The sequence below is a fragment of the Sphingorhabdus sp. EL138 genome (assembly GCF_900258045.1).
GTDB lineage: Bacteria > Pseudomonadota > Alphaproteobacteria > Sphingomonadales > Sphingomonadaceae > Parasphingorhabdus.
This window is the reverse complement of sequence record NZ_OGVD01000001.1, coordinates 57,672-100,000: the sequence shown is the minus strand read 5'-3', so window position 1 is coordinate 100,000 and position 42,329 is coordinate 57,672. Positions and strand designations below refer to the sequence as shown.

Here is a 42,329-nt window from a genome sequence, read left to right as displayed (position 1 = left end):
ACAAGCTGGGGGGTAGCGACTGTTTAGCAAAAACACAGGGCTCTGCTAAGTCGGCTTCAAGACGACGTATAGGGTCTGACGCCTGCCCGGTGCTCGAAGGTTAAGAGGAGGAGTGCAAGCTCTGAATTGAAGCCCGAGTAAACGGCGGCCGTAACTATAACGGTCCTAAGGTAGCGAAATTCCTTGTCGGGTAAGTTCCGACCTGCACGAATGGCGTAACGACTTCCCCACTGTCTCCAGAATATGCTCAGCGAAATTGAATTCTCCGTGAAGATGCGGAGTACCCGCGGTTAGACGGAAAGACCCCGTGCACCTTTACTGCAGCTTCAGAGTGGCATTAGGAAAGAATTGTGTAGAATAGGTGGGAGGCTTTGAAACTTGAGCGCCAGTTCGAGTGGAGCCATAATGTGAAATACCACCCTATTGTTTTCTGGTGTCTAACCTAGATCCGTTATCCGGATCAGGGACCCTCTGTGGCGGGTAGTTTGACTGGGGCGGTCGCCTCCTAAAGAGTAACGGAGGCGCGCGATGGTGGGCTCAGGACGGTTGGAAACCGTCTGTTAGAGTGCAATGGCATAAGCCCGCCTGACTGCGAGACTGACAAGTCGAGCAGAGACGAAAGTCGGTCATAGTGATCCGGTGGTCCCTCGTGGAAGGGCCATCGCTCAACGGATAAAAGGTACGCCGGGGATAACAGGCTGATGATTCCCAAGAGCTCATATCGACGGAATCGTTTGGCACCTCGATGTCGGCTCATCACATCCTGGGGCTGGAGCAGGTCCCAAGGGTTTGGCTGTTCGCCAATTAAAGTGGTACGTGAGCTGGGTTCAGAACGTCGCGAGACAGTTTGGTCCCTATCTGCCGTGGGCGTCGATAATTGAAAGGAGTTGACCCTAGTACGAGAGGACCGGGTTGAACATACCTCTGGTGTACCAGTCATGCCGCCAGGCGTGCCGCTGGGTAGCTATGTATGGACGGGATAACCGCTGAAAGCATCTAAGCGGGAAGCCTCCCTTAAGATAAGTTATCATAGAGTCGTGGGAGACCACCACGTTGATAGGCTGGGTGTGGAAGTGCAGTAATGCATGTAGCTAACCAGTCCTAATTACTCTATTCGCGCTTGTAGAATCCCGCCATCAACAACAATGTTGGACCAAGAAATTGGATAACCTACTTGTCGTTGATGCTGGACATTATAAGCTCAGCCCACGGTAATATGTGCATGGATTAAGCATGCATATCTTACCAACGATATATCGATTAAAAGACCCGTGATTACAGCTTATGCGCTTGCTTCATTGCTTGGTGGCCATAGCGTCTGTGCCCCACCCGATCCCATCTCGAACTCGGCCGTGAAACCAGATTGCGCCGATGGTACTTTGTCTTAAGGCATGGAAGAGTAGGTCGTCGCCAGGCATTGCAGCAGGCGCATTGAGATGTAGTCACGAGGAAATAACCCATTCACTTTTTCAAAAAGCGGCCTGTCCCTCGAGTGGGCCGGCCGCTTTTTTAGTTTTGGCAGCTGTTGCAATATGGCTTCCATTGGTGGCGCGGGATGGAGCAGTCCGGTAGCTCGTCAGGCTCATAACCTGAAGGTCGTAGGTTCAAATCCTACTCCCGCAACCAACATAAACCATAAAATACAATAGCATAACGAAAAGCCTCGGTCGAAAGACCGGGGCTTTTGTTCGTTTCAGAGCTAACACATACCTAACACATTTTGACTCTTTCGGTAAAACCTGATAGCTGTAGGTCATCATATCTCAATAGGCGGAGGCGGCGTGTGGAAAATCACCGAGTTCTCAACGGTAAAGTGCAGCTGTATCGGCGCGGTGAGAGTCGCATCTGGCAATGCTCTGCCTCGGTCGGCGGTAAACAACGACGCGCCACAACCAAACGTGAAAGTCTCGCGCTCGCTTCAGAGTTTGCCGAAGACTGGTATCTTGCTCTGCGTGGTAAAGATCATGCGGGTATTCTCCTTTCAGAGAAGAGCTTTGCCCAAGCCGCCGAGCAGTTCCTTTCGGAATATGCGGTCATCACGGAAGGTGAGCGCAGCCAAAAATGGACCGAAGGCCACGAAATCCGGCTTCGATTACATCTTTTGCCATTCTTTGGAGAGCTAGGCGTCTCGAAGGTTAATCCAGCCAAAGTGCAAGATTACCGGGTTCACCGTATGACATCGAGGCTTGAACCTAATCCGGCATCGCGAAGCAATCGCCCGTTGGTGGATAAGCCGCCGGCGCGAAGCACATTGCATAACGAAATAGTTACTCTCCGCATGGTTTTGAAGACAGCCATCCGCAATGGTTGGCTGGAACATTTGCCAGACTTGTCACCGCCGTACAGAACGCAGGGTAAGATAGTGCATCGGCCCTGGTTTAGTCCGGCTGAATATAAGCAGTTGTATGAAGCCACACGTGCCTATGCGCGTGACCCCTACCATGAGCGGGACCGCTGGAATGCCGAGCAGGTACATGACTACGTGCTGTTCCTTGCCAACACCGGCCTTCGTCCTGATGAGGCAAAGAACCTCCAGCATCGCGATGTGGCGATTGTCGAGGATGATGCGAGTGGTGAAACGATCCTTGAAATCGAGGTTCGCGGCAAACGCGGCGTAGGCTATTGCAAATCTATGCCGAGCGCAGTGAGGCCATATGAGCGTTTGCTCAATCGGCCTAAGCCTGTGAAGACTGAAAGCCGCCGTGAGAAACAGCGCCGCCGCAAGGCGGGGTTACCGCCCCTTTCTGAAGATCCACCGGAATTGGAATATCCCGATCTACGAGATTCTGTTTTTCCAGGTAACCATGTGAGATTGTTCAATGGCATTTTGGAACGAGCAAACCTCAAGCGTGACCGGGACGAAAAGCCGCGCACTGCGTATAGCCTACGTCACACATATATCTGCATGCGGTTGATGGAGGGTGCCGATATCTACCAAATTGCCAAGAATTGCCGCACCAGCGTAGAGATGATCGAGAAATTCTATGCCGCACACATCAAGAGTACCCTTGATGCGGCCTCAATCAACGTCCGTCGTCCCAAACGACCTGCGCGACTGAAAACATCAGCCCGCCCTGTGATCGGAATTGAAGACGATTAGTCTTGCTATTGGTATGGCTGCAATAAGCAGTGATTTACACAAAACCTTACACAATTGCGCCGATAAACAGTCAATTTCGGCAATCAGAAATTTGCTCGAAATTTAAAGGGCTGAAATGCTAGGTTTGGATCGGTAGTCTCGCTCGACTCAAAATCCCGTTCCGCAAGGAGTGTGGGTTCGATTCCCACCGCCCGCACCATCTAAATTAGCAGGCTCCAATAAGCCCACCGCACGGTGGGTAGGAGCCTGCATTAGCGGATCGCTTGGGGACGCACGTCCCGCGCTCCGCTTTCGCGAAATGACAATCGAACGGTATTGTCATGTTGGCTGCAGAAATCCCGGACGGGATTTAGCCATCGCCACAAATTTTCTAACGCTCCATTCTGCGACGAATGAGGGCCTCCTGATCTTCGCGTTTTGCCTGATACTCATAGTCGCTGGCCACGCCGTGGAGAACGCGCGCGACATAGGGCCATTTTGGTGCAAGGGCAGCACTCCAATCTTCGTATTTCTTGGCCAAATCCCGCTCTTGATTGCCGCCTTCTCCACGCCAGTGAACACCTCTGGAGTTGCGCAGCCCCACGTTTAGACCCCTGCCAATTTCCTGAGATCCGATCTGCTCCAGCACATTCCTGACCGATTCACATGGCCACACGCCATCGTCACCGACCGGTGCCTTGGCGAAATACTCGCCGATTTGTGAATCGGCGACCACTTCGCGATCCAGTTCCGTTGCCGCATCACGAACTTGAACCACCCAGTCGCGCAGCTTGCCTTCATCAATTCTGCCATTTTCATCCGTGCCTGGAATTCGCTTGAGCCTGCGCAGCAACTCATACCCCATCTGTGCTCGCCGACTGTGCAGTTCTTCATCATCCATGGTATATTTTTCCGGATCCTCGCCCCCATGTTTGCGCTTGTAGGCGGCAACCAAAGAATCGATGAACATGATCGGGTTCCGCCCGACATGTTTTTGAAGCTCCGGTACGTCGTAGTCGGTATGGTCGAGAGCTTGCAGATACCGAAATTCCATCATCACGATCTGATCGTTATCGGCATCTTCACGCTGGGACAGTTCTTTGAACGCATCTGCTACGGCGTGAGATTGCAGTTGATACGAACCGGCGGGCTCTTCATCCGAGGTCGCGACCTGATCGAGTAAGTTTACAATGCTATCAGTATCGATCGATTTCCAATCGAACCGGGCCAACGAGAACGCAACACGCGGCCGCTTCGCATCGACAAGGTTGTCGAGAGCGATAGCCAGCCCCTCGGGATCATCATGGAGCACACCAGGATGCACCGAAGACCAGTAGTTATCCGAGACATCCTTGCCGGCTTTTTCTAGCCAATCCCAGGTTTCCCGCTCAAACGGGAGGCCGAGCATGATATTTACTTTGCGTGAAGCGGATGACCCGGCGAGCAAACCCGCGACGATCTTCTCCCTTTGATGGTCATGGGCCTCTACACGGAGGAAGCCTGCAAAAATTTCCAGTGCATTGGTGACCCCTTCTTCATATCGGTCAAGGCAATCATTCAATGGGGCGATCGCCTCGCTCTGGTCGACAATTTGTGACCCCAGCGCCCGACCAATGGCAAAGGCGGCTTCGCTACCATTCGCGAGCTCTAGGATTCCTTCGATTCCTAGACCATCCCATATCTCGCGGATTGCCTGTTCGCGTTTCTCGGCGATCAGTGCATCCCGCTTACGCCAGTCGAAGTCGTCATCCTCGATTTCATCCGCAGATGGGTCGATCCAAGTCTGTTTGAACAGCCAGCGGTGTTTTTCAATTAGGTCTTCAGGCGTGAGCAGGTCGAGTGCATTTTTGTAGCGATCTTCAAGCTTTTTGGTCACTTCGCGCTTTTGCGCCCGCCGCGTTGTGTAAGTTTGGCGGATCGTCTCTTTGAGCTCTGCCTTGTCGGCCGGATTGGCATCGCTTTGTGCCCATTCATCAACCAAGTCCCAAATCCGGAACTGGTATTCTTCGGGCAGGCCGGTTGCCGCGCGAACAAGCTCGCCAAGTGAATTGGCGGACAGAGATGGCCAATCCAGGCACATCTCCAGCGCGAAGGTGGCAAATTCGCTCGATTCACCAACTGTTACCGGATGGCCTGCTCCAAGAGAATCCGGGCGCCAATCTGGTCTGTAACTATAGTGACCAATACGCGATCCAGCATCGAACTGATCGATCGCAATTTCCCAGGCAATGCCGGGGAAACGGCGCGCTATCGTTCCGAAAATCTCCTTGCGCATATCAATGGGCGCAGCGGTTTGCGGCATCCAGCAACGGAAGATAGAACCCAACGTGTTGCTGGGCTTGTTGACCCAATTGTCTTCAATCGGTTGCTCGGAAAGCCTGGCCAAGATCAGCGACACTCTTGAAAGATAGACGGGATTCCATGCCAAGGCTTCGAGCGCCCACATGAGGCCAGTGCGCGGACACCCAGACATCGGTCCAGTCCCAGCTGGACGCAGCAGCGATAGAAGGACGGGTTCCGACTGCTTCAGATCGGCCTCGATGATTTCCAGGAACGTATCGGGTGCGGCCTCAGCGTAGCTCGGAAGATCACCGCTCTGAGAGTCGAGCAGTCGAGGCGAGAGCGGCGTCATCAGTTTACCGATTAGCTGCCTTACGCGCGACGCAGCGTCTATCGCCAGCCGGTCGCCGAACAAGTTCTCCGCGTGAACCGGGAGAATGACCAGTGTTTCACAAATCGCGCGCCTGCTGGCACGCGAGTGCTTTCTGGTCTTGCCATAAATGTTTGCCGCCCAGCGATCATCTTCTGGGAGATCCAGCGCCGGATCATCTTCCGACAATACCAATTCAGCTGCTCTGAAAAACCGTTCAAGATCATCCTTCGTCAGATGCCGGGCGATGCCATACAAAGCATCGATTTTTGAGGTGACGCCGCGAAACTCTCCAAGTGACCAAAGAGGGGTGTGGGGTATCTGCTGCAACCGGGCAATATTGGTTTCAAGTTCACTATATTCAGCAGCACCGGCAATAAGCGTCAGCACTGTCTGGTCTGCTTCAAATTCGCTGTTCCAGACACCGACAAGTGCGAATGGTGCAAGCGCGCGCGCCAAGTCATGATCCGCCGCCCATGCCGGGTGCCGGATGGCCTCGATTTGCGACATGCGCCGTCGAAGCACGGTGAGAGAACCACCGGATTCTCGGCTCAACGCTTCAATTTGCTCACTCGGCAAGTCGATCTTTTCCAATGCTTCACGAAACGATTGACCCGGCAGGATTTCTAGGGAGATGTCCGCACGTTCAACACGGGCATGCCGCGGCCGGAAAACGATCGTATGAAAGCGCCGATAGGCATCACCAACGACCTTCTCGACTTCATCATCGACGATCACTGGTATCACGTCCGGGTTGGTTTTCGAGAAGCTCCGAAAGGTCTCCACATCGCGAACGATGACGACACGATCGGCGTTCATTTGCAGCTGTTCGGAGCCAGAACCGAACAAACATGCCAAATAGGCCTGTGCTTCGATACGAGAGTCCGCAGATATTGTAAGCGGTTCGGTTGGATCCGAATCAAGCCAGTCGCTGGCGCGCTTGTCGTACTGTTCGACGAATATGTCGAACAGCTCGGGCGGCATCTGGGGCTCGGTCACACCGGCCCATTCGTTCCAGGATTGGTTGAGCGTTATGACACTGCGTGTCGGCTGACCGAGACGTTCGGAAAGCCATGCCTGTGCTGGGATTGATTGATCGAGCCATTGCTCAAGATCGCTGGCGTCGAGAGCGGTTACGCTTTTCCAAGCTCCCTCGGCTGCCTTCTCTTCTGACCAGGTCTTTTTTCCTGGCCAGTTCCGCGGGGTGACGAAGACGAAGTGTGTCTGTTTCCGTTCCTTCTCGGGGAGGTCTCGCGTTCGGGCTTCGTAATCACCATTGGCTTTGTTAGCAGGATTCTTGTTGCATCCGAATTCCCAGCCGGAACGGCCCTTTGGCACCCAAGGCCCAGCTTCATCGGTTTCGAGCAGGCCGTCCCAACCGTGGCGCTGCGAGTTGTCAAAGCCAGGAAAGTCAATCCGACCTATGCCGCGCGTTGTTGTAATTGCGAGCTTCCGGATCAGGACTGCCAATTGCTCGCGGGCTTCGAGACGATCCGCCCATTGCTCGATATCTGCCGCCTTGATGGTTAAGAATGCCGGGACCAATCGTCTCACAGCCAAATCGCCAGCGCCCTTTTTCGCCTTTGCTTGGTCATAGGCGGTCTGAAGCTCGATTAGTTTTTCTGCATCGACACCAAAGGCCTTTTCCAGCCGCGTCGCCATTTTCGTCGAGAGGTTGGCATTTCCATTGAGCAGATTTGACAGCGCAGGCCTGCCGACGCCGACCATCTTTGCCGCCTTAGTGACGGACACTTTTTCGGGAATAACCTCTCTCTTTATATAGATACCTGGATGTTCCGCCTCTGCCATGTCGCTCTCGATTGTCATATTTTATACTGTGTAGCGTTACACAATACACTATTTTTGTAGATTGTCAATCTTCGAGAGTGACGGCACACCGAAAATCACTCAAAACTTGCACAATTTGGTAATATGTCCCATATAGTGTCCATATATAAGACGGAGAATAAGACATGGCGCAGGCCCAGGCAGAAGGTAAGAAACGTGGTAAAGGTGCCGCACGTAGCGCGCGCTCTGGCAAATTTACGACCGTTCGTGAGAAGTCTGGCGCAACCAGAGCTCCAGCAATCGTAGCCGGTTTCACTGGCCGGTTCATGAAAAAGGGCGGCTTTGTCGACGTTGAGGAAGTGGCCGAGACGTTCCGCATGACCAAAACGCAGCTTGCCAATACCACAGGCCTGGGCGTTGCCACGCTCACCAAGGCGGATCGCCGTAAGTCACCGAAGACTCAGCGCCGCGTGACCGAAATGCTGGAGATCATAAGCCGGGTGCGTGATTGGGCCGGCGGTGAAGCGCAGGCTATGGCCTGGTATCGCTCACAGCCGATTCCCGCACTTGATGGCCGGACTCCGGAAGCGTTGGTCAAATCCGGCAAAGCGAATGCCGTTCGCGATTATCTTGATCATCTTGCGCTCGGCGGCTTTGCTTGAGATTCCAAGGACGGTGCTATCGCGGGCATGACCCCGCATGGTCTTTCTCGCCTATCTCGGGCGACGGAGCCTCGTCCACAGGTGGACGGTTCAATCGCATTGGTGAGCCTACCTTATATCTCGCGCTTGATGCGATAACGGCACTTAGCGAGTGCACCCAAGGCTTTAGCAATCGCATGCAGCCGTTGACGCTGTGCGAGTATGACATCGATTGCGAAGATATCGCCGATCTGCGCACATCTGCAAGCCGTAAGAAGCACAAAGTCAAACTGGAAGACCTTCAATGTGGATGGTTGACTTACCGCTACGGGGCCGACGACGCGCCATCCTGGCTCGTTGCCGATGGGCTGCGCGACGATGGTTTCGCGGGAATTCTAGTGCCGAGTTTCGCGCCGAGCGCTGAGAAGGACCATCACAACCTGATCCTGTGGCAATGGGGACCCGATTTGCCCCATCAGGTGAATGTCTATGATCCAAGTGGCCGTCTGCCCGAAAACCAGCTTTCATGGCCCGCCAAGGGCAAATGACGCCAGATTTCAGAACCACTGCTCGAAAACATCTGAGTAGAGCCAAAGAGCTGCTCGCAAGCGGCGATGACGCTGATTTGGAGTTTGTAGCGCTCAAGCTGCGCAAAGCGATGGAGGCTCTCACCTACGAACGATCGAAGATTTATTCCGATGATCTTGGGCCCGAGGCGATGAAGACTTGGCAACCCAGGAAATTGATGCAGCGAATGCTGGAGGTTGATCCTCATGCAGACAAGGCTGCTCAGATTTCAATGGGCCGCGAACCGTCTCCCGGAAAGAGGCCAGAAACCATGCGGCTTCTGGGAACAGACAATGTTTTCGACATGAAGACGCTGAAAAAGCATTACGATGCGCTCGGCGCCTATTTACACACAGAAACCCTTGACCAACTCTATCGCGGCAAGACGCACGATCTCGAAAAACTGCGCAAACGTTGTGACGCTATTGTCGAAGCGGCCGACATCGTTCTTGATTCCAAAATATGGAATTCATCGATGGCGAATCGCGGCGAAATTGAGTGTCATGACTGCGGCTCCATTATTCGCCGGAGGCTGGATCGGGACGGTGAGCCTCGAGTGGTTCAATGCTGGGATTGCAATGCCAGCTACACTCTGACCGATATTGGGAATCGCAAGGTGAATTTCGAACCCCGGATGCAAGATGTGCCATGTCCGGTTGAAGGTTGCAGCGGCAGTTTCCCGCTTTGGGAAAGAGAGCTGGTCGCCGGTACGCGATGGAAGTGCCGCGATTGCGGTCAGGCGCTTCGTCTCGCTCCCGGGGTAACGATAGACGAAAACGAAAATACACATTACGAATAAAGGCTGGCATCATCATGCACTGGATTGTTAGGGTGCGCTGATGGAAGAGGAAAAGCCCGATAAATTGTTGCGAGTACTTTGCCTTGATGGTGGAGGAGCTAAGGGCTTCTATACGCTCGGCGTTCTCCGGGAAATTGAAGCGATGATTGGTTGCCGCCTGCACGAGCGGTTCGATCTTGTTTTCGGCACAAGCACGGGAGCGATAATCGCTGCGTTAATTGCGCTGGGGAAAGACGTCGACGAGATCCACGACCTGTACAGGGACAATGTGCCCGAAATCATGAAGCACAAGGGCAAGGCCAAGAAATCGGAGGCGTTGAAAACGCTGGCTGAAAAAGTGTTCGGCGAATTGAAATTTGACAGTCTGAAAACCGGTCTCGGTATCGTAGCGGCCAAGTGGCAATCGGAACGTCCGATGATATTCAAGGGTGATCCGGGACAGGCGCATGGGCGTGCCGCCACTTTTGTTCCTGGATTTGGCATCACCATAAGCGATGCCGTGCAGGCGTCGTGCTCAGCCTACCCATTTTTCGAACGCAAGATGGTCACCACCTCTGCCGGTGACCAGATTGAACTGCTCGATGGGGGATATTGCGCCAACAATCCAACGCTCTATGCTCTGGCGGATGCCGCTTCGGCACTTAATGCTTCGCCAGAAGATATCAGAGTCGTGAGCATTGGCGTGGGCGTATATCCGGAACCGAAACGTTCCTTTTTGAACCCAGCGCGATGGGCAAAGCATCTCCTAAGCGTGCAACTGCTGCAAAAGACACTGGAGATAAACACCCAGTCGATGGATCAGCTCCGCCAGATACTGTTTAAGAACGTCCACACCGTCCGGATAAGCGATACGTTCGAGCGGCCTGAACTTGCGACCGACATGTTCGAACACGATCTCGATAAACTCAACACGCTTCGGCAACTCGGCGCGGAGTCTTTCGCACAGCACGAAGACACACTTTCCGAATTTCTGTCTGTCGAAAGTTCCTGAATGGCCATTCCCCAAAATCAGCTTGAGACATGGTCGCATCAAGGTTCGATCACACAGTCCAGTAGCACCTATCAAAGCCTCAAAAATGTGCTGGAGGCTCCGGCGACCCCATATGCCAAGCGGCTTCACAAGAGTTTCCTGCAAGGATCATATGGCAACAGCACGAATATCTGGGCCGATAGCGATGTCGATATCGTCATGCAGATCGACTCCGTATTCTACAAGGACGTCGGCGAACTGCCGCCCGGCGATCTGGAATTATACAACGCAGCATTCTCTTCTGCGGAATACACCTATGCCGATTTCAAGCGCGACGTTCTCGCGGTTCTTCTGGCCAAATACGGCAATCTGGTCGAAACCGGTAACAAGGCAATCTTTGTCGGTGGCAATGGAGGTCGGCGCGATGCCGATGTTTTGGTCGCCGCTCAATACCGAAAATATTGGCGGTATCGGGGAGCCGCTGATCAGTCATATACTGAGGGTCTTTGCTTCTGGGACTCGTCCGACAGGCAGATAGTCAACTATCCCAAAATACATTCCGCCAATTGCGTAACCAAGCACGCTGATACCAACCAATGGTTCAAGCCGACCGTGCGGATTTTCAAGAATATGCGCAACCGCATGATCCAGGATGGTTACATCGCGGCTGGATTGGCTCCCTCCTATTTTGTCGAGGGTATGCTTTACAACGTTCCTGCAACCTATTTCGGGACAAGTTATGAGGACTCCGTTGTCGGTTGCATCAACTGGCTGCTGGGATCAGACAAAGCCAAGCTGGTTTGCGCAAACAAACAATATTTCCTGCTCCACCCAACATCGCCGGTTACCTGGCGAGCGGAAAACCTCGATGCCTTTTTAAGCGCCGCCGTACGATTCTGGAAGGAGTGGTAAGAAACTTGAAGACGATCAATCAGTTCATGTGGGGCTATCAGGAACACTTCCGGATCCATTACGAGATTCTAACACAGAGTGTATTCGATACGATCGGGTTTGAAGGAAAACCAAAGGTTTTTCTGGTCGGACTGGCTATGTCCGATGAAGATGTTCAGCATGAGGTCTGCGTGGAGCCCGAGACCGGTCGGCCGGATCAGGGTTTCTTTTCTTCTCTGCCCGAGCGCGTTGTAGAGGGTATACCCAAACACCCCAATCAGCAGATGTTTTACGGCGATCCAGTAACCACCAAGGAACAGCCTGAAAACATCCGCCGCCAAGTAATCACTGAGGAAGTTTTAGCGCTGCTGGCTTCGGAAGATCAGCGCAGTGGACTACGCAGTTTCGCTTCCTTGGCAGCCCCCGTTGCCGACCATTATGTCGTAACGGTCATCCAAATTCCGCAAGACAGTTTGGCAGTGCATCCGGTCATACGATATCGCTGGATGCAGGAGGAAGCTGAAACAAATTTGCTGATGGAGTGCGTCCGGAAAATACTTCGCCAAGCTGAATACGAAACATATCGCTCATGGCCGGATCCTGGGCGCACTCTCGGGAACGATATGCAGCTCGAAGCGGAGGAAATTGCAGTCCGAGCCGCAAAGAGCTTGATGCGCGTGCCGTTTATTGCAGGCAACGCTATGAATCAGGGCCTTTTCGAACCGCTCGAGCAGGTGACCAAACTTATGTACGAAGGGCAGATATGCCGGGGACGTATTATTCTGGCGGCTGCGGATGACCCCAACCTCGACCATGTTCTACGCCTGTCCAACCCAGTTCCGCTGCGTCAGGTGCGATGGCTACGAAAATTGCTGCAGATGGCGACCCGGGAGACGGCGCTCATCAGCGGTTATGATACAGTCTACGGACTCGGCTCCACCTCGGATATCAGCAGCGAACCTTATGCCATTGATGTTGTTGATCGGCACCAGTGGGACTTACGCCGTGGCCGCAATGTTCTTATGCATATGCGCGCAGGCAGACCGGCGCTGCCGAAAGAGCCAATTTCAAATGAGCGGCTGGCAGAAAACATGACGCGCATTTTCGAGAACATCTCGGAAGCTTCAATCGCCAGGGCGAAGAACGTCATGGATATTTTGTTTCAACTTGGCCGCGGAAGCATGATCGTCTTTGCCGATGATGCGGCTGAAGAGGCCGAGCGGCTGAAGTCACAAGGCACACAAATTGTACCGGCAGCGCTCAATAAGGAACTCCTGGAACGCGCAACGAGCATTGACGGCACGATAATCGCCGATCCAGATTGTGTTTGTCATGCGGTCGGTATCATTCTCGATGGAAGTGCCAACGCCGAATGCACGCCGGAACGGGGATCGCGCTACAATTCTGCCGTGAGATATGTCGGAGATGGCTCTCAGGGCAGAATGGCGATGGTTCTTTCCGAGGATGGAACGCTCGACATTGTTCCCTTGCTGAGAAAGCAAGTTGACCGCGCAGAAATCGAGCGAGCAGTTGTCGACCTCGAAGCGTCCGATCTCGAAAGCTGCCATAAGGTAAGGAACTTTCTCACCAAACACCGTTTTTACGTGCTTGAAGATCAATGCGAACGGATCAACAAAGCGCTTGATCGCATTGAAAATGAACCAACCGAGGTCGGCAGAATAGTCTTGATCACCGAGCGATTTGCGCAAAATCCGAACATGAATGACAGTTACTTCAAACAGCCTAAGAAGGGACGGAGGTAGGCTTTTGTCCCTCGAAGCGACTTGAATATAAATGATCGACAGAGATTCGAAGAGTTGCGCCCTGAGTGTTCAGAGACGAAATTATCGAACGATAGACTATTGATCAGTTTTTAGGGGAAGGCCTTCCCCTGAGCCTGAGCCGCTACGCTGTCTCCGGCTACCCCTTCTGCGGGGACACCCCGCAACGCCCCGGATAATGAGCGGGATTTTTTATAGTCGCACTCTTTCCCGCTGCGCTCCTTGAGGGTGCGGCTTTTTTGTTCTGACCCGCAGGCACTCTTGCCTCTCTCCTTGCCCGGTGGGCGCTGGCGCACGGATGCGCGCGCGCACCACCGGTCGGCGTCGCGCCGTGCAAGGGTGCCGTCTTTGCTGGGCCGCTTCGCGGCTGAATTCATAACAATGGATAGCGATTGATATGGACGGCGCGGGTGCGCCGGCGTTGTTTTCCGGCTCCGACGAGTCGGGGAGGGCGGCGCTCCCGGCTAGGCCCGCCGCGGTCAGCCGCAACCCGGCCTTTCAAGACCGGGTCTTTCACTTCGTTACAGCCTTGCAGGTGCGCCTGACCGCGGCGGGCCTTTCTGGTCGCTCTTGCCGCCCACCCTGCCTCTCCGGGGCCGGGTGCGGCAGTTTTGGGGTGATGGAGGCGGTTATGTTGCATGGAAATTCTACAGTCAGTGAAAACAGCACGAGCAGGACAACACAAGGAAAGCGCGCATCGCGCGCCGCGCGAAAAACGCGCGGTGGCGGCAGTGCTGGGCAGAAAGTGTCTCTCTATGATGAAGTAACCGCGCAGATTATCGCGCAGCTGGAAGAAGGAGTTTTCCCTTGGGTGAAGCCTTGGAACAGCGGGAACGCTGTCACCGGCTTGCCGCGCAATGCGATTACGGGGCGGCACTATTCGGGCATCAATATTCTTATTCTCTGGGGCGCTGTCATTGATGGCGGTTATCCCTCGCAGGACTGGCTGACATTCCGCCAAGCCTTGGCCGCTGGCGGATGCGTCCGCAAGGGCGAGAAGGGCCGGACGATATTTTACGCTGACCGCTTCACGCCCGACGAAGACAGGAAACAGGAAGGCGAGGGCGACAAGCCCCGCTCGATTCCGTTTCTCAAACGCTTTACCGTGTTCAATGCGGCACAGTGTGATGGCTTGCTCCAGAGGCTGACCAGCGAACCCGCACCTTTGCCGACACGCGAATTGCAAGATCAGGCCGAGGCTCTGATTGCAGCAACGCAAGCAGATTTTCGGACAGGTGGGACCAAAGCCTATTACAATGTCGGCGCGGACTATGTGCAGGTTCCGCCGCAACCCGCTTTCACCCATCAGATCGACTATTACCGCACCGCTCTGCATGAACTCGGTCACTGGACGGGACACAAGACCCGCCTTGGCCGCGACCAGTCCGGCAGTTTCGGGACGGCGCTCTATGCGCGGGAAGAACTGTGCGCTGAACTGGCTTCGGCTTTTCTCTGTGCTGCGCTCGGTATCGTGCCGACCGTGCGCCATGCCGATTATCTCGGCTCATGGCTGGCGATGTTGCGGCAGGATAACCGCGCCATTTTCAAAGCCGCCAGTCAGGCCAGCAAGGCGGCAGATTTTCTTTTGGCGTTTACCGATCAGATGCCGCTGCGCTCGGAGCGCGCGGCATGAGCAGGGAAGCGCCCGACCATACCGCCGCGCCGCTTGAAGCGGAGCAGACGCCCATCGGCGTCCAGACCTTGGTGTCCGGTGTTGCGCCGATCACGCCAGCCCAGAGGCTGGCGATGCGCGCCAACGCGCCGATGGAACCCAAGAAGGCCCAGCGACCGGCCGATCACAGCCTGTTCGACACCAATAGCCGCAACCAGATCGAGATATTCTGAAATGGCTTTCTTGCAAATTTTGACCAGCTTCCACCGCCTTGCGGCGTCCTGCGCGATCAGGGTGCGGCAGACCCCGCATGGCAATCCCGCCGTGCGGTCCACCGGCCCCGCTTCCACCGCCACCCCCGTATGCAACGGGAGCGGGGCCAATCATCAACGTCAAATGTTAGGAGAAAGACAATGCAACTTGAAAATATAGACCGCGCCAAACTGTCGGTATCACCGGCGAATATGCGAAACGCCAAGAAACCGCCTGACATTAGCGATATATTGCCCTCGATACGGGTGCGGGGCGTTCTTGTTCCCTTGCTGGTCCGTCCGAACGGCAGCGCCGATAGCTTTGAGATTGTCGCCGGACGGCGGCGTTACTATGCGGCGACCACTGTGGCCGACGAAGGCGGCAGCGATGGACCGCTCCCTTGCGCGATACTCGAAGAAGGCGACGATGCCGCTGCCTTGGAAGCGTCCTTGATCGAAAATCTCGTGCGCGAAAATCCCGATGAGGTAACGCAGTGGGAACAATTCACCCAATTAGTCAAGAAGGGCCGCAAGGCCAGCGAGATTGCCGATACATTCGGGATGAATGAAAAGATGGTGGGGCGCATTCTTGCGCTTGGCAATCTCTTGCCGCCCATCCGTAAGGCCTATCGCCGCGAAGAAATTGATGCCGCCACCGTGCGCCATTTGACCTTGGCCAGCAAGGCGCAGCAAAAAGCATGGCTGGCTTTGTTCAGGGATGAAGAAGCCTATGCGCCGCGTGGAGGCCAACTCAAGGCTTGGCTGTTCGGAGGCGCGTCGATTTTCACGTCCGCCGCGATCTTTGATATGGCGGAATTCAACGGGCAGGTAGTGTCTGACCTGTTCGCCGAAGATGGCTATTTTGCCGATGCTGACCAGTTCTGGGAAGCACAGACTGCGGCGATTGAGGCGAAGAAGGCGGAATATCTCGAAGCTGGCTGGCGCGATGTGCAGGTCATTCCGCAAGACAGCTACTTTCAGACTTGGGACCATGAAAAGACGACCAAGCGCAAAGGTGGGCGGGTTTACATCGACGTGAGCGCCAAGGGTGAGGTGACGTTCCACGAAGGCTATCTCTCTGCAAAGGAAGCATGGGCGCGGGAGGCCGGACAGGTGAGCAGCACTGTAGAAAAACCCAAGCGTCCTGAAATCACCGGACCTATGGCGGAATATGTCGATTTGCATCGCCATGCTGCGGTTCGCAATGAACTCGCAGCCAGTCCCTATGTCGCGCTGCGCGTCATGGTCGCCCATGCAATCTGTGGTTCGCCATTGTGGAATGTGAAGGTGCAGGAGCAGCGCAGCCGCAAGGAAGCGATCACCGAAAGCATGGAGACAAGCGTGGCGGAGGCTCGTTTTGACGAGCGCCGCCGAGCGGTTCTGGCGGTGCTGGGGTTTGATGCCGACGAAGCTACCGTTACCCTCGGCCATGAAACCCGCAATGGCATGAGCGGCCTGTTGCTGCGATTGCTCGATGTGCCCGATAGCGTGGTGATGGAAATATTGGGCGTGGTCATGGCCGAAACGCTGGCAGCAGGAAGTGAACTGGTTGAGACTCTGGGTGTCCATCTTGATGTGGAAATGGCGGATTACTGGACAGCGGGCGAAGCGTTTCTTGATCTTGTTCGTGATCGTGAAATCCTGACCGCGCTTTTGAGCGACGTTGGCGGAGCCAGCATTGCTGCTGCGAACGCCAGTGAAAAGACCAAGACGGTGAAGGGCATTATCAGCGACCATCTGACCGGCGAAAATGGCCGCGAAAAGATCGACAATTGGGTTCCGCGCTGGATGGCGTTTCCGCCCTCGACCTATACGACACGCGGCGGAGTCGGAACCGTTGCTGCCGCCGAAAGAGCCAAGTGGTTGATGGAGGAGGACGAGCCATCGGGGCCGGAACCACAGAAAACGGACGAAGCCGCGTCCGCAGCGGAAGAGAATGAGCGAATTGCGGCTTGAAGCATAGGTGGGCGGCTTTTCAGCCGCCCGCTTCAAAATCACCGCAAAGCCCCGACCGGCAAAGCCGGTCGGGGCAGCGTTGTGGGTGCAGTCGTCATTGGGCAGGGCTGCGCCTTGGTTGTTGGTGGCAGAGCCATCGTCACCAGCAAACAGACGGCAAAGGCAGCGCGCTAGGAGCCTCCCGATGCCTGAAATGGTCGCGGCATTGCTGTGGTCATTGATAGAATGCCCGATTAGCCATGTCCATCGAGGCCTAGCGAGTCAGCACGCTTTCATGTGATCGATTGGTGTCGGCATAGGAAATCGCTCCGTTCCGCAAACAGGCTACTCGATTGCGACGGAGTCTATAAGCCAGACATTGAATGCAGGCAGTTATTCGCCAAATCCCCTTGGCGTTATTGGCCAGCCGCACTCATCCACGTCCTCGTCAATGGCTTTGATTGGCAGGGGACGGCTGCGCCTCTTGCCCCTAGCTGCAACGGCGCAGCCCAAAGTTTCTTCCCCTGCGCTACGCGCATTCCTCGCGGAAACAAGAAACCCCGGTCTGCACCGTCCTCCACTTCGTTTCGGCCCTGCGGGTGCATCGGTTCAAGCCCCTGCCTGAAATCAGCCATCGAGGCCGCGAATGAGCGCGGGTTCGACCAAACCAAGGAGAAGTATCATGGCTAATATCGGAACATTCAAAAAGGCAGGCAACGACTATCGCGGCGAAATCGTCACCGTGCTGTTGCAGAAGAAGAACGTCACCATCGTCGCCGAAGAACCAAGCGAGAATGAAAACGCACCGACCCACCGGGTATTCGTGGGAAAAGCGGAAATCGGGGCAGCCTGGTCAAAGACCAGCAAGGAAGATCGCGACTATCTTTCGATCAAGCTCGACGATCCCAGCTTCAACGCTCCAATCTTCGCCAGCCTGTTCGCCGATGAAGATGGCAAGACCTTCAACCTCATCTGGTCACGCGCCCGCACATCGAGCGGCAACTGATCCAAGCGCCTACGCCCCGACCGGCTCTGCCGGTCGGGGCTTCGCTGTGTTCGTTTGGACCGACGATTTACTACTATTGAAACAGAGCAGAAAGTAGGAAGGTCGGATCATATTTCGCTGGGAAACCCAATCATGTAGTCGTGCTCCTATGCGATATACTTTGGCATTCAAAAAGTTGATGATGGCAGACCCGAGCCGCTGGGAAGTGCTGGACATTGTTCGCTCGCTCGATTTGGCGGACTGTTGGATAGGTGCTGGATTTGTTCGAGATTCAGTTTGGGACAATTTGCACGAACGAATACCCGGCGGATTGACGGCAGACATTGACGTGATTTGGTTCGATTCGAACGATTCCAATCCTGCCAAAGATCGAGCGCTGGAAGTAGAGTTGCGCAGAATCCGATCGGACCTGAACTGGTCAGTCAAAAATCAAGCGCGAATGAACGAGAGGAATGGCGACGCGAATTACAGGTCTGCTACTGACGCCATGCGTTTCTGGCCTGAGACCGCAACGGCAGTTGCGGTTAGGCGCGGTTCCCAAGATAAGTTTGAAATCGCCGCGCCGTTCGGCTTGGATGATTTATTTGAACTCAGGCTCACGGCAGCGGGGCGATTTGCAAGCGAGAAACGGTCGGTCTTCTTGGAACGGCTTGAACAAAAGCAGTGGCTGCAAAGATATCCAAAGCTCCAGATAACTGAAAATTTGGTCCGATGAGCGGCCGGCACTGCCACGGTTTCGCTCGTCTGGATAAAAGTGCATGTCGGACTCTATGACCGACCGACCACCATCCCCCTGCAAAGACATTTGTGCGCTGGACGCCAGTGCCAGCGTCTGCACCGGCTGTTGTCGCTCCATCGCCGAGATCGCCGAATGGGGGAGCGCGACCGCCAGCCGCCAGCACGAAATCGTGCGGCGATCTTGTGCCCGTATGAGAAGTCTCGCTTCACGGACGCACTCAAAAACCTAACCCCCAAGCGCATCCAAAGCGGCCTTCATCTTTGATGAAGATTGCCGCTTTGGATGCGCTTTTCTTAGGGGGTTTTAGGGTATTTGTATTAATTGCAGGATATGCCTAGCGGCGCGTGTTGTATTACAATGCCTGTGTTTCACGAGGCAATTTTAATGGCAACAAATACCCAGCCGACGACTGCGATGCTTAGCATAAGGCTCGATACAGCAACGCTCGCTGCGCTCGATAGTCTTGCGGTAGGCCGGGGTGGTCGAAGCGCAATCATGCGGCAGATGATCGAACAGATGCTGGAAGAGAATAGCGGTCGCCCGCTGATTGATCGTCCCGGTGGCGCCGCAGGCAATCGTGTCTCGTTGCGCTTTACCGATGCCGAGATTGCAGTGATCGAATATCGCGCATCACAGCGTTCAACAAATCGGTCAGGCTGGATAAAGGCATTGGTGCGTCGTCACCTTGCTTTGAAATCTCGCGTCGATGACGGTCTGCTTAACGAGCTTGCGCCAATCAGGATGCAATTGCTCCGCATTGGCCGCAATCTCAATCAAGCGATGAAGGCTGCCAATCTGCGAATGATGGATAACGGCGACAAGAAAATCGAAAACGACCTTCGACGAATCGCTGATATGCGGATGGAAATTTCTGAGCAGGTTGCAGCCGTCGGGGAAGCCATGCAGGGCGATGCAAGCTATTGGACGGTTGCTGATTGATGGGTTTGGAATCTGCCTTATGGGAAGCGACCCGCCCTGCATTCCTGGTGCGCTATATCCATGACCCGAATGGCCAGCCGCTCATCCCTCTCTATGCCAGTTACGGTTCTGCCAGTGGTAAAACCGCGCGGGCGAAACTGGCGAGGATTGTGCGCCGAGCGCCTGAGGTTTTGGTTAAAGTGACAGGACGTCAGAAGGGCGGTCGCCATGTCAAAGCCCACCTTGAATATATCGGTCGCAATGGTGGCGTCGATATCGAAACACGCGACGGCGAAATCCTCACGAGCAAGGATGATATTGTCGAGCGAGCAGCGGAGTGGAGTGACACGCTAAAATGGCGATCGCGACCGTCTGTGTCATCAGTGTCGCTGGTTTTTTCGATGCCCGCAGGCACCGATCCCGACAAGGTGCTTGGAGCGGTTCGCGCGTTGGCTCATGCAGAATTTAGCGACAATCACGATTATGTCTTGGCGCTCCATACTGATACACCGCGTCCTCATGTGCATTTGGCAGTGCAGGCCGAGGGACTTGATCGGACCCGCTTCAATCCCCGCCCGGTCCAGCTTAATCGATTGCGAGAACGGTTTGCCCGCGAATTACGTGCGCGCGGTGTAGCTGCGGAAGCGACGCCAAGACGTGCGCGCGGGCAGGGGGTTGCGGGGTCAAGCATGGCGTTGGTCAAATTGCGTGCACGGCTACGCGCTGGATCAAGTAGCCAGATGACCGATGCGGATCGGCGCACCAACGAACAGGCTATCGCCGTTGCGCGGAGTCAGGCCGCACTGCCAGCTTTTGTCGCATCCGGTACGAACAGGTGGCAGGAAATACGCAAGGCATACGGTAAAGCTGCCTCTGCGCTGGACGCGACTGGGGAGACCGCAGATCGGGATCTTGCTAGCGACGTGCGCCGGTTCCTCGGCAAGCATCAGGGCATGAATGCCACCCCAGAAGTTTTTGCCGCCCGCCATGCTCAGAATCTCGGGATGAAGCTTCGTGGTCCTGAAAAAGCGGTGCCAGAACCGCCGTCTAATGATCGTGGGCGAAGGCAGTGAGATCACCAGCATTGCAGTATAATATTATTGTGCTGGAGGAGAATTTACTCCCGCTCGGAACGACTTTAACTGGGGTGGGATGCGGCCTGTCTGCTTTCGGAGCGAGGGGCGGGAAAGCCGAGGCTTTATCATTTTAGTATAGTTCTCCTCGAATTCTGGCTCGCTTCTGAATTCAGCCTGAGACCCGAAGCGCCCACTCCCGACGCAGTTTCTGAAGTTGCCCGTATCAGAATTGTCTGTATTGTTAGCTGAAATGAAAACGGAACTGCACGGCTATAACTATAGCGTATACACTTGGATTGCTCGATTTGCGCTCTCTGAAAAGGGAGTGGAATATAGCACCGTCGAGGTAAACCCTTTTACCGAGGCGGGTCATCCCGCACATCCATTTGGGAAGGTTCCGCTTCTGGTTCACGATGGATTTCGTGTCTACGAGACGAGCGCCATTACGCGCTTCATAGACTCGGCATTTTTTGGACCGCAGCTCCAACCCACGGATATGCGAGAGCGCGCGCGATCTGATCAAATAATCAGCGTTGTTGATAACTATGCGTATTGGCCTTTTGTCAGGCAGGTTTCCAGTCAAGGATATTTGAACAAGGCATTAGGCTCGGAAGTTGATCAGGCGGAGTTACAAGCGGGTTTGAAATCAGCTCCGAAAATTCTTTCAACGCTAAACGATTTGGTCTCAGATCAAGGGCTTCTCAAAGCGGGCCTACTTTCCCTAGGCGATATCCATTTAGGGCCCATGATATCCTACTTTCAGATGGCTCCCGAAGGCGCAAAATTACTACAATCTTATCCTCAACTATTTCGGTGGTGGGATGCCTTGTCCGCGCAACAAGGACTTGAACAGTCCAAACCCAACAAACTACCTCGTCTGAGTTAAAAGAACCCACTCATAACGGAAATCGGATTAAGCGAACGCGAATGGCAGAAATTGGGGTGGAAAACGGAATGGCCGGTTTCGAGCAGCAAAATGCGAAAAGTAGACGTTTGATCTGTTTCCACGGTCAGTTGCTCGAAACGGCGCCATAAATGACATCTGAGCCATTGAACAAAACAGTCTTAAAAAGGACATTTATACCCAGCTTTGTGCCGGTACTCAGATCAACAAGAGCGCTGCCTTCGGAGGCCTCTCAGGAGCTTTTCGCTAGAATATCCGGACGCTTATTTTTGTGCGCTAACGTACTGTTTTCAAATAACTAAATTGAAAGCCCATATGAAATCGCTACGCTATTGCGAGCGATGACTTGCTCCCGCTTGCTTCCGTGGTGCTTCCGCGAAAATAGGCAGGATTTTGGATAGATATCTGGAGATAGCACCATGACAAAACTTACGAAGCGTGCGGTAGAAGCACTTAAGTCTAAAAACTCTGACTATTTCGTGTGGGATGATGAATTGCTTGGATTTGGTCTGCGGATTTTTCGCTCTGGCAAACGCAGTTACCTCATCCAATATCGATCAGATGGCAGAAGTCGCCGTTACACAATTGGTCAGCATGGTGTGTGGACTGCAGAAACTGCCAGAAGGGAAGCCCGCAAATTGCTTGGAAAAATTGCGGAAGGTGAAAACCCCGCTGAACAACGACACCTTGATAACAACTCGATCATTATCAAGGAACTGTGCGAACGCTATCTGGCCGATGCGGACATACGAAAGAACAATCATAGTAATCGAAGTCAGACTGGGTATCAGAAAAACGCGACTCAGCGCTGCCAGAAAACCCAACGTGATTGTTGGCAACAACTCGTTGTAAGACATGTCAATCAGCAACAATCGGAATTTCCAGAGCGCTTGGATAATCGGCATTGTGATGCAGCGCGATAGTCGCGGTTCGTGCATCCTCACGCGTTTCAAATCCGAGCCGGCCACCCGAATTATAGTTTTTTTGCGCCGAAGGGTCATTATAGGGGCCCACAGTCAGCCGTAGCCGCGTCCCAGCGGGCAATTCCCACGCATTCCAAAAGAAGTTTTTGAACTCATAGGCTTGCACTGTTCCCGGTTCAACCAGACTGGGTTCGAGACCGCCACGAAACCGCGCGCGCACAACATCTGCACCGAGATATAGCGGCCCGCCATCGGGAAAGATGGCGTAAACGGTCACAAAAATATCTGCGTCTGGCGTATCCATTTCCAAAAACAGCTTCAGACGCATTTGACCCGCCATGGTGGTGTCCCCAGTGAGGGGCGAGGAATGGAAGACCAGTGTTTCAGGCATATGCGCCGGCGACGTGACACGAAACTCACCGCCGCGGATCTCATTCCAGTACGTATCAGTTAGGTTCACGGGGCTCGTATCAAGGGGATCACTGACAAACTCGTGCGGCGCTTCTCCTTCGACCGGAGTGTCTGAGAGGTGACCTGAACCGAAAACGTCATATGCTTCATGCGGGTCAGCGGAGAGGTAAAACGTACGCTGCTCGGCGGCGATGTCCTCAAGCTTGTTTGCATGGCGCCACTCTTCAGCGCCGCCGACATAGTAAGCAATACGATCTTTCAACAGATCTGGTTGAGAGCCGCGGCCGAGACGCCAATCGAACCAATCCAGATTGAACTGGTCCATATCGAACTCAGCCGCGGGCCCAAACTCCACGCCATCCCCCAATTTTCGTTTTGGTGACCGGGTGCCGCCATGGGTCCACGGCCCCATGACCAGGTAGTGATCGATGGCAGCCCCCTGCGGTGCGCTCGCCTGATGCTCGCGGAAATAGCGCAGCGCCCCCGGCTGATCGCCGTCATAATGCCCAGTTATAGTGAGGACGGGCATATTCATGCGCGCATAATCTTGCGGAGTCCACGCCGCTGACGCCCAACTCAAAGGCCTGGACAGGGTCTCCACCCAGTTCTGAAAGTGCTGCGATGGTGTGCCAGAAAACGTATCATACTCATTGAAGGGTATGTGCCCACGATACGATTCTTCCTCACGCTCGCTCCAGTAGGTCTCGTCTGCAAACAGATTTATGTTAAGCGCCGGGCCAGTAACGAAACTCAGCCAGGTCGCGGTGTATTTCTGGCTACGATGTCCGGCAAAGACTGGAAAATCATGTCCTGGATACACAGACGCGGTAGGGACCATTGTCTTTATCTCGTTCGGACAAGACCGCGCCGCCATCCATTGGGTCATACCGCGATACGACCCGCCGCGCATCATAACTGTTCCGTCGGACCAGGACTGCGCTTTGATCCACTTGATCGCCTCGCAAACATCTGCGCCGTGATCACTCAGCGGCACATACTCGCCGCCTGATCCACCACGGCCACGTACATCCAGGCTCGCCATGGCGTAACCCCGCTCCGCATAGGTGCGCGCGCGATCGTGTGCCTCGTCGGAGACATACGGCGTTGCGATGAGCACCGTCGGAAATCGCCCGTTCACGGAAGCCGGTTTCCACGCAGTCACGGCAAGCGGCGTTCCATCGATAGCCGCAACATTTTGGTGGAGCAGTAATTCAATTGTACCCGGTTCGTCTGGATCGGTCTGCGCCGCGGCAGTTCCTGAACATGCCAGCGCGACAACCATAGAAATGCTGGTCAGTAATCGTCCAAATTTCATGGCGTCTCAATCGTCTTCAAAGTCATGATACCCGTCGCCCAGAAATCCATGCCTTAAGGTGCTGCGGAGCAATATTTCCGCCGCAAAGAATGGTCGCAACATCATCTTCCGGAAAAGATTCTGGATGCTCGATGAGCGTCGCCAGCCCTGCCGCCCCAGCTGGCTCAACCAGCAAACCCAATTTGTCGAAACAAAGCTGCACCGCTTCGATAATGGCCGCATCGCTGACCAGAAGTATATCGTCGGCAAGTCCCTGCATGAGCGTTACCGCCTCAGGTACAGGTTCTCGCACGGCAATGCCGTCGGCGATCGTCGACACGTCGGGCGTAGAAATGGAACGTCCCTCTCTCCAGCTCATCGCCATGGCCGGCGCGCCTTGCGAACAAACACCAACGACGCGAATGCCCCGATCTTGCGACTTGATCCAAGACGCGACGCCATTCAACAGCGCGCCGTTGCCCACCGGAACCAGAATGGTGCTGAACCGGTGGTTGCCAGCCAGCATTTCCAGCCCAATCGTTCCAGCCCCGATCGTGACCTCGGGAGCCGCACCATCTTCTATGAATGAGTAGCCGTTCGATTGCGCGAACGATTTGGCGGCGAGCTTGGCCGCGTCGAAATCATTCCCAGTCTGAACAATTTGCGCGCCAAACGACTTAACCCGCTCCACTTTGAGCGGGTTGGCATTCCCTGCGAGGAAGACCGTCAGAGGAACCTGGCGCGCACGCGCCGCATAGGCCATGCCTTGGCCAAAATTGCCAACGCTCGCGCAGATAAGCTGCGTCCCTGGCTCAGCTGCATCAATCAGAAGACTGGCACCACGCCCCTTGAAGGATCGGATGGGATTGACCGTTTCGATCTTTAATAGAGGCGACTTTCCGAGGCGCTCGCTTAAGGCATCTGCTTTGAACTGGGGTGTATCGCGAAATTCAGGATCGATGCGCGAAGATGCGGCAAGAATCCCGTCACTGACGTCGGCAATCTTCATGTCTAATGCAAGTTCCCTGCTGAGGCTGCGGTGCGCGATGCAGCGAGCTTCAGGACAACCGCCTCCATGCCGAACTTGTAATGGCGCTTCAGCACCTGGCAGAGCTCAGCGATCTCGCCGCTTTGGATAAGCTCAATAAGCTTGGAGTGCTGCTTGACCGATTCAGCGATCAAGGCCGTATCGGACATGTAATAGGTTTCGTAGCGATAGACGGTCGCGCGAAGCGTGCTGACCCATGACTGGAGGCGACTGTTTGCGCAGCAAGAGATCAATGTGTCGTGCCACATGGAATCGATTTCTATGCCAGCGACAATTGTTTTGGCTTCAGCCAATCTCTTATTAAGCGCGACCAGTTTTTCGACAATCGTTGCGAGGAGCGGGCCAGATTCCTCAATGGCAATCACTTCCAGACCGGCAATCAGCGGATAGACCTCCCGCGCCTCTCGCTCGTTTAGTGACGAAACCGAAAACCCAGACCCAGACGTAGCCGTCGCAAAACCTTCTTGCGCCAACCTGAACAAGGCTTCTCTAATCGGCGTTCTACTAATGCCTAACGTCTCGGCGAGGCGCGACTCGACGATCGGCGCACCTGGCTCAAAGTCCCCCGCAAGGATCTTGTTTCGTATGAGTTCGTATGCTTCGGCGCCTCGCGAGCGTTTCTGCGTTTTGTCATGATCGGCCATGGCTAAACCAGCTTCCTCGGTAACAGTGCATTGATGCGGCTCATCAGCGTGTAATGTCCAACACCTGCCTGCTTTGCGACGTTTCTCGGCTCGATCGCTGCGTGCTCCGGCCCAACCAACGTGGCAACGTCTCGAATACTGACATCGGGTTTTTCCGTCACATCAACAATGGTGTGCGCTGAACTGATGGATCCAACCACGGGGTAGAGGTGACCGCCAATCATGACTTTGCAATTATTGACGGCAGAGCCTGGATAGCCATCGGTTGACCCGACGGGCAGAAGCGCAAGTGTCGTCGGTTTCTCTACTGTGTATTTGGGACCAAACCCAACTGTCTCGCCAGGCTGCAATTGTTCGAGCCTGACGACACGCGCTTTCAATCGCCAAACATATTTCAGATCCGCCATCGATACCGCGTTCGCATCCGGATAAAGGCCAAAGATCGCTGTCGCAGACCTAACCGTATCGAAACGGGCCTCCGGCAGATAAAAGGTTGTGTATGACGGTGAGGCGTGCACAAGCCCCAGCGGAATGCCCTCATCTCGCGCGTCCGCAATGAGCTGGTTGAACCGCCTCAACTGCTCTCGATCATGCTCGATATCATGGATGAACATTGTGTAGATTCCAGCAACTTTGACCGATGGTCGCTGCGCCAGATCCTTCATCCAGGGCAGCGCCCGATCGTAGGGCATGCCTTCGCGGTTAAGCCCGGTGTCAATGAAGAAGTGGATGGGAATGGGCCTGCCTAGCCGTCGTGCTACGCTGTCCAGCCGATCACCCGTATCATTGCGCCAGCACGTCACATCGATATCGTTCAAGACGAGCTGCTCGATCTCAGCCTCGGTAACTTCGCTCATATTGAGGATAGGCTTGCTCACCCCAGCCGCCCGGAGCGCGAGGCCTTCGGCTACCCGGACACAGGCGAGCGAGGAAACTTCCGGCATTGATGCCAAAAGTGGCCCGACGACCGTGTCGCCAAGGCCATAAGCGTTGTTTTTTACCGGCGCCATGATTGGCGTGCCACCGGCCATGCGCGAGACTTCGCGAACATTGTTTCGAAACGCCTCAGCGTCGATTTCGACCCAGGGGTCATTGCTGTCCACGCTTCCTCCCGGACGATTTCTCGATACACCCGGCGGCGCGGCGGGATCGGGCTCACGAACGCCTGCAACTAAACCGGTTGTGCAACCTGCGTTTACTGCACTGCCAGCGCAAACCGCCATGCCCGTCAAAAGTCGGCGTCTCGTCTCGTCCATCGCGACCACTCCTCTCTCACACAAAAAATCAGTATTCAATTATTGATAATTGTATACTGACGGTAAAACACGAATTTGTCAAGCGCGCCATTGGCGGCACAAAGTCTCACTTGGCGAGGACTGGGGAGGTATTTTCAAATGCCATATGCGGCGCAATCAAATAACTTTGATGACCGTTACAGAACATGCGCTGTGGAGCGTTAGAATAACAAAACAGTGTCGTTCAGGATGCCGTCCTCTTAGATACGCAAAAACCTCTTTGCAGATTTCATATGTTGAAGACTGACCTCACCGAATTTCAGTGAGGCGCACAGTTACGGCTCAATTAAAAACAGGCGATCGGCGCGGGCCGCGTCTCAAACGGCCGCTTACGCGCATTCAAAAACTCGAACTGATCACGCCGACCAACTTGGTCGCTCGCGCATGATCTGCGCCCACTTGACGACATGTTCGCAATCAGCTGGAGCACTGAGTTCAAAAATATCAGTGATCGTTAAGGCGGTCATACCGTGCACATCCGCGAAGCTGAATGTCTCACCCGCAATAAACGGCCTGCCGTCAGCCATTTCTTTATTCAACCAACGCCATTTTTCAGGCATGGCTTTGCGTTGAGCATCGGCAAAGGCTGGGATTTGTTCTAAAACATCTGCAAACAACGGCAGCTGGTGGCGCACCATAAGACCGATGGTCAAAAATAGCTGCGAGTAGACGCGCTGGCTCCACATCTCGATATTGCCTTGCTCGAAAGGAGTTCGCCCCATCAGCGGGTTTTCAGGAAAGGCGAGTTCAAGGTAGCGACAAATCGCAATGCTCTCGGTGATCACGTCACCGTTGTCCAACTCTAAGGCGGGCACTTCGCCGAGCGAATTGACTTTAAGATATTCCGGCGTGCGCGTGTCTGTGCCAAGCTCCAGGACCTTGCGCGGTACATCTATACCTTTTTCCGCAATGAAAACTCGAACGCGTTTGGCATTCCCTGCGTTCGCATCATATAACTTCATACCATCTCCTTAAGTATACTGATTGAAAATCGACCGCCCGTTCAATTGCAGGCAACGCGTTGGAATTCGATCGAACAACTGCCTATCAGGACTCTAATGAATGTGAATTCCAGTACTTTGCACTCGCTCCAAATACTGCCAACCACAGCGCTAGCGAAACGAAGGCTAGCGCGTTAGCGGCGACATAGGCTGGAAACATCAAGTCAGAGAGCCTTGGAGCAAGATATATCGAAGACGCCCCCACTATTGCGCCAAGATATGCTAAAACGCCGAAGCCCGCGAGCACGCGCGGCACGAACCGGCCGACTATCAGCAGGGCAGCCGTAACCATAGCGCCTAGCGACGTTGCGATAAGTCCCCAATGAAACAAATCAAAGTTGAGCGCGTTCAGGGCTTCAATTGCCTTTAAAGAGCTACCTTCGTCGGCGGCGCTTGTAATTTGGCTGGCAACGCCGCTCGCTGAGTATATACCGAAACCCAAAAACCCGGCGCCAACCAAACGCAATCCGCTTGCAACCAGAGAGAACCAGACATTCACAGGTCGTAGGAGAAGATAAAAACCAATCGCGACAAATATCGCCAGACCAACGCCAACCGTATCAACGAGCATTCGGGTCTGCAGCAACTGCAGTAGTACGTCGGCGCCGCCTTCGACTGCGGCTAAAAGCACGCCATCACCCACGTTCATGGTCTGATAGATCCCGAGACCAAACGTTGCGAGCAACCCAATCCCAACTGCGCGCGCCAACAGTTTGTGGCCAGCTTCATTATCGATGGACGTCATTTTTCCTCACAATCTGTACTTTCATTTATACTAGATGCACCACCCGGAGCGGACCATTCACCCCGCCGCATGGGGCAATCACTCAATCGATTACCGTTTTTGCGTGCACTTGTATTGGTGCCTCCTGGTACGCGAGCGCCTGCCTCACCGATCAGGCTTGCCCCCGGGCGCGATCGGCCCGCCGGTTATTTATTAGGCCTTTGAACAAAGGGAAGCGGATCGTCCAGGTCTTCGATCCCAAATTGTTTAGATAAGTCTGGGCACGCTAAGGGCTCGTCATCTGAATTTTCGACGACTTCAACATCTGCTTCTACAGAAGTTCCGTCCATTTCAATCATTCGGTCAATTCCGGCTTTCGAATAATATATGAGCATCTTCGCAAGCTCATCGGTTTCATTACGAAATCCTCGAACCGAACCGGGCGGACATGACACGACAGTGCCTGTAGGGGCGTAGATTCTTCGTTCGTTATCACCGTAGAACACCATCTCACCTTGGGTAACGATGAAGACTTCGTCCTCGTTGCGGTGTATGTGAAAAGGGCCACCTTTCCCAGGCGGGATGAAGGTCTCCATAAGGGCGAAACGTCCGTTGCTTTCTTCATCGCCGACTATCATGCGATAGACGTTGCCAACGGAATTAACCCGGTTTCCATCCATTGATCAGGCGACCAAAATTTGAGGTCCAGTCATTCGCTCACTACTCCTTTGCTATGAATATCCAATCCGTAATGCGGCGCTAATCATCCGCTCACTGAACGGATGATTAGCGCCGTGAGATAGAGGCCTAGGCCAAAAATCGTGTGAGCGGTAAAACTCAGAAGGCGAGCTCTATTAGGTGCTGGTGCGCGCGAGGCCGCTATTCCTGCGCCAAGACAAGGTTGCAGAACGAAGTACGGCGCGATGACAGTAAACATCCCAAACCAAATCGCCGGAAAGAGTGACGGCGCCGAGATCCAGTCAACCCCCATCAAGCCAATGAAAGCGATGCCAAAAATCAACCCAATGATGTAATGGGCAGCCCATCCGATGAATGCTTCCCCGGGGACTGAAGGCGTTGTTGTGATCGGTGCATGTAAAATCCGCCCTTTCGGCAGCAAGACGAGCCACCGACCGACAAGTCTGTAGTCCAGAGAGGGAATGCCAAGCACACGGCTTTGCGCAACTCCCCAAAGATCAAGAAACATGGTTGCGCCCACACCTAGGGCTGCGGGCATAATGAGGTTTTCGACGACGGCCACCTAAGGGTCTCCATTGTTTAATATCATTCTATTGAATTATAGATTATACGATGTCAACAGATAGTGGTAATTCTGGTTTTTAGTTACACCCCCCCCCCCCCTCCCTCAAGGTTTCTATTGAGCGTTCTTAAAAAATACTCTATCGTTAGCCTCAATAAAAGGACGCAAGATGTTTGAGCAACTCTCAATGATCGCCAAATCGATCGGAAACCCTCACCGACTGGCGATCATGGAAGCTCTACTTGAAGGCGAAAAAACCGTGGATCGGCTTGCCGAACAAACTGGACTTACCATCGGGAACACATCGCAACATCTGCAGCAACTGAAACAGGCAGGACTGGTACAGTTTAGAAAAGATGGGAAGCATAGCTTCTACAGAGTAGGCGAAGGGCCGATCGGTCCTTTATTGAATGCATTGCAAGCTTTCTCCGATTTCCGTCTTCGACAATTTGCTCCAGACTCTAATCGCACAAACGTTCAAATAGAATCTGTTGGCCGCGAAGAACTCATTGCGCGGATAAAATCCAAAGATGTGCTGCTGCTCGATGTTCGGCCCGAAACTGAGTACGCGCTGGGCTGTCTTCCAGGCGCGATAAACATCCCAATTGATGAGCTTCAGGATCGGATTGGCCAGCTGCCGAAAAGCGTCGAAGTCGTCGCCTATTGCCGAGGTCCGCTGTGCTCATTTTCGAAGGAAGCGACCGCAGCGCTGAGAATGGGCGGCTTCAAAGCACGCTGCTTTGAAGAAAGCGTACCATTATGGCAGGCAGCGGGTCTGCCCATTGATCAAGCCGCTTAAGTAATTCCTGTTGTTTGAGGTCGGGATTGAGCACCAGCCGCCGAAAGGCGATGCTAACCGAGCGTGCTAAACGCGCCCTAGAATGGACTAACTCTTCGCCAAGAAATTTCGTGAGAGATTATGAAATAGCACTTGGAACCCAAACGTGGATCGAAGTTGCGCCTTTGGTCCGCCCGAATGCGAGCGTCACATTTTCCGATGCCTGTTGGTCTCCACAGATTTCCTAGACAGAGCCCACCGAACCGTAGAATCACTGAAGCCTATTATAGGTGAAATCATCGAACGCGAGTTGAATGACTTCCCCGTCTTGTATGATGTTAAACCTTGTTACTTGTCCGCGGCGTGGAACTAACTCTACTCTCACAGCGTTAGTTTCAGTGTAAGCCGTCGCGTTAGCGTGCAGATTGCCAAAAGTCACATGCAATTGCTCATCGATTGCGGCCACTTTCATTTTACCCATTTTTTCATTTTCATAGAACCCCACCGCATGAGGTAATCGCACAATCGATTTTCTATTCAGCGAGCACCTGTTTCAGCGCCTTCGTGTTTGAAACAAACCCGCGTTACTTCCGGGGTTTAATCCCAAGCGCGATCAGTCCTCCTGCTATTCCGGACCCTACTATGAGGCCGATTCTGATGCCGCCAAACACATTTTCGAACAACAAGTTCGTAAGCAAAAAACCAAACAAAACGCCAACAACGAAACCGATGACAATCTTGATAAACATATACACCTCATACGGGTTAAATGATGACTATGGCGCAATACGCACTCCATACTCGTAGAATCGAGGATATTCGCTTCGGCCATCTTTACGTGTTTCAGCTCGCGCGAAGCAAAGTTACATATAGTTAGTCTTGAGCATTGGCCGGCACAATCACGGCGGTTCCATAAGGCGGATCAAAGTCCTGCATCATCATATCTGCGATCATCCGAAAGAAGCCTTCCGTAAACCGCGTATAGGTTCTCGAGCCATCGGGGTTTTCATCAAATTCGACCATGCCATGATCAGTACGAGGGAATACAGCCGTCGTAATGGGTAACCCTTCAGACTGCAGCGCGCGAAGACGCACTCGTGTGAGGTCGCCAGGCGCTGCAGTATCATTGGCGGCAATGACCCAGAGTTGCGGAATTTCGAGCGAGCGCAAAACGGACATGGCGTCATATCGCCATGCAACGTTCTCATCTTCGAAGTCTCCAGCTTTACCGGCCCGCAATTCATCCTCGCTTGCGCTGAGAATTTCATCAGTGAACTCTCCCTCAATTGACAAGAGCCATGGCTCATTCGCATAGCGTTGTTTGATTTCATGCAGCTCATCGATGCCGCTGGAAAAATTTGACGCAACGATCAACCCGGTGGCGGAAGTTACTTCTTTAGCTTTGGCGATGTCACCTTCCCCATAACCGTTGCGGCGCATCTCATCGTAAACTTGTTCTGCGTCCTCTTCTATTGGCGAAAGCACTAGACCGAACCCGACCACAACAAAATCAGCATCAGATTGGGTCGCGGCAAGCGGCGCCACCCAGCCGCCTTGGCTCCCACCATAGTATCCCGCACGATCGAACTGGCCGCTTGCCATCATTACAGCATGATTAAACGCGGCGGCAGCGTCATCAGCGAGCTGCGGGAAGTTTTGCGTGTATGTTCCATCAGACATACCAGTGCCGCGCTTATCATAGGCAAAAACGGTGATGCCCTGCGCTGCTAGCAAGTGGGGAAACCGCGAACGCCCGACGGTGGGCGTGCTTTCAGAACCGTGCACGAATACAGCAAGGGCACGCGGTTTTCCGGCTATGGCTGTCGGCGTCATCAACCGTCCATGAAGCGTGACGCCGTCGTTTTGGAAAATCGTGTCCTCCTCCGCAATCTCCACGCGAGAAAAAGAGCCCCCCTCGGGCGTTTGGAGCTTTGCTGAAACACACGCTACCTCAGCATCTTCGCCGCCTAAAATGCCACGTCGGCCATCAACAAAAGTATACCCAGTTCTGTCCGGCGCTCCGTCACGCACGTGATCGTACAAGACGACGATTTGTTCGCCATACTGGTAGGCGCCGGTTTGGCAGCCCTGCGCCGCCACGAAATTTGAGGGCGTGGTGGCACATGATACGACAAGCCAGACTGCAGATACCAGCATGCAATAACCAACATGCTTCAAAGGAAAAAACATCATTGCGCTCTAACTCTCCAGGTCAAATATGCGTTCCGACAAAGGTCGCCGCATTAAGCTTTTTTCTGCGTGCATAATGGCATTGGTGAGATCTACCTTCAGCTCACCTTGAAGAGCCTCGACTGCGGCCGCGATTTTCTGACTTACTGCGAGGATGCGTTTGGCGTCGGCCCTCCCTTTGGCAGTGAGGGACAAAATCCGCTTGCGGTCGTCGGAAGGGTCTGGCTTCGCGCTGACAAGCCCCAGAGCTTCAGGGGGCCTCAATCGCGACTTCACCAATTGGTGAGATTGTCCGTCAATGCGCGCGATATCAGCAATCGTGCCGGGGCCGTGAACGGACAAGAATACGATGATGGAAACAGACAAGACAGGCGTGATCGCCCCAGCCTCTAAAAGGAGGGATTTGGATTGAAAGCATACCAGGGCGTCTAACCGAGCAGACATGTGAGCCAAGAATGCGGGCCGCAACTCGGGGGCGTATGAAAAGGCATAGTTCGTCATGCTCTACTTGTTACATTATTAAAACTTTTGCGCAAATATTTTATATCCAGAAACTAGCCATGCCGATTTCCGTTGAAACACGCCAATGCGGTGTGCAGTGGATTGCGTCGCCCCTCTACATCAGCATGAATTTTCCAATCTTAGCCGCGATGCGGGTTGCCGACACCGGTATTGAGAAACGCCTTCAAACTGTCGACAAAAAATAAGTCCCACCCTGCTTATCAAACCTCAAAGCAATGGAGACTGGGAACAAGACCAAGGCGTTCCACTGTAATGTCGGTTTCGCGGCCCCTGGCCCTTATGTCCCAGCGCACGCGCGTGTCGAGCCATTCGGTTGCAATTTCTTTGGGCATGTACCAGCGGTTTGGCGATGATGCGCTGGTAGACAAGCGCCCTGGGCCGCGCCGCGCATGGAGCCGGATACCGGACGAGATCCACGACCAGATACTCGAAATGGCGTTGGAGCTATCCGAGCTATCGCCCCATGAACTGGCAGTCACGTTCACCGACAGCAAAGGCTACTTCGTATCAGAAGCCAGTGTTTACCGTCTCTTGAAGGCCCACGACCTAATCACCAGCCCGGCCTTTATCGTAATGAAGGCTGCCAGCGAGTTTAAGGACAAGACCACGGCTCCCAACCAGCTGTGGCAAACCGACTTTACCTACCTGAAGATCATAGGTTGGGGCTGGTATTACCTCTCCACCATCCTCGACGACTTCAGTCGTTACATCATCAGCTGGAAGCTGTGCACACGATGAAAGCTGAGGATGTGACCGATACGTTGGAGATGGCGTTAACAGCTTCTGGCTGTGATCAAGCTCATGTGCTGCATAAACCACGACTGCTCAGCGACAATGGTCCGAGCTATGTTGCCGGAGAACTGGCCGACTGGCTCAAAAACAAAAAGATGCGCCACGTTCGCGGCGCACCGTTCCACCCGCAAACACAGCGTAAGATCGAACGCTGGCATCAAACCCTCAAAAACCGCATCCTGCTCGAGAACTATTACCTGCCCGGCGATCTCGAGAAGCAGGTCGAGGCGTTCGTCGAACACTATAACCACCGGCGCTATCACGAGAGCCTGAACAACGTGACACCCGCCGATGCCTAAAAAACAAGCTGCTTAATATGATACCAAACACTCGCCTATCTTAACTGGCCATGTGTCTCAAATTATCTGACGACGGACAATTAGTTGAAAAAAAGTCGCGTGGCTTCGCTAGAAAATGGGGTACAAACTGACTAAAATTGGGAGCGAGTTATCGATCTAAACCGATAGATATTCAGTCACAAGTTTAGCTATTTTATCCGCCCCCGTATCCATAACCAACGCTTTGATCTCCAAGCACTCGGTAAGCCTACAATTGGGGAAAACTTTTGCCGCTTGACGTGTCGCATCAAGAAGGCCTGATTGAGTGGCGATAAGGAGAATCGAATGGGGGATCGCCGAGAAAATATCTTCAGCTGGATAGGTAAAAGCGGCATGATATCCCAAATATTCACCATTACCCGAACGAGCTTGTTCAAGAAAAAGACTATAAGCGCGATCAAGTGAAATAGGGGCTTTTCGGTCACTTACAGAAAAACGCCAAAATTTTTCGAGACTGATAAGCTCCTCGGTTATAACATGGGGCGACACTGCTTGGTCGTATAATGTTTTTTGCGATGCAATACCGAAATAAGGCACGTCAACAAGTACCATTGATCTCACTCTATCGCCTGCAATGTTGGCAATTTCTGGCGCTACAAGACACCCTGTGTGAAACCCCATCAAATCAACAGGATCTTCGAAGCCCATTTCATCAAGCGTGTCCAGCATCGCTTCTGCATATTGCCTAATGGTTGGTTTGTCTGGCAAGGGATCAGAACCGCCATATCCTGGATAATCCGGAGCGACTACATCTCGATGTGTGTTTAGTAGCGGCGCTATCTTCTCAAAATAGAGACCGCTATAGGGTATCGGCTGCAAACATATTGTGGGCGTACCGGCTTGCAAATTACCGGCTTGCCAATACCGTACATGGATCTGTCCATGTCGGGAATCTGCATAAATGCGCTTCAATTCTCGCTCCAATCTGGCAATTTTGACGTTTCCATTCTTTCCAATTCCGAAAGTTGGTTGAGATAATATCTTCGAATGAACGGGATTAGAATAATGACTGGTAGGCCCAGTATGAGAGGTGCGAGTGACATTGAGTAGCGCAGATTTTCTTCGCCTAAGAAATTATCAGTCAAAAATGCAACCGATGTTGGACCAAGCATTAGTCCGGCCAGGTTTATGCAAACAAAATAAAGTGCTACAACCTGACCGCGTATTTGTCCTGGCGTGATATTCAACAAAGCAGTTATGGCTGTGCCTGCTGCCATTGCAATCCCGACAGTATTAATCGAGATCATCACAAACGCCATTTCCGGATTTGGCATTAGCGGCATAAACCGACCTGTTACAAACATAATAACTACACCACCGATCGTAATACACAGCGGAGCATCTCTGATACCTTTGACTAGCAACCGATCAGCAGCCCATCCAGCAGCGTTGACAGTTAAAGGGCCGAACACCAGCAATATTATTCCATTCACAGTTGCATAACTAGCCGCATCCCAACCCCAGGTGCGTTCAAATAGCGGAGCTCCCCATTTTTGCCCAAATGCTTCGATCATAAGTAAGCACATTAGTGAAACAAATCCAGCAAAAGCTCTCCATCTGACGCCGACATAGTGTAGCATCTCGGAAACACTGGAACTATTTTCTTGGCCCTCCTTAGTTGAGATATACTCCATTCGTGGTGGTTCTCGCATCACTAGGAAAAACAGGCTCAACAATAGCCCGGGGAGCCCTACGATGATGAAGGAAAGCTGCCAAGCGTTCACGATGCCTACAACTGGCAAGCTTATTTTTGGTACCGTTTCTGCCCATGTCAACAGAGCAGCACCCAGTAGTGAGGCTAATCCGGCTCCTAAGGAGGCTGCCATTGTGTAAAAGGCAACGGCGCGCGCTCGCCGTTCCTTTACAAAGCTATCTGAAATCATAGATAGCGCAGCCGGGCTTAATGCCGCCTCTCCGATTCCCACGCCCATACGAGCTATAAATAGTTGAACAAAATTTCTCGCAAATCCTGATAAGACTGTCGCGGCCGACCAGACAGCAATTCCTGCAGAAATGATCCATGTACGTTTTTTGCGATCAACTAGCCAACCAAACGGTAGTCCCATCGTGACGTAAAAAATCGCAAATGCAGGTCCCAATAACAATCCAATTTGAGTGTCGCTTAAACCAAGATCTGTTTTGATTGGCTCTATCATAAGCCCGAGTATATATCGGTCAACAAACGAAACGACGTACGCAATCGTCAACATGAACACGGTGTACCAAGCATATCTGTTGCTTGGATAATCGACTGTGCGGGCGGATCCCAATGTGGTCATAATTGTATCCCGCAAATTAGTTCTAAATGCTCATGCTGTAGGACAAGGCCTCAAGTGGTCAGTTTAACAACTGGGCAACTTCAAAAAAATAACCATCCGGGTCGAAGAAACTCATCAATCGTCGTTTAAAAACGCCGTTATTGGGTGCCGGAAACTCGACATCATGGGGTGCGCTTTGAATATGCACTCCGTCCACCAGTCTAATTTGATCATAAACACTCTGAACGTCTTTGTGATTTAGCACAAAAACTACCCCGCCAATTCCCAGCTTTTTAGGATAATCGGCATCACGTGGTGGGAGAGGGGGGTCAAGATATTCGAGCAGAGCTAAGTTGCCGATAAGTGGGTCGTTTGCTTGGAGTATCACAAGACGTATCCATGAATTTGGTTCGCCCGCCGGGAGGCCTTCGCCAGATACATTCATTTCTTCGTCTAGCCAAAACTTGAGTCCGAGGATTTCGTGATAGATTTTCAAGGAATTTTCTATGCTGCTTACCAGCAAACAAGCTCTGCGAATGTCGGTGGGGACTTTTTCATCTGTGTTTTTGTGGTTCATAGTCGTCTTTCTTGTGTTGGGGAAGTTAACCCGGTTTGCGGCATGTCAAGGTCTGGAGGAAACCGTTTGTATTGCTTGGGCCAGTTGTGACTTCGAACCCTGCTTCGTCGAGAATTCCGCGAAAATCTGAATAGACAAACTGAGGCGACCAAGGTTCGCAATTGTTTCTGTTGTCGTAATCGACAAGAAAATGATGCGCCGGCGACAAAGATTCCCCATTTGTAGGGAAGTCAAAAACTGACCATTCGCCTCCTGGCCGGAGCAAGCGAAATATTTCCTTTGTCACTTTCTTGGTCACTTCGAGCGGCAACTCGTGAAACAAGATATAGACAAGAACAATATCGAATGACGCTTCCTCAAATCCTGTATTTTCCGCCAGTGCCTGTATAAACTCTATATCTATATTGCGCTGTATTGCATTCCAGTGCGCATACCGAACCATCGCAGCGGAAGCGTCGATGCCGATAACCGATGCATCAGGAAATCTTTCCTTTAGTTTGATACTTGCCTGGCCCAAGCTGCACCCGACATCCAGAACACGCCTGACCTTGCCATCCTCTGGTGCTTTGGTCGTATCAACGATTTCCTGATGCAGCTCATCTTGATCGTTAAGCCCAAGATAAAACACTTTGGTCCCATATAAATAATGGCGTCCAGCCAACGCATCGGAAATGTATCCGCCGGGCTGAAGGTGGATCTGATAGCGGAGATATTCTGGTAAGATCAAATTGGGATTGAGTGTTACTTTACCGGGAGATTGGTTTTCCGCTTCCTTGATTTCTGTTTCCAGCTGGTCTCGTACAGGTTCAAAACAATCGCGTGCCCTTCTCCAAGCCATTTCTTGGTGCGTCCGCATGAACCGTTGCCATGCTTTTGCACTAAACAGTTGGCTGCTTACTGCTCGAATATCATCCAGATCAGGCTTACTTTCTTGATCATTCATTCGTTCATCGACCAATGTATCAATAATCTCAGACAATGGAGGGAACATTCCGTGCCGGAAGTTAATCCGGACATCTTTAACAAAGTCTAGATAGCTTTCGTCGGCTAGTTTGGGCGTGCGTGGTAGAATGCCAATATTTCCGCGGCTCATTGTTTTTTCCTCGTGAATTTTTAGGATTTTCGCTCTTGAAATGACGTAAAGGATGGGGGCAGTTGGCGGCGCGTAAAGCTTCGAAATATTCTGTTAATCATTTCTGCTCTTGCGGCGTCGCGCTGCTGTTGAAGTTCTGGAGAAGCAACATGCTGTTCGACGAGTTCGCAAACATCGACCGGGTTTCTATTGCTTAGCTCTTTGCTCAACGCTTCTTCCAATATCATTATCCGATCTTGGCAATTCCACAACGACGCCGACATTTCCAATAAGGAATCCAATATGTTATCGATTAATGGGTCATCAAAAAATTCTTTGCCAGGTCCATCAATTTCATCGCTGCTGACCCAAGGTTGATTGGAATTTTCACTATTTGCAGACATGTCTATCTCTTTACTTTGATGTGGGTTCGGAATCGGAATTTCTGATCGGGCTCTCATGATCCTCGGGACGCATAATACCAATTTCATTTTGGCTTAAATACGCTCCTGGTGGTCGATCAAATGGCTCAGGCTGAGGCTCACCTTCATTCTTTTGACGGCCAATAGCTTCGAACCAATGTTCCAACCCGGGCGGTGAAAAGACCCACATGGTTTTTAGCTGCCTTGTGCCCGTATTCTCCAGGTGGTGAAATGTTTTTGGGCCAACCAATGCAAGTGAACCGGGTTCAAGCGGATAGGATTCACCTTCTATAGTTACCTGTCCATTGCCTTCAAAAACAAAGATCAGCTCATGATTTTCGTTATGGGCGTGGCGCTTTACATTGACACCGGGCTCAAACACTTGAAAGCCAACTGAGTACCGGTCAAATCCGGTGATACCTGGTGTAAGTTTTACAGTTGCATAGCCGCCCGTTGGTTTGGGCTGCCAAAAGCTTTTCCCGTGATCTGGTGGTACGATGAAGGAATTTTTACCTGCGCATATTGCCATTAGCTATGTCCTTGCCAAATCGTGTTCGGTGATAAATTTGTCGATAGTTTTGTTGAAGCTGTCTGCGTCTTCAAAATAGGGCGAATGCCCGGTATTCGGAATTTCTGTATAGTCGGCGTTCGGCATCGCAGCTTGCACGGCTTTTACGAAGCGTGGTGCGAAGAGAAAGTCTCCTTGGCCGACAATGAACATAATTGGTACTTCGGCGGCAACCAATCTAGGCAGGCTAACTGGCTCAAAATTTCCCTGTAAACTTCTGCGGTTTACGCCATTGAATGCTGAGATATGCGAAAATAGATAGGAAAGTGCGGGTTTGTTGGTTCGCGTATATTTATCCATTGCGCGCTCATTTTGTGCCAAGTGCTCACACCGTGAACGTTCTTCTTGGAGTGCAAATTTGATATCTTCAGGGATATCGAGCCCTAACAAAGTATCGGCCATTACAAGAGCAGATACATTGTTCGGATTTTTCGCGAGATAGCCGCTGCAAGCGATGCCGCCCATTGATTGACCGATGAGGATGGGGTTTTTCAAGTTGAGATCATCTATTAGAGCGGCCAGATCATTCACAAATTCGCTGCGTCCGAGCATGTCCGGGTCCTCTGATCGACCAAAACCGCGATGGTCGAATATAATGACGCGGTGCGTTTGGGCCAGAAACGGAACCTGCTGCCACCAGGCCAAGCTATTGCCGCCCACGCCATGTGCAAGAATGATAGGCGGGTCGCCGTGACCGTGCGTTTCATAGTATATCTTGGCGTTATGTGTTTCCAGAAAAGGCAATTGTTACTCCAAAATTGAACGTCATCCCGGTTGTGAGATGACCTGTTCTTCCTTTGCTATTTGTTCGCCAAATGGCTTGCGACCAAACAAAAAAACAATTGCGGCGCATGTAAAACCGATCGAACATACAACACTTATGGATATTCCCACTTTATCTGGATCTCCCACAACGTAGTCGGTAAACAGTGCAACAATCCAAGGTCCACAGCCTTGGCCAATCAAATTCACAATCAGCATATATATGCCCATCACTTGACCTCGCAGGCGATTAGGAACCAGAAGAGGAAGTGCTGTCGGGCCCGTGCCGTAAGGCATCGAACCAAAAAACATGACCGGGGCAAGCAACCAAAGAGATAGCTGCAGGTCGTCAACCAGGGGGTAAAGCACTATGAACGGAATCGCGCAAAATACAGCGATCAGCCCAGCGAGGATATTTGAATCAGAGCGACCCCGTCCCTTAAGCCAATCGGCTAAGAAACCACCGCAGATTACGCCCGCGCCGCCGAAGACGACAAAATATAGGCCAAAAATGCTCCCAATTTCTGCCGGCGTCATACCATAAGTGCGAATGTAAAAAGATGGTGTCCAAGAAGCAATGGAATAGAGTGACATCGCGACCAAGCTGGTGCCAAAAATGATCGGTGCCAGTGTGGCTTTGTTTGATTTCAGATAGTGCCAACCATCGCGTAACGAATAGACTTCCCCACCATTGTCATGGTTAGCTCCAGTACGCTTCGGTTCTTTGACCGTCAGAAGCAAAAGAACGACCAGCAGTAATCCTGGTAGTGAAACGGCCATAAATGTGAGCTGCCACGGACTCACGGAGCCAACAAAAGGCAAGTTTGGATTGTCCATGTTATCCATGGCGCCATAAATTTGGCCGCCAATTATCAATGCCAAGCCGGCACCAAAAAAGGTTGATCCATTAAATATCGACAGCGCCCTGGTCAGTGTTTTACGCGGAAAGTAGTCCGCCAGCATTGAAAAGCCGCCTGGAAACAATGTGGCCTCTCCGATGCCAACTATCATACGCGCGACAAAGAGTTGCCAAAAATAGCGCGATAGTCCGCACAGCGCCGTTGCAAAGGACCACAACACCATTCCCAGCGCAATTATCTTTTTGCGATTACGTCCATCCACCATTCGTCCCAGAGGGATTGCAGCAAGGCTGTAGAATAGAGCGAAGGCAAAGCCCTGTAGCAAACTGATTTGAGTATCCGACAACCCCATGTCAGCCTTGATTGGGTCTACCAACAAATTGATGATTTGGCGGTCCAAAAAAGAGATGACCGACGCTAAGCAGAGAACAAAGAGTACATAAGAAGGATAAGCAAGGTTCCCTTCTTCTGTTTCGCTATGTTCTCTCGTCATATTCATTTGCTGTATCGGTCCGCTGCAAGTGCTGATCGGCGATTCTCTAATTCACATATAAGTATGTAACATGCAACATATAGAATGTGCTGTTATCACAAATATTGCCACCTAACACAGCAAGTCAACCCATTTGTTGCATCATTGCAACGGTTCTCGTCAACCTGGGTGTGGTCAATATCACTATTATATCAATGTGTTATTCCATTTTCAATTTTTAGTATCGCAACTTTAGCGACATATATGGGTTGCAGTTTTCCTCATATGTGTATTTGATTTGCCATTCTTTCAACCCTGGGTTAATGTTCGTGAATTCGTTTTCGACCAAGATCGTCTTTAGATTATTACCTTGATTGAGGTCTGAATAGATGAACAGGAGGAAGGATATTATGAACAATGCACTTTTGGGAGCTTCAAGCCGATTTGCTCTGCCAGCTTTTGCAGGTGTGTTTGCAGCAAGCGGTGTGTTTGCACCGGCTGTCTACGCGC

At 52.7% G+C, this 42,329-nt stretch carries 39 protein-coding genes, 1 tRNA gene, 2 rRNA genes and 1 pseudogene (2 of these 43 cut by a window edge); 23 read left to right on the top strand and 20 right to left on the bottom strand.

All coding sequences use genetic code 11. The annotated features are described in order from the left end of the window. From DK507_RS00515 to DK507_RS00500, 4 genes are all read left to right on the top strand, one after another. Positions 1–1,125, top strand: a 23S ribosomal RNA gene (locus DK507_RS00515); it begins 1,670 nt to the left of the window's first position. A gap of 176 nt (positions 1,126–1,301) precedes the next feature. After that, positions 1,302–1,416 (top strand): 5S ribosomal RNA (gene rrf / locus DK507_RS00510). A 133-nt stretch (positions 1,417–1,549) separates the two neighbouring features. After that, positions 1,550–1,626, top strand: a tRNA-Met gene (locus DK507_RS00505). 157 nt (positions 1,627–1,783) lie between these two features. Continuing rightward, positions 1,784–3,100: a site-specific integrase gene (locus DK507_RS00500; RefSeq protein WP_109354062.1), complete on the top strand. Its 1,317-nt coding sequence runs from the start codon at positions 1,784–1,786 to the stop codon at positions 3,098–3,100. A gap of 370 nt (positions 3,101–3,470) precedes the next feature. Here the strand turns inward: DK507_RS00500 and DK507_RS00495 are convergent, their stop codons facing one another. Continuing rightward, entirely contained in the window at positions 3,471–7,556 is a 4,086-nt protein-coding gene (locus DK507_RS00495; RefSeq protein ID WP_109354061.1) for a HigA family addiction module antitoxin, read from the bottom strand. A gap of 146 nt (positions 7,557–7,702) precedes the next feature. On the opposite strand from DK507_RS00495, the gene DK507_RS00490 reads away from it, so the two are divergent. The 6 genes from DK507_RS00490 to DK507_RS00465 are packed head-to-tail and all read left to right on the top strand — an operon-like array spanning position 7,703 to position 13,148. After that, on the top strand, positions 7,703–8,179 hold the full coding sequence (locus DK507_RS00490) for an antitoxin Xre/MbcA/ParS toxin-binding domain-containing protein (RefSeq protein ID WP_254054212.1): 477 nt from the start codon (positions 7,703–7,705) through the stop codon (positions 8,177–8,179). Then, positions 8,176–8,706: an RES family NAD+ phosphorylase gene (locus DK507_RS00485; protein WP_109354060.1), complete on the top strand. Its 531-nt coding sequence runs from the start codon at positions 8,176–8,178 to the stop codon at positions 8,704–8,706. Before DK507_RS00490 ends, DK507_RS00485 begins: the two co-directional genes overlap by 4 nt. Further along, a complete protein-coding gene (locus DK507_RS00480) occupies positions 8,703–9,524 on the top strand; it encodes a hypothetical protein (protein WP_109354059.1) in 822 nt (273 codons plus the stop codon). Before DK507_RS00485 ends, DK507_RS00480 begins: the two co-directional genes overlap by 4 nt. A 40-nt stretch (positions 9,525–9,564) precedes the next feature. Next, the gene (locus DK507_RS00475) at positions 9,565–10,515 is read left to right on the top strand and encodes a patatin-like phospholipase family protein (RefSeq protein ID WP_109354058.1); all 951 of its coding nucleotides are present in this window, start codon (positions 9,565–9,567) and stop codon (positions 10,513–10,515) included. After that, positions 10,516–11,406, top strand: a complete 891-nt coding sequence (locus tag DK507_RS00470; protein WP_109354057.1) for a nucleotidyltransferase — start codon at positions 10,516–10,518, stop codon at positions 11,404–11,406. Beyond that, the gene (locus tag DK507_RS00465) at positions 11,295–13,148 is read left to right on the top strand and encodes a hypothetical protein (RefSeq protein WP_162558825.1); all 1,854 of its coding nucleotides are present in this window, start codon (positions 11,295–11,297) and stop codon (positions 13,146–13,148) included. Before DK507_RS00470 ends, DK507_RS00465 begins: the two co-directional genes overlap by 112 nt. A gap of 391 nt (positions 13,149–13,539) precedes the next feature. On the opposite strand, the gene DK507_RS17735 is transcribed toward DK507_RS00465, so the two are convergent. Continuing rightward, entirely contained in the window at positions 13,540–13,806 is a 267-nt protein-coding gene (locus tag DK507_RS17735; RefSeq protein WP_162558824.1) for a hypothetical protein, read from the bottom strand. Between DK507_RS17735 and DK507_RS00460 the strand changes: the two genes are divergently transcribed. The 10 genes from DK507_RS00460 (at position 13,798) to DK507_RS00410 (ending at position 22,530) form a co-directional block, all read left to right on the top strand. Next, complete coding sequence (locus tag DK507_RS00460; protein ID WP_109354791.1) at positions 13,798–14,799, top strand: ArdC family protein; 1,002 nt, start codon at positions 13,798–13,800, stop codon at positions 14,797–14,799. The genes DK507_RS17735 and DK507_RS00460 overlap by 9 nt on opposite strands. Further along, the gene (locus DK507_RS17730; protein ID WP_162558823.1) at positions 14,796–15,011 is read left to right on the top strand and encodes a hypothetical protein; all 216 of its coding nucleotides are present in this window, start codon (positions 14,796–14,798) and stop codon (positions 15,009–15,011) included. Before DK507_RS00460 ends, DK507_RS17730 begins: the two co-directional genes overlap by 4 nt. Before the next feature lie 180 nt (positions 15,012–15,191). After that, complete coding sequence (locus DK507_RS00450) at positions 15,192–16,985, top strand: ParB/RepB/Spo0J family partition protein (protein ID WP_109354052.1); 1,794 nt, start codon at positions 15,192–15,194, stop codon at positions 16,983–16,985. 661 nt (positions 16,986–17,646) lie between these two features. After that, positions 17,647–17,970 (top strand): DUF736 domain-containing protein, encoded by a 324-nt coding sequence (locus DK507_RS00440; protein WP_109354048.1) that lies wholly within the window; start codon positions 17,647–17,649, stop codon positions 17,968–17,970. Between the two features lie 160 nt (positions 17,971–18,130). After that, entirely contained in the window at positions 18,131–18,685 is a 555-nt protein-coding gene (locus DK507_RS00435; protein WP_254054211.1) for a nucleotidyltransferase family protein, read from the top strand. Between the two features lie 43 nt (positions 18,686–18,728). After that, positions 18,729–18,938, top strand: coding sequence for a DUF1289 domain-containing protein (locus DK507_RS18180; protein ID WP_216822307.1), 210 nt, complete (start codon positions 18,729–18,731; stop codon positions 18,936–18,938). A 155-nt stretch (positions 18,939–19,093) separates the two neighbouring features. Then, on the top strand, positions 19,094–19,648 hold the full coding sequence (locus DK507_RS00425) for a ribbon-helix-helix domain-containing protein (RefSeq protein WP_254054210.1): 555 nt from the start codon (positions 19,094–19,096) through the stop codon (positions 19,646–19,648). After that, the gene (locus DK507_RS00420) at positions 19,648–20,700 is read left to right on the top strand and encodes a relaxase/mobilization nuclease domain-containing protein (RefSeq protein ID WP_109354045.1); all 1,053 of its coding nucleotides are present in this window, start codon (positions 19,648–19,650) and stop codon (positions 20,698–20,700) included. The genes DK507_RS00425 and DK507_RS00420 overlap by 1 nt, the downstream gene beginning before the upstream one ends. A 253-nt stretch (positions 20,701–20,953) precedes the next feature. Continuing rightward, on the top strand, positions 20,954–21,589 hold the full coding sequence (locus DK507_RS00415) for a glutathione S-transferase family protein (protein ID WP_109354043.1): 636 nt from the start codon (positions 20,954–20,956) through the stop codon (positions 21,587–21,589). Positions 21,590–22,026: 437 nt separating this feature from the next. Next, on the top strand, positions 22,027–22,530 hold the full coding sequence (locus tag DK507_RS00410; protein ID WP_109354042.1) for an Arm DNA-binding domain-containing protein: 504 nt from the start codon (positions 22,027–22,029) through the stop codon (positions 22,528–22,530). Here DK507_RS00410 and DK507_RS00405 read toward each other — a convergent pair. The 8 genes from DK507_RS00405 to DK507_RS00370 all read right to left on the bottom strand — a co-directional run bounded on the left by DK507_RS00405 (position 22,466) and on the right by DK507_RS00370 (position 30,208). Next, on the bottom strand, positions 22,466–24,256 hold the full coding sequence (locus DK507_RS00405; protein ID WP_109354041.1) for a CocE/NonD family hydrolase: 1,791 nt from the start codon (positions 24,254–24,256) through the stop codon (positions 22,466–22,468). The genes DK507_RS00410 and DK507_RS00405 overlap by 65 nt on opposite strands. A 22-nt stretch (positions 24,257–24,278) precedes the next feature. Then, positions 24,279–25,244 carry a threonine/serine dehydratase gene (locus DK507_RS00400; protein WP_109354040.1) on the bottom strand — a complete coding sequence of 322 codons (966 nt, stop codon included), beginning with the start codon at positions 25,242–25,244 and terminating at the stop codon, positions 24,279–24,281. Positions 25,245–25,246: 2 nt separating this feature from the next. Next, positions 25,247–25,927 (bottom strand): GntR family transcriptional regulator, encoded by a 681-nt coding sequence (locus DK507_RS00395; protein WP_109354038.1) that lies wholly within the window; start codon positions 25,925–25,927, stop codon positions 25,247–25,249. Between the two features lie 2 nt (positions 25,928–25,929). Beyond that, on the bottom strand, positions 25,930–27,183 hold the full coding sequence (gene alr / locus DK507_RS00390) for an alanine racemase (protein WP_109354037.1): 1,254 nt from the start codon (positions 27,181–27,183) through the stop codon (positions 25,930–25,932). Between the two features lie 395 nt (positions 27,184–27,578). Next, complete coding sequence (locus DK507_RS00385) at positions 27,579–28,184, bottom strand: glutathione S-transferase family protein (protein WP_109354036.1); 606 nt, start codon at positions 28,182–28,184, stop codon at positions 27,579–27,581. Between the two features lie 85 nt (positions 28,185–28,269). Next, positions 28,270–28,968, bottom strand: a complete 699-nt coding sequence (locus tag DK507_RS00380) for a DUF4386 domain-containing protein (protein ID WP_109354035.1) — start codon at positions 28,966–28,968, stop codon at positions 28,270–28,272. Positions 28,969–29,153: 185 nt separating this feature from the next. Further along, a complete protein-coding gene (locus DK507_RS00375; protein ID WP_162558822.1) occupies positions 29,154–29,585 on the bottom strand; it encodes a cupin domain-containing protein in 432 nt (143 codons plus the stop codon). Between the two features lie 125 nt (positions 29,586–29,710). After that, entirely contained in the window at positions 29,711–30,208 is a 498-nt protein-coding gene (locus DK507_RS00370) for a DUF2938 domain-containing protein (RefSeq protein ID WP_216822306.1), read from the bottom strand. 169 nt (positions 30,209–30,377) lie between these two features. Between DK507_RS00370 and DK507_RS00365 the strand changes: the two genes are divergently transcribed. Next, positions 30,378–31,007: a metalloregulator ArsR/SmtB family transcription factor gene (locus DK507_RS00365; RefSeq protein WP_109354033.1), complete on the top strand. Its 630-nt coding sequence runs from the start codon at positions 30,378–30,380 to the stop codon at positions 31,005–31,007. 852 nt (positions 31,008–31,859) lie between these two features. Here the strand turns inward: DK507_RS00365 and DK507_RS00355 are convergent. Next, complete coding sequence (locus tag DK507_RS00355) at positions 31,860–33,179, bottom strand: S9 family peptidase (protein WP_109354031.1); 1,320 nt, start codon at positions 33,177–33,179, stop codon at positions 31,860–31,862. Positions 33,180–33,185: 6 nt separating this feature from the next. Beyond that, positions 33,186–33,677, bottom strand: coding sequence for a MarR family winged helix-turn-helix transcriptional regulator (locus DK507_RS00350; RefSeq protein ID WP_109354029.1), 492 nt, complete (start codon positions 33,675–33,677; stop codon positions 33,186–33,188). 354 nt (positions 33,678–34,031) lie between these two features. On the opposite strand from DK507_RS00350, the pseudogene DK507_RS00345 reads away from it, so the two are divergent. Further along, positions 34,032–34,783: pseudogene (locus DK507_RS00345) on the top strand (IS3 family transposase); the annotation flags it as partial. Positions 34,784–34,945: 162 nt separating this feature from the next. On the opposite strand, the gene DK507_RS00340 reads toward DK507_RS00345, so the two are convergent. From DK507_RS00340 to DK507_RS00305, 8 genes are read right to left on the bottom strand one after another with little or no spacing between them, the layout of a single operon-like run. Then, a complete protein-coding gene (locus DK507_RS00340; RefSeq protein ID WP_162558821.1) occupies positions 34,946–35,740 on the bottom strand; it encodes an alpha/beta hydrolase in 795 nt (264 codons plus the stop codon). Beyond that, entirely contained in the window at positions 35,737–37,107 is a 1,371-nt protein-coding gene (locus DK507_RS00335) for an MFS transporter (RefSeq protein ID WP_109354027.1), read from the bottom strand. The genes DK507_RS00340 and DK507_RS00335 overlap by 4 nt, the downstream gene beginning before the upstream one ends. A gap of 58 nt (positions 37,108–37,165) precedes the next feature. Next, on the bottom strand, positions 37,166–37,663 hold the full coding sequence (locus DK507_RS00330; protein ID WP_109354024.1) for a hypothetical protein: 498 nt from the start codon (positions 37,661–37,663) through the stop codon (positions 37,166–37,168). Between the two features lie 25 nt (positions 37,664–37,688). Next, positions 37,689–38,756 (bottom strand): class I SAM-dependent methyltransferase, encoded by a 1,068-nt coding sequence (locus DK507_RS00325; protein WP_109354023.1) that lies wholly within the window; start codon positions 38,754–38,756, stop codon positions 37,689–37,691. Between the two features lie 20 nt (positions 38,757–38,776). Then, the gene (locus DK507_RS00320; RefSeq protein ID WP_109354022.1) at positions 38,777–39,139 is read right to left on the bottom strand and encodes a hypothetical protein; all 363 of its coding nucleotides are present in this window, start codon (positions 39,137–39,139) and stop codon (positions 38,777–38,779) included. 10 nt (positions 39,140–39,149) lie between these two features. After that, positions 39,150–39,686 (bottom strand): cupin domain-containing protein, encoded by a 537-nt coding sequence (locus DK507_RS00315; protein ID WP_109354021.1) that lies wholly within the window; start codon positions 39,684–39,686, stop codon positions 39,150–39,152. A 3-nt stretch (positions 39,687–39,689) separates the two neighbouring features. Next, complete coding sequence (locus tag DK507_RS00310) at positions 39,690–40,469, bottom strand: alpha/beta fold hydrolase (RefSeq protein ID WP_109354019.1); 780 nt, start codon at positions 40,467–40,469, stop codon at positions 39,690–39,692. A gap of 21 nt (positions 40,470–40,490) precedes the next feature. Beyond that, positions 40,491–41,840 carry an MFS transporter gene (locus DK507_RS00305; RefSeq protein WP_162558820.1) on the bottom strand — a complete coding sequence of 450 codons (1,350 nt, stop codon included), beginning with the start codon at positions 41,838–41,840 and terminating at the stop codon, positions 40,491–40,493. 389 nt (positions 41,841–42,229) lie between these two features. On the opposite strand from DK507_RS00305, the gene DK507_RS00300 reads away from it, so the two are divergent. Continuing rightward, positions 42,230–42,329, top strand: the start of a protein-coding gene (locus DK507_RS00300; protein ID WP_162558819.1) for a TonB-dependent receptor. Its footprint extends 2,405 nt past the window's final position; 100 of the gene's 2,505 nt are visible here — the first part of the coding sequence; it begins with the start codon at positions 42,230–42,232; its stop codon lies beyond the right edge, outside the window.

Excerpts from the sequence above, each read along its gene's own strand:
- DK507_RS00495 (WP_109354061.1), bottom strand. The coding sequence starts at position 7,556 with ATGACAATCGAGAGCGACATGGCAGAGGCGGAACATCCAGGTATCTAT.
- DK507_RS00490 (WP_254054212.1), top strand. The coding sequence starts at position 7,703 with ATGGCGCAGGCCCAGGCAGAAGGTAAGAAACGTGGTAAAGGTGCCGCA.
- DK507_RS00480 (WP_109354059.1), top strand. The coding sequence starts at position 8,703 with ATGACGCCAGATTTCAGAACCACTGCTCGAAAACATCTGAGTAGAGCC.
- DK507_RS00475 (WP_109354058.1), top strand. The coding sequence starts at position 9,565 with ATGGAAGAGGAAAAGCCCGATAAATTGTTGCGAGTACTTTGCCTTGAT.
- DK507_RS00470 (WP_109354057.1), top strand. The coding sequence starts at position 10,516 with ATGGCCATTCCCCAAAATCAGCTTGAGACATGGTCGCATCAAGGTTCG.
- DK507_RS00460 (WP_109354791.1), top strand. The coding sequence starts at position 13,798 with ATGTTGCATGGAAATTCTACAGTCAGTGAAAACAGCACGAGCAGGACA.
- DK507_RS17735 (WP_162558824.1), bottom strand. The coding sequence starts at position 13,806 with ATGCAACATAACCGCCTCCATCACCCCAAAACTGCCGCACCCGGCCCC.
- DK507_RS17730 (WP_162558823.1), top strand. The coding sequence starts at position 14,796 with ATGAGCAGGGAAGCGCCCGACCATACCGCCGCGCCGCTTGAAGCGGAG.
- DK507_RS00450 (WP_109354052.1), top strand. The coding sequence starts at position 15,192 with ATGCAACTTGAAAATATAGACCGCGCCAAACTGTCGGTATCACCGGCG.
- DK507_RS00440 (WP_109354048.1), top strand. The coding sequence starts at position 17,647 with ATGGCTAATATCGGAACATTCAAAAAGGCAGGCAACGACTATCGCGGC.
- DK507_RS18180 (WP_216822307.1), top strand. The coding sequence starts at position 18,729 with ATGTCGGACTCTATGACCGACCGACCACCATCCCCCTGCAAAGACATT.
- DK507_RS00425 (WP_254054210.1), top strand. The coding sequence starts at position 19,094 with ATGGCAACAAATACCCAGCCGACGACTGCGATGCTTAGCATAAGGCTC.
- DK507_RS00420 (WP_109354045.1), top strand. The coding sequence starts at position 19,648 with ATGGGTTTGGAATCTGCCTTATGGGAAGCGACCCGCCCTGCATTCCTG.
- DK507_RS00415 (WP_109354043.1), top strand. The coding sequence starts at position 20,954 with ATGAAAACGGAACTGCACGGCTATAACTATAGCGTATACACTTGGATT.
- DK507_RS00410 (WP_109354042.1), top strand. The coding sequence starts at position 22,027 with ATGACAAAACTTACGAAGCGTGCGGTAGAAGCACTTAAGTCTAAAAAC.
- DK507_RS00405 (WP_109354041.1), bottom strand. The coding sequence starts at position 24,256 with ATGAAATTTGGACGATTACTGACCAGCATTTCTATGGTTGTCGCGCTG.
- DK507_RS00400 (WP_109354040.1), bottom strand. The coding sequence starts at position 25,244 with ATGAAGATTGCCGACGTCAGTGACGGGATTCTTGCCGCATCTTCGCGC.
- DK507_RS00395 (WP_109354038.1), bottom strand. The coding sequence starts at position 25,927 with ATGGCCGATCATGACAAAACGCAGAAACGCTCGCGAGGCGCCGAAGCA.
- alr (WP_109354037.1), bottom strand. The coding sequence starts at position 27,183 with ATGGACGAGACGAGACGCCGACTTTTGACGGGCATGGCGGTTTGCGCT.
- DK507_RS00385 (WP_109354036.1), bottom strand. The coding sequence starts at position 28,184 with ATGAAGTTATATGATGCGAACGCAGGGAATGCCAAACGCGTTCGAGTT.
- DK507_RS00380 (WP_109354035.1), bottom strand. The coding sequence starts at position 28,968 with ATGACGTCCATCGATAATGAAGCTGGCCACAAACTGTTGGCGCGCGCA.
- DK507_RS00375 (WP_162558822.1), bottom strand. The coding sequence starts at position 29,585 with ATGATAGTCGGCGATGAAGAAAGCAACGGACGTTTCGCCCTTATGGAG.
- DK507_RS00365 (WP_109354033.1), top strand. The coding sequence starts at position 30,378 with ATGTTTGAGCAACTCTCAATGATCGCCAAATCGATCGGAAACCCTCAC.
- DK507_RS00355 (WP_109354031.1), bottom strand. The coding sequence starts at position 33,179 with ATGATGTTTTTTCCTTTGAAGCATGTTGGTTATTGCATGCTGGTATCT.
- DK507_RS00350 (WP_109354029.1), bottom strand. The coding sequence starts at position 33,677 with ATGACGAACTATGCCTTTTCATACGCCCCCGAGTTGCGGCCCGCATTC.
- DK507_RS00335 (WP_109354027.1), bottom strand. The coding sequence starts at position 37,107 with ATGACCACATTGGGATCCGCCCGCACAGTCGATTATCCAAGCAACAGA.
- DK507_RS00330 (WP_109354024.1), bottom strand. The coding sequence starts at position 37,663 with ATGAACCACAAAAACACAGATGAAAAAGTCCCCACCGACATTCGCAGA.
- DK507_RS00325 (WP_109354023.1), bottom strand. The coding sequence starts at position 38,756 with ATGAGCCGCGGAAATATTGGCATTCTACCACGCACGCCCAAACTAGCC.
- DK507_RS00320 (WP_109354022.1), bottom strand. The coding sequence starts at position 39,139 with ATGTCTGCAAATAGTGAAAATTCCAATCAACCTTGGGTCAGCAGCGAT.
- DK507_RS00315 (WP_109354021.1), bottom strand. The coding sequence starts at position 39,686 with ATGGCAATATGCGCAGGTAAAAATTCCTTCATCGTACCACCAGATCAC.
- DK507_RS00305 (WP_162558820.1), bottom strand. The coding sequence starts at position 41,840 with ATGACGAGAGAACATAGCGAAACAGAAGAAGGGAACCTTGCTTATCCT.